General features: G+C 72.6%; 50 protein-coding genes (2 of these 50 only partly in view). 23 read left to right on the top strand and 27 right to left on the bottom strand.

Features of this window, described 5'->3' with window-relative positions; all coding sequences use genetic code 11:
* The 5 genes from manA to C3492_RS02400 form a co-directional block, all read right to left on the bottom strand.
* Window positions 1-504: the 5' portion of a mannose-6-phosphate isomerase, class I gene (manA, locus tag C3492_RS02420; protein ID WP_103810005.1), read on the bottom strand. 648 nt of this gene lie to the left of the window's left edge; only the first 504 of its 1,152 coding nucleotides appear in the window; its start codon is at window positions 502-504; its stop codon lies off the left edge, out of view.
* A gap of 100 nt (window positions 505-604) precedes the next feature.
* On the bottom strand, window positions 605-1,732 hold the full coding sequence (locus C3492_RS02415; protein ID WP_103810004.1) for an SIS domain-containing protein: 1,128 nt from the start codon (window positions 1,730-1,732) through the stop codon (window positions 605-607).
* Window positions 1,733-1,787: 55 nt separating this feature from the next.
* Window positions 1,788-1,958 (bottom strand): Trm112 family protein, encoded by a 171-nt coding sequence (locus C3492_RS02410; protein ID WP_014673093.1) that lies wholly within the window; start codon window positions 1,956-1,958, stop codon window positions 1,788-1,790.
* Window positions 1,959-2,031: 73 nt separating this feature from the next.
* Window positions 2,032-3,396: a phosphomannomutase/phosphoglucomutase gene (locus C3492_RS02405; protein WP_103810003.1), complete on the bottom strand. Its 1,365-nt coding sequence runs from the start codon at window positions 3,394-3,396 to the stop codon at window positions 2,032-2,034.
* 227 nt (window positions 3,397-3,623) lie between these two features.
* On the bottom strand, window positions 3,624-4,049 hold the full coding sequence (locus tag C3492_RS02400) for a DUF3499 domain-containing protein (protein ID WP_014673095.1): 426 nt from the start codon (window positions 4,047-4,049) through the stop codon (window positions 3,624-3,626).
* A gap of 351 nt (window positions 4,050-4,400) precedes the next feature.
* Between C3492_RS02400 and C3492_RS02395 the strand changes: the two genes are divergently transcribed.
* Entirely contained in the window at window positions 4,401-4,787 is a 387-nt protein-coding gene (locus C3492_RS02395) for a metallopeptidase family protein (RefSeq protein ID WP_103810002.1), read from the top strand.
* 79 nt (window positions 4,788-4,866) lie between these two features.
* Here the strand turns inward: C3492_RS02395 and C3492_RS02390 are convergent, their stop codons facing one another.
* The 3 genes from C3492_RS02390 to C3492_RS02380 form a co-directional block, all read right to left on the bottom strand.
* Window positions 4,867-6,384 carry a DUF5719 family protein gene (locus C3492_RS02390; RefSeq protein WP_103810001.1) on the bottom strand — a complete coding sequence of 506 codons (1,518 nt, stop codon included), beginning with the start codon at window positions 6,382-6,384 and terminating at the stop codon, window positions 4,867-4,869.
* The gene (locus tag C3492_RS02385) at window positions 6,381-10,142 is read right to left on the bottom strand and encodes a glycosyltransferase family 2 protein (RefSeq protein WP_103810000.1); all 3,762 of its coding nucleotides are present in this window, start codon (window positions 10,140-10,142) and stop codon (window positions 6,381-6,383) included. The genes C3492_RS02390 and C3492_RS02385 overlap by 4 nt, the downstream gene beginning before the upstream one ends.
* A 201-nt stretch (window positions 10,143-10,343) precedes the next feature.
* On the bottom strand, window positions 10,344-10,607 hold the full coding sequence (locus C3492_RS02380) for a WhiB family transcriptional regulator (RefSeq protein WP_003975777.1): 264 nt from the start codon (window positions 10,605-10,607) through the stop codon (window positions 10,344-10,346).
* 689 nt (window positions 10,608-11,296) lie between these two features.
* On the opposite strand from C3492_RS02380, the gene C3492_RS02370 reads away from it, so the two are divergent.
* The 4 genes from C3492_RS02370 (at window position 11,297) to C3492_RS02355 (ending at window position 15,284) form a co-directional block, all read left to right on the top strand.
* Window positions 11,297-11,815, top strand: a complete 519-nt coding sequence (locus C3492_RS02370) for a cysteine dioxygenase family protein (protein WP_103809999.1) — start codon at window positions 11,297-11,299, stop codon at window positions 11,813-11,815.
* 33 nt (window positions 11,816-11,848) lie between these two features.
* On the top strand, window positions 11,849-12,808 hold the full coding sequence (gene cofD / locus C3492_RS02365; protein WP_103809998.1) for a 2-phospho-L-lactate transferase: 960 nt from the start codon (window positions 11,849-11,851) through the stop codon (window positions 12,806-12,808).
* Window positions 12,805-14,130, top strand: a complete 1,326-nt coding sequence (locus tag C3492_RS02360) for a coenzyme F420-0:L-glutamate ligase (protein ID WP_103809997.1) — start codon at window positions 12,805-12,807, stop codon at window positions 14,128-14,130. The genes cofD and C3492_RS02360 overlap by 4 nt, the downstream gene beginning before the upstream one ends.
* A gap of 122 nt (window positions 14,131-14,252) precedes the next feature.
* Entirely contained in the window at window positions 14,253-15,284 is a 1,032-nt protein-coding gene (locus C3492_RS02355) for a DNA-3-methyladenine glycosylase (RefSeq protein WP_181140148.1), read from the top strand.
* 451 nt (window positions 15,285-15,735) lie between these two features.
* Here the strand turns inward: C3492_RS02355 and C3492_RS02350 are convergent, their stop codons facing one another.
* Both C3492_RS02350 and C3492_RS02345 read right to left on the bottom strand, forming a co-directional pair.
* Window positions 15,736-16,818 carry a sugar phosphate nucleotidyltransferase gene (locus tag C3492_RS02350; RefSeq protein ID WP_103809996.1) on the bottom strand — a complete coding sequence of 361 codons (1,083 nt, stop codon included), beginning with the start codon at window positions 16,816-16,818 and terminating at the stop codon, window positions 15,736-15,738.
* Window positions 16,819-16,973: 155 nt separating this feature from the next.
* Window positions 16,974-18,440: a peptidoglycan recognition protein gene (locus tag C3492_RS02345; RefSeq protein WP_258055438.1), complete on the bottom strand. Its 1,467-nt coding sequence runs from the start codon at window positions 18,438-18,440 to the stop codon at window positions 16,974-16,976.
* 129 nt (window positions 18,441-18,569) lie between these two features.
* On the opposite strand from C3492_RS02345, the gene C3492_RS02340 reads away from it, so the two are divergent.
* The 4 genes from C3492_RS02340 (at window position 18,570) to C3492_RS02325 (ending at window position 24,403) form a co-directional block, all read left to right on the top strand.
* Complete coding sequence (locus C3492_RS02340; protein WP_103809994.1) at window positions 18,570-19,325, top strand: TIGR03089 family protein; 756 nt, start codon at window positions 18,570-18,572, stop codon at window positions 19,323-19,325.
* A 139-nt stretch (window positions 19,326-19,464) separates the two neighbouring features.
* On the top strand, window positions 19,465-20,652 hold the full coding sequence (locus C3492_RS02335; protein ID WP_103809993.1) for an LCP family protein: 1,188 nt from the start codon (window positions 19,465-19,467) through the stop codon (window positions 20,650-20,652).
* A gap of 252 nt (window positions 20,653-20,904) precedes the next feature.
* The gene (locus tag C3492_RS02330) at window positions 20,905-22,662 is read left to right on the top strand and encodes an LCP family protein (RefSeq protein WP_103809992.1); all 1,758 of its coding nucleotides are present in this window, start codon (window positions 20,905-20,907) and stop codon (window positions 22,660-22,662) included.
* Between the two features lie 82 nt (window positions 22,663-22,744).
* Window positions 22,745-24,403: an LCP family protein gene (locus tag C3492_RS02325; protein WP_258055437.1), complete on the top strand. Its 1,659-nt coding sequence runs from the start codon at window positions 22,745-22,747 to the stop codon at window positions 24,401-24,403.
* A gap of 60 nt (window positions 24,404-24,463) precedes the next feature.
* Here C3492_RS02325 and C3492_RS02320 read toward each other — a convergent pair whose 3' ends face one another.
* Window positions 24,464-25,495 (bottom strand): glycosyltransferase family 2 protein, encoded by a 1,032-nt coding sequence (locus C3492_RS02320; protein WP_103809991.1) that lies wholly within the window; start codon window positions 25,493-25,495, stop codon window positions 24,464-24,466.
* Between the two features lie 281 nt (window positions 25,496-25,776).
* On the opposite strand from C3492_RS02320, the gene C3492_RS02315 reads away from it, so the two are divergent.
* On the top strand, window positions 25,777-27,144 hold the full coding sequence (locus C3492_RS02315; protein ID WP_103809990.1) for an LCP family protein: 1,368 nt from the start codon (window positions 25,777-25,779) through the stop codon (window positions 27,142-27,144).
* A 57-nt stretch (window positions 27,145-27,201) separates the two neighbouring features.
* Here the strand turns inward: C3492_RS02315 and C3492_RS02310 are convergent, their stop codons facing one another.
* Window positions 27,202-27,762, bottom strand: coding sequence for an acyl-CoA thioesterase (locus C3492_RS02310; protein WP_258055436.1), 561 nt, complete (start codon window positions 27,760-27,762; stop codon window positions 27,202-27,204).
* A 119-nt stretch (window positions 27,763-27,881) separates the two neighbouring features.
* On the opposite strand from C3492_RS02310, the gene C3492_RS02305 reads away from it, so the two are divergent.
* The gene (locus tag C3492_RS02305; protein WP_181140147.1) at window positions 27,882-29,207 is read left to right on the top strand and encodes an LCP family protein; all 1,326 of its coding nucleotides are present in this window, start codon (window positions 27,882-27,884) and stop codon (window positions 29,205-29,207) included.
* A 61-nt stretch (window positions 29,208-29,268) separates the two neighbouring features.
* Here the strand turns inward: C3492_RS02305 and C3492_RS02300 are convergent, their stop codons facing one another.
* On the bottom strand, window positions 29,269-29,637 hold the full coding sequence (locus tag C3492_RS02300) for a four-helix bundle copper-binding protein (protein WP_103809988.1): 369 nt from the start codon (window positions 29,635-29,637) through the stop codon (window positions 29,269-29,271).
* Between the two features lie 85 nt (window positions 29,638-29,722).
* Window positions 29,723-30,880 (bottom strand): acyl-CoA dehydrogenase, encoded by a 1,158-nt coding sequence (locus tag C3492_RS02295; RefSeq protein ID WP_103809987.1) that lies wholly within the window; start codon window positions 30,878-30,880, stop codon window positions 29,723-29,725.
* A 191-nt stretch (window positions 30,881-31,071) separates the two neighbouring features.
* On the opposite strand from C3492_RS02295, the gene C3492_RS02290 reads away from it, so the two are divergent.
* Window positions 31,072-32,415 (top strand): UDP-glucose/GDP-mannose dehydrogenase family protein, encoded by a 1,344-nt coding sequence (locus C3492_RS02290; RefSeq protein ID WP_103809986.1) that lies wholly within the window; start codon window positions 31,072-31,074, stop codon window positions 32,413-32,415.
* Between the two features lie 93 nt (window positions 32,416-32,508).
* Here C3492_RS02290 and C3492_RS02285 read toward each other — a convergent pair whose 3' ends face one another.
* Window positions 32,509-33,015 (bottom strand): CGNR zinc finger domain-containing protein, encoded by a 507-nt coding sequence (locus C3492_RS02285; RefSeq protein WP_103809985.1) that lies wholly within the window; start codon window positions 33,013-33,015, stop codon window positions 32,509-32,511.
* 94 nt (window positions 33,016-33,109) lie between these two features.
* Between C3492_RS02285 and C3492_RS02280 the strand changes: the two genes are divergently transcribed.
* Together C3492_RS02280 and C3492_RS02275 are read left to right on the top strand one after the other, a co-directional pair.
* Window positions 33,110-33,478, top strand: a complete 369-nt coding sequence (locus tag C3492_RS02280) for a VOC family protein (protein ID WP_103809984.1) — start codon at window positions 33,110-33,112, stop codon at window positions 33,476-33,478.
* Between the two features lie 20 nt (window positions 33,479-33,498).
* Window positions 33,499-33,891: a VOC family protein gene (locus C3492_RS02275; RefSeq protein ID WP_103809983.1), complete on the top strand. Its 393-nt coding sequence runs from the start codon at window positions 33,499-33,501 to the stop codon at window positions 33,889-33,891.
* A 58-nt stretch (window positions 33,892-33,949) separates the two neighbouring features.
* Here the strand turns inward: C3492_RS02275 and C3492_RS02270 are convergent, their stop codons facing one another.
* The 3 genes from C3492_RS02270 to C3492_RS02260 are packed head-to-tail and all read right to left on the bottom strand — an operon-like array spanning window position 33,950 to window position 36,809.
* Window positions 33,950-35,143, bottom strand: a complete 1,194-nt coding sequence (locus C3492_RS02270; protein ID WP_374938316.1) for a dipeptidase — start codon at window positions 35,141-35,143, stop codon at window positions 33,950-33,952.
* A gap of 5 nt (window positions 35,144-35,148) precedes the next feature.
* Window positions 35,149-35,673 carry a 5-(carboxyamino)imidazole ribonucleotide mutase gene (gene purE / locus C3492_RS02265; protein WP_079082684.1) on the bottom strand — a complete coding sequence of 175 codons (525 nt, stop codon included), beginning with the start codon at window positions 35,671-35,673 and terminating at the stop codon, window positions 35,149-35,151.
* Window positions 35,670-36,809: a 5-(carboxyamino)imidazole ribonucleotide synthase gene (locus C3492_RS02260; protein ID WP_103809981.1), complete on the bottom strand. Its 1,140-nt coding sequence runs from the start codon at window positions 36,807-36,809 to the stop codon at window positions 35,670-35,672. The genes purE and C3492_RS02260 overlap by 4 nt, the downstream gene beginning before the upstream one ends.
* Before the next feature lie 182 nt (window positions 36,810-36,991).
* On the opposite strand from C3492_RS02260, the gene C3492_RS02255 reads away from it, so the two are divergent.
* Entirely contained in the window at window positions 36,992-37,495 is a 504-nt protein-coding gene (locus tag C3492_RS02255; protein WP_103809980.1) for a GtrA family protein, read from the top strand.
* 16 nt (window positions 37,496-37,511) lie between these two features.
* Here C3492_RS02255 and C3492_RS02250 read toward each other — a convergent pair whose 3' ends face one another.
* Window positions 37,512-38,783 carry an ATP-binding protein gene (locus C3492_RS02250; RefSeq protein WP_103809979.1) on the bottom strand — a complete coding sequence of 424 codons (1,272 nt, stop codon included), beginning with the start codon at window positions 38,781-38,783 and terminating at the stop codon, window positions 37,512-37,514.
* A 33-nt stretch (window positions 38,784-38,816) separates the two neighbouring features.
* Window positions 38,817-39,494, bottom strand: a complete 678-nt coding sequence (locus tag C3492_RS02245; RefSeq protein ID WP_030653180.1) for a response regulator transcription factor — start codon at window positions 39,492-39,494, stop codon at window positions 38,817-38,819.
* A 491-nt stretch (window positions 39,495-39,985) separates the two neighbouring features.
* On the opposite strand from C3492_RS02245, the gene C3492_RS02240 reads away from it, so the two are divergent.
* Complete coding sequence (locus C3492_RS02240) at window positions 39,986-41,491, top strand: peptide MFS transporter (protein WP_103809978.1); 1,506 nt, start codon at window positions 39,986-39,988, stop codon at window positions 41,489-41,491.
* Window positions 41,492-42,015: 524 nt separating this feature from the next.
* Here the strand turns inward: C3492_RS02240 and C3492_RS02235 are convergent.
* Together C3492_RS02235 and C3492_RS02230 are read right to left on the bottom strand one after the other, a co-directional pair.
* A complete protein-coding gene (locus C3492_RS02235; protein ID WP_103809977.1) occupies window positions 42,016-42,594 on the bottom strand; it encodes an ATP-binding protein in 579 nt (192 codons plus the stop codon).
* Between the two features lie 442 nt (window positions 42,595-43,036).
* Window positions 43,037-43,414, bottom strand: a complete 378-nt coding sequence (locus tag C3492_RS02230) for an STAS domain-containing protein (protein ID WP_059251093.1) — start codon at window positions 43,412-43,414, stop codon at window positions 43,037-43,039.
* 246 nt (window positions 43,415-43,660) lie between these two features.
* Here C3492_RS02230 and C3492_RS02225 point away from each other — a divergent pair, with 246 nt between their 5' ends.
* Together C3492_RS02225 and C3492_RS02220 are read left to right on the top strand one after the other, a co-directional pair.
* On the top strand, window positions 43,661-44,557 hold the full coding sequence (locus C3492_RS02225; RefSeq protein WP_030653201.1) for an RNA polymerase sigma factor SigF: 897 nt from the start codon (window positions 43,661-43,663) through the stop codon (window positions 44,555-44,557).
* A 234-nt stretch (window positions 44,558-44,791) separates the two neighbouring features.
* On the top strand, window positions 44,792-46,333 hold the full coding sequence (locus C3492_RS02220; RefSeq protein ID WP_103809976.1) for an RICIN domain-containing protein: 1,542 nt from the start codon (window positions 44,792-44,794) through the stop codon (window positions 46,331-46,333).
* Between the two features lie 97 nt (window positions 46,334-46,430).
* Here the strand turns inward: C3492_RS02220 and C3492_RS02215 are convergent, their stop codons facing one another.
* A complete protein-coding gene (locus C3492_RS02215) occupies window positions 46,431-46,652 on the bottom strand; it encodes a hypothetical protein (protein WP_103809975.1) in 222 nt (73 codons plus the stop codon).
* 117 nt (window positions 46,653-46,769) lie between these two features.
* Between C3492_RS02215 and C3492_RS02210 the strand changes: the two genes are divergently transcribed.
* Window positions 46,770-48,440, top strand: coding sequence for a hypothetical protein (locus tag C3492_RS02210; protein WP_103809974.1), 1,671 nt, complete (start codon window positions 46,770-46,772; stop codon window positions 48,438-48,440).
* A 6-nt stretch (window positions 48,441-48,446) separates the two neighbouring features.
* On the opposite strand, the gene hutI is transcribed toward C3492_RS02210, so the two are convergent.
* The 4 genes from hutI to hutU form a co-directional block, all read right to left on the bottom strand.
* Window positions 48,447-49,622 carry an imidazolonepropionase gene (hutI, locus tag C3492_RS02205; protein WP_103809973.1) on the bottom strand — a complete coding sequence of 392 codons (1,176 nt, stop codon included), beginning with the start codon at window positions 49,620-49,622 and terminating at the stop codon, window positions 48,447-48,449.
* Between the two features lie 29 nt (window positions 49,623-49,651).
* On the bottom strand, window positions 49,652-50,989 hold the full coding sequence (locus C3492_RS02200) for a formimidoylglutamate deiminase (RefSeq protein ID WP_103809972.1): 1,338 nt from the start codon (window positions 50,987-50,989) through the stop codon (window positions 49,652-49,654).
* Window positions 50,986-52,188, bottom strand: a complete 1,203-nt coding sequence (locus C3492_RS02195; protein ID WP_181140158.1) for an allantoate amidohydrolase — start codon at window positions 52,186-52,188, stop codon at window positions 50,986-50,988. The genes C3492_RS02200 and C3492_RS02195 overlap by 4 nt, the downstream gene beginning before the upstream one ends.
* Before the next feature lie 77 nt (window positions 52,189-52,265).
* Window positions 52,266-53,930 carry a urocanate hydratase gene (hutU, locus tag C3492_RS02190; protein ID WP_103809970.1) on the bottom strand — a complete coding sequence of 555 codons (1,665 nt, stop codon included), beginning with the start codon at window positions 53,928-53,930 and terminating at the stop codon, window positions 52,266-52,268.
* A 139-nt stretch (window positions 53,931-54,069) separates the two neighbouring features.
* On the opposite strand from hutU, the gene C3492_RS02185 reads away from it, so the two are divergent.
* The 4 genes from C3492_RS02185 to C3492_RS02170 form a co-directional block, all read left to right on the top strand.
* Window positions 54,070-55,470, top strand: a complete 1,401-nt coding sequence (locus tag C3492_RS02185; RefSeq protein WP_103809969.1) for a diaminopimelate decarboxylase — start codon at window positions 54,070-54,072, stop codon at window positions 55,468-55,470.
* Between the two features lie 152 nt (window positions 55,471-55,622).
* Window positions 55,623-56,006: a hypothetical protein gene (locus tag C3492_RS02180; protein WP_014673138.1), complete on the top strand. Its 384-nt coding sequence runs from the start codon at window positions 55,623-55,625 to the stop codon at window positions 56,004-56,006.
* Window positions 56,003-56,869, top strand: a complete 867-nt coding sequence (locus C3492_RS02175; RefSeq protein WP_103809968.1) for a hypothetical protein — start codon at window positions 56,003-56,005, stop codon at window positions 56,867-56,869. The genes C3492_RS02180 and C3492_RS02175 overlap by 4 nt, the downstream gene beginning before the upstream one ends.
* Window positions 56,870-56,900: 31 nt before the next feature.
* On the top strand, window positions 56,901-56,915 hold the 5' portion of the coding sequence (locus C3492_RS02170) for a roadblock/LC7 domain-containing protein (RefSeq protein WP_014673140.1). 465 nt of this gene lie beyond the right edge of the window; 15 of the gene's 480 nt are visible here — the first part of the coding sequence; it begins with the start codon at window positions 56,901-56,903; its stop codon lies beyond the right edge, outside the window.

Here is a 56,915-nt window from a genome sequence, read left to right as displayed (position 1 = left end):
CAGCAGGTCGACGTACGGCTTGAGGGAGTCGACGCCGAGCCCGTCGAGCAGGTCGGCGGCCCGGACGGGGTCACGGAAACCGCACAGGCCGTCGAACTCGGTGAGGGCGCAGATCAGTTCGGGCTTGTGGTTGGCGTCCTTGTAGTTGCGGTAGGGGGCGTCGACCGGGATGCCGCGCCGCTCCTCGTCGGCGTATCCCTCCTTGGCCTGCTTCAGGTCGGGGTGCACCTGGAGGGAGAGGGGTGCGCCGGCGGCGAGGATCTTGAGCAGGAACGGCAGGTGGGGGCCGAACTTCGCGACCGCGCGGGCGCCGAGTTCCCGCTCCGGGTCGGCATCGATGACCTCGACGAGGGTGCCGCGCGCGGTGCGTGACGGCGCGCCCGGGTGCGCGCCCATCCACATCTCCGCCTGGGGTTCTCCGGTCGGCTCGACGCCGAGGAGGTGCGGTATGGCGGTGGGAGAACCCCAGGCGTAGGGGCGGATGGTGTTGTCGAGGCGATCCATGTGTCTTCTCTGTCTCCGTACGTACGCTGCTCGGCCGCGCCGGCGACTGTGCCGGTCGCGGTGCCGGGGGCGGGCTCGGTTCGTCCGGCCCGGAGCAGGATCAGGCCCCGGAGGCGAGCGCCAGGTAAACGGCGGCGAAATCCGTGACGGCGATCAGTTCCGCGAGGGTCTCCAGTTCGCCGCCCTCCTCCGGTTCGAGTTCGCTGATCGCCGTGTCGTGGCTGAGGGCCACGTCCCGGGCGGCGGGGGCGGCGGTGAGGCCGCTGATCGGGCGGTCGCGGAGCAGCACCACGCGCGCGTGCAGCGCGGGTGGCTCCTCGACGCGGTCGCGGAAGAAGTCCTCCGGGTCGGCGTTGGCGGCGAGCGGGCCGGCCAGCAGGGCGCCGTGCGCGGCGAGTGCCTCGGGCAGTTCGGCGACCAGGGCGGGGCGGCCGGCGAGTTCGGCGAGCGCGGCGGCGAAGCGGCGGCCCGCGGGACCGGCCGAGATGCCCTCCGTCCACACCAGGGGGAGCGCGTCGGCGAGTTCGGCGGCGAGGGTCTTCGCCGGGTTGCTGTACGTCGCGATGGCGGGGCCGCAGCGCTCCGCGATGCGGTCGAGGCGGTCGGCGACCTTCTCCAGGGCGTCCGGCGGGGCGGTGATCAGGCCGATCCTGTCCAGGAGTGCGAGCAGCGGGGTCAGCAGTGCCCAGAAGACGCCGGGGGAGGACGCGGCGAGCGGTTCCTCCTGGTCGTAGGGCGCCGTCGCCATCGGTACGAACAGGCCGTGCGCGCCGGCGACCGCTTCGGCGAGCGGGGTGCGGGGCGGGGCCACGGCGACGACCGAGCAGCCACGGCGGTAGGCCTGGTCGGCGAGGAGGGACAAGCTCGGTTCCGTGCCGTCCGGGGTGGCGATCAGCAGCAGGTCCACGGAGCCGGCCCAGCCCGGGAGTTCCCAGCGCAGGGCACCCGCGGCCGGGGCGACACCGGTCGGGGCGAGCCGGACGACGGGGCTGCCGGGGCCGGCCAGTGTGCCGAGGAGGTCGGCGGTGTGGGTGGCGGCGGCGCCGGGGCCCGCGATGAGGACCGCGCGGGGGCGGCCGTCGGGCTTGAGCTCGCCGACGCCGGCCTCGGTGGCGTGCCGGGCGGCGGTGCGGACGCGGGCGCCGGCCTCCGCCGCGCCGCGGAGCAGACCCCGGTGGTCGGCCTCGGCGAGGCCCTCCGGGGTGTCGAGCAGCGATTCGTCCAGCATGGGCGGCAGCCTCCGATCGCCGGGATCCTGGGGTGCTACGAGGTGACGGGCCTCGTCACTCGGGGCGGCGGGCCTCGTCGACCAGCAGGACCGGGATGCCGTCGCGGACCGGGTAGGCGAGGCCGCAGTCCTGGCCCGTGCAGATCAGCTCGGTGTCCTGCTCCTTCAGGGGGGCATGGCAGGCCGGGCAGGCGAGGATCTCCAGGAGGCCGGCTTCGAGCGGCATGGGCTGTCCCTTCAGAGGCCGTACGGGTGTCTGTGCATATGCCTGGTCAGCGTACCGCTCATGGGCAGACCGCTCAGCCCCTGATGATCGCCAGTGCCTCGTCGCGGATCTTCGTCATGGTGGCCTCGTCCTTCGCCTCGGCGTTCAGGCGCAGGAGCGGCTCGGTGTTGGACGGGCGGACGTTGAACCACCAGTCGGCCGCGGCGACCGTGAGGCCGTCGAGGTCGTCCAGGGTGACGCCGGCGCGGCCCTCGTACGCGGTGCGGATCGCGGCGAGGCGGGCGGACTGGTCGGCGACGGTGGAGTTGATCTCGCCGGAGCCGGTGTAGCGGTCGTACTGGGCGACCAGGGCGGACAGCGGGCCCTCCTGGCCGCCGAGCGCGGCGAGGACGTGCAGGGCGGCCAGCATGCCCGTGTCGGCGTTCCAGAAGTCCTTGAAGTAGTAGTGGGCGGAGTGCTCGCCGCCGAAGATCGCGCCGCTGCGGGCCATCTCCGCCTTGATGAAGGAGTGGCCGACGCGGGTGCGGACGGGGGTGCCGCCGTTCTCCTTCACCACCTCCGGGACGGTGCGGGACGTGATCAGGTTGTGGATGACCGTGCCCTTGCCGCCGTTGCGGGCCAGTTCGCGGGCGGCGACCAGCGCGGTGATCGCGGACGGGGAGACCGGGTCGCCGTGCTCGTCCACGACGAAGCAGCGGTCGGCGTCGCCGTCGAAGGCGATGCCGAGGTCGGCGCCCTCCACCGGGACCCGCTTCTGGAGGTCCACGAGGTTGGCCGGGTCGAGCGGGTTGGCCTCGTGGTTGGGGAAGGTGCCGTCCAGTTCGAAGTACATCGGGACGAGGGTCAGGGGCAGGCCGGCGAAGACCGGGGGGACCGTGTGGCCGCCCATGCCGTTGCCGGCGTCGACCACGACCTTCAGGGGGCGGATGGAGGTGAGGTCGACCAGGGAGCGGAGGTGCGCCGCGTAATCCTCCAACGTCTCGCGTGCGGAGAGGGTTCCCGGCCGGTCCACGGGGTCCGGGGTGCCCTCCGCCAGCCAGCGCTCGACCAGTTCGCGGATCTGCGTGAGCCCCGTGTCCTGGCCGACGGGGGCGGCGCCCGCGCGGCACAGCTTGATGCCGTTGTACTGGGCCGGGTTGTGCGAGGCCGTGAACATCGCGCCCGGCAGGTTCAGCGCGCCGGAGGCGTAGTACAGCTGGTCCGTGGAGCACAGGCCGATCTCGGTGACGTCGACACCGCGGTCCGCCGCGCCGCGTGCGAAGGCGCGGGAGAGGCCGGGGGACGAGGGCCGCATGTCGTGGCCGACGACGACGGCCGCCGCTCCCGTCACCTCCGCGAAGGCGGCGCCGAAGAGTCCGGCCAGTGCCTCGTCCCACTGGTCCGGGACCACTCCGCGCACGTCGTACGCCTTCACGATCTGCGACAGATCAGCAGTCACGGCCAACCCTCCTGAAGTCCTATGGGTGCCCACAAACTACCCGCCGGGAGCGAGGGCGCCCGCGCGGACACCGGCCGGACGCCCGGTGGACCCCCTTCCGTAACGCCCGCGCGGGCCGGACCGTCACGCGGGGCGGGGGTGGCGTGGGGTGGCGTTCAGCCGTGGCGCGCGGTGGGGCCGCAGACGCGCGGTGGGGCCGTAGACGTCGTGCCGGCCGGTTGTCGCGCTCAGTTGTCCGGGGAGCGCAGGACCCTCAGGTGGCCGCGGCGGGCGACCTCCATGGGGTCGGCGGCGCGCGATCCGCCGCCGCCCGCCTCGGCCGCGCGCTCCTGCGGGCGGGCCGCCTCGCGCACGGCGTTGGCAAGCGCTTCCAGGTCGTCTCCGCTGGGCCGCGCGGGCGCGGAGGCGTCCAGGAGTCGTACGACCTCCCAGCCGCGCGGGGCGGTGAGGCGCTCGGAGTGCTCGGCGCACAGGTCGTAGCAGTGGGGTTCGGCGTAGGTGGCGAGCGGGCCGAGGACCGCGGTCGAGTCGGCGTAGACGTACGTCAGCGTCGCGACGGCGGGTCGGCCGCAGGCGGTGCGCGAACAGCGACGTACAGGGCTCACGACGTTGGACGGTACCGCACTCTTGAGCGGGCCGCGACGACTCTCCACCAGGTCACTCCCCCGTGTCGGGCTGTGAAACGCCCCACACACCCCTTCGAGCGGACTTCGTTGACCTGCATGGACGCATGTCCGGTGGGTGCCGGGCGGCACCGGGTCCGGTCAGGAGCCGGTACAAACACCGTCAATTGTCTTGAGTTCGGCGGTCTCGGAGAGTTACGGAAACGAGCCAGACCTTGGCTGAAATGGTCATCCTGTGACATGCGGGGGCATGGGCCGGTTGCCGCGCGGAGCCGGACGCGCGGAGGGCGCGGGGACTACCCTTCACCAGTGATGGACAACCGTGTACCGCCCCGTACCGCCGGCCCCGGGCCCCGTCGCCGTGATCGCCACGGGCGGGGCATGCGAGGGCCGATCGCACCGCCGCAGGTGCCGCTGGCGGCCAGCCGTGCCGAGGTGTTCGCGGACCTGGTGCAGGACTCCGTGGAACGTCTTGAGCGGCGGTGGCCGCAGCTGGCCGACATCGACTTCCTGGTGCTGGAGGTGCCCCGGCTGGAGGGGTCCGGGGATCAGGTGGCGTGGGCGGACGACGCCGTTCCGCTCGGTGGGGTCATCCCGGCGCGGGACGGGCGGCGGGCTCGGGTGGTCGTGTACCGGCGGCCGGTGGAGATCCGCACCAAGGGGCGGGACGAGCGGGCCGCGCTGGTGCATGAGGTGGTCGTGGAGCAGGTGGCCGAGCTGCTGGGGCTGACGCCGGAGACCGTGGACCCCCGGTACGGGGAGGACTAGGGCGCCTTCGTCGGTGCCCGGTGCCGGTGCCGGCCGGCGGGGGCGGGTTCGCCCTGAGGCGATCAGCCGCCCCGGCCCCTCACTTCTGCAGGATCGACAGGTCCTGTTCCGTTCTCGGGACCGACACCATGCCGTGGTCGTCCGGGAGGGTCTGGACCGTGAAGGCGGGGACGCCCCCCTCGGTGGCCGCGAGGGTGCGGGAGGCGTAGACGGGGGCGCCGGAGACGGGCTCGACCGTGAGGGCGTACGTGCCCTTGAGGCCCGCCGGGACGGGGACGTCGACGTTCTGGGTCGTGCCGGACTTGATCGTGTACGTCTTGGTCACCGGGGACCCGCCCTCGCTGCCCGCCGACGCCGTCACCTTGACCGTGGCCGTGCCGGTGGGGGCCGTCAGGGCGAGCGTCGTGCCCTTGGCGCTGTTGTCGGCCGAGGTCGCGCGCGTGCCGACGGCGGCCGTGGCCGGGATGAACGCCGTCTCCTTCTTGTCGCCCTTGCCGCGCACCACCTGGAGCGCCGCGACGACCGGGACGGTCTGGTCGGTGGGGGTGAGGACCAGCGAGCCGGCCTCGCCACGGGTGACGTCGCCGAGATCGACCGCCGTGGACATGCCGGACTTGACGTGCAGGGTCTCGTTGCCCGCCGGGGTGATCAGGCCGTCGGGCGAAGCCAGGCGGATCTTCAGGTCGGCGTCGTCGTCGCCGGGGGTGAAGGCGATCAGGCGGACGTCGGTGGCGTCCTTCGGGATGCCGGGCAGGACCTGGCTGCCGGCCGGGTCGGTGGCGGCGGCCAGCCAGTCGCCGCCCGCCTTGTCGTCCAGGGCCTGCACGGCCGCGCCGACCCGGCCGCTGCGCACGCTGACGTGCACGGTCAGGTCGGCCTGGCGCTCGTCGGTGAGGGTGGAGAGCAGGATCGGCTCGCTCGCGTGCGGCTTCACGGTGAGGTTCTCGCCCAGCGGGGACTTGATCGCGCCGTCCTTGCCGTACAGCTCGATGTCGACCACGGCGGCGGAGTCGTCGGGGTTGGTCAGGTGGACGTAATCGGTGCGGCCGGTGGCCGTGCTGGCGCCCGGGAACCAGAACTCGGTGTCCGCACCGGTGCAGTTGACGCCCAGCAGGCCCCGCCCGGTGCCTGCGGCGACCTCGGTGGTCTCCTGGACGGTCCAGCCGGGCGCGAACCCGCCGTCCGCGGTGCCGACGAGCGCGGGCGCCTCGGCGCCGGAGGTCTCGCCGGTGGCCGGCGTGCCCGGTGCCTTCGGGGTGAGGACCGGCTCGTCGGCCTTCTTCCCGGTGCCCTTGCCGCCCTTGCCCTTCCCGCTGCCGTCCGTTCCGTCGGCCGACTGCCCTCCGGCCGCCTGGAGTTGGGCCTTGCCTCCGCCGCCGGCGCCCTTGGTGACCGGCGTGAACGACGTGTACGCCGTGTCGGCGATGTCCGACATGCTCGGCGCCGGGCACAGCAGGCTGGTGCGCTCCACGGGCAGCCGGGCAGCCGCCTGGGGGGCGGCGGCGCCGGACGCGGACGGCGGGTCGAACGCGGCGAACGCGGTGACGGCGGCCAGCGCGGCCGTGCCGGCGATCAGGGACAGGGTGGTGCGGTTCACTGCTGGCTCCCGTCGGGGCGCTGGCTGCCGGTGCCGTGGGGGTGCGGGGCCGGGTCGTAGCCCTGCTGGGTGTCGTAACCCTGCTGGGCTGGGTCGTAATCCTGCTGGGCGGCGTCGTACGCCGGGTCGTAGCCCTGCTGGTAGGCCGCGGGGTCGTACGGCATCTGGTCGGGCGTGTCGCTGTAGGCGTAAGGGTCGTACGGGGCCGTCTGGTAGGGGTCGGGCTGCTGGTACGGCTGCTGGTCGTAGCCGGCCGCGGTCCGGTACGGGTCCGCGCCGTAGTCGGTGTACTCGGCGTGCTCGACGTGCTCGGCGTTCCCGTAGGTGGCCGGGGCGCTCCCCCAGTCCCCGGTCCCCTCGGCCGGGGGAACCCCCACGTCGTACGCCTGCTGGTGCGGTACGGCGGCCGGGGGCTGCTCGGGTTGCGGAGGCGTGCCGGGCCCCTCCTCTGCAGCGGCCTCCTCCGCCTGGGCGCGCAGGCGGCGGGCGCGGCGGCCCTCGCCGGCGGTGGCCTGGACGGGCAGGGGCTGCTCCTCGGGAAGGTCGTCGTCGACGTCGCGGCGGCGGCCGGGTAGGGCGAGGACGACCAGGACGACGGCGAGCGCGCCCTGGGCCAGGAGCCAGGCCGTGTGCGTGACCGGAGCGTCGTAGGTGACGTCCAGCCTGCCGCCGTTGGAGGGGAGTTGGAAGCCCTGGGCCCAGCCGTCGACGGTGGTCCGGGTGAGCGGCTTGCCGTCGAGGGTGGCCGTCCAGCCGTCGGCGGCGCTGTCGGCGAGGCGCAGGACGCGGCTGCCGGAGCCGGCGGGGATCGTCGTGTGGATCTCCACCGGTCCCGCGGTGACCGGCTGGGCCTTGCCCGACCCGGAGGCGGGCACGATGGCCGCGCGGCCGACCTCCTGGTCGACGCGCCACAGGGCGCTGCCGTTCTGCTGGCTGAGCCGGGTCAGGCCGGGGGTGGCGTCGAGGACGCGGGTGATGTCGCGGGGGGCGCCCTTGTGGACGAGGACGTACCGCACGGCGAAACCGCCGAGTTCGTCGGCCTGGTCGGCGCCGGAGCCGGCGACGAGGTTGGCGACGGTCTTGTCCAGGCGGGCGTTGCCGCCGTCGGCGGCGGTGAGTTCGGCGTCGCCCATGCGGGCGCCGGAGCCGCGGACCAGGGTGTAGCGCACGCGCGCGGTGGAGTCGCTGTCGAGGATCAGGGTGCGGGCCTGGTCGCCGCCGCTGGAGTCCTCGGCGACGAACGCGGGCACCTGGGCCGGGTCGCGACGCTCCAGCGGGCCGTCGGCGCCGCGGATCATCCAGCCCGCGGCGACGAGCAGCGGACCGGCGGCCGAGGCGAAGGCGATCAGGGCGGCGACCGGCTGGCGCCAGCCGAAGCTCTGCTCGGCCACACGCGCGCGGGCGCCGTCGGCGCCGAGGGCGGCGGCGGCCAGCAGGGCGATGCCGTAGACGAGGGTGGCCGGTCCGGCCCAGGCGGACTTGTTGGACAGGACCGCGAAGACGAGGCCGGTCAGGGCGACGGCCCAGGCGGTGCGGACGCCGAGCTGCCGCTCGGAGCGCAGCAGGGCGGCGAGCGCGGCGAGCACGATGCCGATGAGCATCAGGCCGTGCACGGTGCCGGGGCCGCCGGGCGCGGCGCCGAGCAGGTCTAGCGCGGAGGCGGCCGAGGGGCCGTACTCCAGGCCGGCCTCCTGGAAGAAGCCGGTCGGCAGGAGGGTCAGCGACCAGGGCGCGAGGAGCAGCAGCGGGGTGCCGATCTGGGCGAGGAAGCGCAGGCCGTGGGCGACGGGGTCGCGGCGGCGCAGCACCAGTACGCCGAGGCCGAGCAGCAGGGCGATGGGCCAGACGATCGGGGTGAAGGCGGTGGTGATGGTCAGCAGCAGCGCGTACGCCCAGGTGGCGCGCCAGCTTCCGCGCGCGCCGGTGCGGTTCGCCAGGCCGCTCGCGGCGATGCCCGCGCGGGCGATGAGCGGCAGCAGCACGGCGAGGACGGCGGTGCCGATGCGGCCGCCGGCGAGGGCCCCGGTGGTGGCGGGCAGGAAGGCGTAGGCGATGGCCGCCCAGGCGCGCAGCAGCCGGGAGGTGACCAGGGGCCGGGAGGCGAAGTAGGCGGTGAGTCCGGCGAGCGGCACCGAGCAGACGAGCAGGACGGTGACGGCGAGTCCGGTGGAGCCGAACAGGATCGAGGCGAGGGTGGCGACGATCGCCAGATACGGGGGCGCGGACGGGCTGCCGCCGGCCCCGACCGGGTGCCAGGCGTCCAGGTAGCGGGACCACAGGTCGCCGGCGCCGGCCGGGGCGGGCAGCAGGGCGCCGCCGGCCAGCGCGCCGCCGGCGAGCAGGGCACGGCAGGCGGCGAGGGAGATGAGCAGCAGTGCGAGGAAGAGCACCGGGCCGGGTCTGCGGGCGATCCGCTTGAGCCGGGCGAACTGCTCGACCTCCAGGAACTCGGCGTCGTCGCCGCCGGGCCCGGACTCCACCGCGCCACCGTGCCGGCCGGCCGAGGCGGTGTCACTGTCGCTGCCGCCGGAGAAGTTGCCCGCGATCTGCTCCACGGTGGCCCGGATGGTCGCGCCGGGCGGCGGGAACAGCTGGCGCAGCTCGTCCTTGTCGATCTGGGCGGAGCCGCGGCGGCGCCGCGCGGCGATGATCCGCTCGGGTCGCAGCAGTGTGCTCAGCAGGCCGCGGATCTCGTCGACGGCCTGCCCGGGGACCTTGCCGACGAGGTAGGCGAGGGTGCGCAGGACGGTGCCGAGGACCAGCCGCAGCAGGACCCAGGGCAGCGCGGCGGTACGGGTGTTGGCGAGCAGGGTGTAGACGGCGCCCGCCTTGTCGACCTTGTGCGGGGAAGCGGTGGTGCGGCCCGCGCAGTCGACCGTGCGGCGCTCGCGGGAGGCTGCCTCGGCGTGCCGGACGACGGCGTCGGGGGCTACCAGGACGCGGTGGCCGGCCGTGTGGGCGCGCCAGCACAGGTCGACGTCGTCGCGCATGAGGGGCAGTCGGCGGTCGAAGCCGCCGAGCTGTTCGAAGACGTCGCGGCGGATGAGCATGCCGGCGGTGGAGACGGACAGCACGGTGCGGACGTGGTCGTGCTGGCCCTGGTCCTGCTCGCGGCGGTCCAGTCCGGTCCAGCGGCGGCCGGAGTTGGCGATGGAGACGCCGACCTCCAGCAGTTGGCGGCGGTCGTACCAGCCGCGCAGCTTGGGGCCGACCACCGCGACATCGGTGCGGCCGAGTTCGAGTTCGTTCTCGACGACCCGCAGCAGCTGGGCGAGGGCGTCGGGTTCGGGGGCGCAGTCGTCGTGCAGCAGCCACAGCCACTGGACGGGCTCGCCGTGCGGCAGTTCGGGCAGGTCGTAGGCGTCGTCGCGCCAGGTGCGCGTGACGGGGTCCCAGCCGCTGGGGCGTTTGAGGTACGGCAGGTCCTCCGGGGTGAGGAGGGGCGCGGTGCGGCTCGCCTCCTCGACGGCCTGGCCGAAGCCGGTACGGCGGGCCAGGTGCAGCACGTTGGCGTCGCCGAGGGCGTCGGTGAGCAGCCGGGCGGAGTCGTCCGCGCTGCCGGTGTCGGCGGCCACCGCGTACTGCACGGGGCGCTCCTGGCCGAGCAGCCCGGCGAGCGCGTCGGGCAGCCAGCGGGCGCCGTCGTGGGAGACGAGGACCGCGGTCACCACATGACGCGGGAACTCGGGCGGGCGGGCTGGGTCGAACGCTGCTGTGGCGGTGCCGCTTCGGGCCGCCGTATGGCTGTGCACGGACATCGAGGTACGGGCCCCGGTTCGATGGACTGCGGTGGACGCCTGTGTGCCTCCCCGTGCGTCGAGCGGATCGAGTGCGTCGAGGGGACAGCGGGGCGTCTCGGACGAGCGACCACACTATCGGCTGGCCATGACGACGGCCCGCCGCCTGTGGATAACCCACTGGCGACGGGCCGTTCGCGACGTTGGTGGCCGGCCGTACGGTCACACGGCGGCCTTCTTCAGACGGCGGCGTTCCCGCTCGGACAGGCCGCCCCAGATGCCGAAGCGCTCGTCGTTGGCGAGGGCGTATTCGAGGCACTCGGAGCGGACCTCGCAGGCGAGGCAGACCTTCTTGGCCTCTCTGGTGGAGCCGCCCTTCTCGGGGAAGAAGGACTCGGGGTCGGTCTGGGCGCACAGCGCGCGCTCCTGCCAGCCGAGTTCCTCGTCCGCGTCGTCGACCAGCAGTTGCTGCACCAGCTCGGTCATGTGCGCCCCTCGTCTGTCTTTCGCGTCCCCGTGCGTAGCCGTTACCGATTTCGGCTGAACGACACGAGTGAAATTACAAGTGTGCTGCTCCGGGCGAGTCAAGCCGAGATCTGCTATTGGGTCCGTTATTCACTCTGCGGAACCAAGGCCGTGCGGAAAGTGTTCAAATCGCCATAAACCTTGACACGCAGCAGGACCCCCGGGGCGGTCACGACCCCGTACAGATCTCTGTACGGAGAAAGACGCCTCCGCGTTCGATCCCGTTCCGCGAGGCTCAAGCGCTCGGATGTGCCCCATGTGTCCCGACCCCCCGGTGAGCAAACCTTTCACCTTTCAGATGAACCGGATGAGGTGAACCATGTCCCACATACCGGGCGTCGAGTTGACAGTGCGGGTGTGAACCGATGTCCTAGTGGGCATGCTCGCGAACTTGGCACCCACCTCGACCCGCACCGCCGGGTCCCTCGGTGCCGCCCGCGCGCGCTGTAGCTGTTGTTGCTGTTCCAGCTGTTGAGCCAAGCCGCTCCGGCTGTCCCCGAGCCCATCCCGGCCCGGCCGCGTCCCAGCGCTCCGTGATCCCTCATCCAGGGCACCCCGCCCGCCCGTGACCCGGGCGGACCGTACGCGTCACCCAGCACCACACCCCGGCTCCAGCCCCCCCACTCTTCACCGAGGACCACCGAACCCCGATGAACAGCGACAACGACCTCCAGATCGCCGGCGACATCCTCGAAGTCCCGCACCTGCTCCAGCCGCCGCGCGAGCACCCGGCCACCGTCGCCGAGTTCGCGGGGCTCGCTCGCTCGATCGCCGCCGACCGCGCCCAGTGGGCGCACCTCGTCCGCTACGACGCCACCACCCGCTGGTACCACCGGCTGCGCACCGGCCCCGGCTACGAGGTGTGGCTGCTGTCGTGGGTCCCCGGGCAGGGCAGCGGGCGGCACGACCACGGGCGCTCGTCCGGTGTCCTCACGGTCCTGGAGGGCACCCTCACCGAACGCACCGAGCGAGGCACGCACACGCTGGCGCCGGGCGCGCAGCGGGTGTTCGCGCCTGGCTACGTCCACGAGGTCGTCAACGACGCGCTGGAACCGGCGGTCAGCCTGCACGTGTACCACCCCGGCCTGACCGAGATGCCCATGCACACCTCCCCCCACTGCGAGGCGCACGGCGAGGCGCACGGCGGGGCGCGTCCGGTGACGGCCTGACGCGTTGTCGGACCCGCCTGCAAGACTGGTCGCATGCGCATTGTGGTTCTGGCAGGCGGCATCGGCGGTGCCCGTTTCCTGCGCGGTCTGAAGCGGGCCGTGCCGGACGCGGACGTCACGGTCATCGGCAACACCGGCGACGACATCCATCTCTTCGGGCTCAAGGTCTGTCCGGACCTCGACACGGTGATGTACACGCTGGGCGGCGGCATCAACGAGGAGCAGGGCTGGGGGCGGACGGACGAGACCTTCCACCTCAAGGAGGAGCTGGCGGCCTACGGCGTCGGCCCGGACTGGTTCGGGCTCGGCGACCGGGACTTCGCCACGCACATCGTGCGGACGCAGATGCTGAGCGCCGGCTATCCGCTGAGCGCGGTCACCGAGGCGCTGTGCGACCGCTGGAAGCCGGGCGTGCGGCTGATCCCGATGACCGACGACCGCGTCGAGACGCATGTGGCCGTCGAGCTGGACGGGGAGCGCAAGGCGATCCACTTCCAGGAGTACTGGGTGCGGCTGCGGGCCTCCGTCCCGGCCGAGGCGGTCGTCCCGGTCGGCGCCGAGCAGGCCAAGCCGGCCCCGGGCGTGCTGGAGGCCATCGCCGGGGCGGACGTGATCCTCTTCCCGCCGTCCAACCCGGTCGTGTCCATCGGCACGATCCTCGCCGTGCCCGGCATCCGCGAGGCCATCGCCGAGGCGGGCGTGCCCGTGGTCGGCCTGTCCCCGATCGTCGGGGACGCGCCCGTGCGCGGCATGGCCGACAAGGTGCTGGCCGCCGTCGGCGTGGAGTCCACGGCCGCCGCGGTCGCCGAGCACTACGGCTCCGGGCTGCTGGACGGCTGGCTGGTCGACACCGTCGACGCCGGCGTGGTCGAGCGGATCGAGGCGGACGGCATCCGCTGCCGGGCCGTACCGCTGATGATGACCGACGTGGACGCGGCGGCGCAGATGGCACGGGAGGCGCTGGCGCTGGCCGAGGAGGTGCGGGGGGCGTGAGCGACACGGCGTCCGCCGGGGCCGGGCGGCCCGGGTACCGCGTCTGGGCCCTGCCCGGCATCCCCGAGGTGCAGCCGGGCGACGACCTGGCCAAGCTGATCGCCGCGACCGAGCCGGGACTGGCCGACGGCGATGTGCTGATCGTCACCTCCAAGATCGTCTCCAAGGCCGAGGGCCGGGTCGTCCGGGCGGCCGACCGGGAGGCCGCGATCGACGCCGAGACGGTCCGGGTCGTGGCCCGGCGCGGCCCGCTGCGCATCGTGGAGAACCGGCAGGGCCTGGTCATGGCCGCCGCCGGGGTCGACGCCTCCAACACTCCCGCCGGGACCGTGCTGCTGCTGCCCGAGGACCCGGACGCGTCCGCGCGTGCGATCCGGGCCGGCCTGCGCGCCGCCCTCGGCGTCGACGTCGGCGTCGTCGTCAGTGACACGTTCGGGCGGCCCTGGCGCGCGGGGCTCACCGATGTCGCGATCGGCGCCGCCGGGGTGCGCGTGCTGGACGACCTGCGCGGGGGCACGGACGTGTACGGCAACCCGCTCAGCGCGACCGTCGTCGCCACGGCGGACGAGCTGGCCGCCGCCGGTGACCTGGTCAAGGGCAAGGCGGCGGGCCTGCCGGTGGCCGTGGTGCGCGGGCTGCCGCACACCGTGGCCGACGAGCACGAGGAGGGGGCCCGGGCCCTGGTGCGCAGCGCGCGGGACGACATGTTCCGGCTCGGCACCTCCGAGGCCGTGCGGGAGGCCGTGACCCAGCGCCGCACCGTGCGGGCGTTCACCGACGAGCCGGTGGACCCCGGCGCGGTCCGGCGCGCGGTGGCCGCCGCCGTCACCGCGCCCGCCCCGCACCACACCACGCCGTGGCGGTTCGTGCTGCTGGAGTCGCAGGAGTCGCGGGTACGGCTGCTCGACGCGATGCGGGACGCCTGGATCGAGGACCTGCGCCGGGACGGCAAGAGCGAGGAGTCCATCGCGAAGCGGATCCGGCGCGGTGACGTGCTGCGCAACGCGCCGTACCTGGTCGTGCCGTGCCTCGTCATGGACGGCTCGCACACCTACGGCGACGCCCGGCGGGACGGTGCCGAGCGGGAGATGTTCGTCGTCGCGATGGGCGCGGGCGTACAGAACCTGCTGGTCGCGCTGGCCGGGGAGCGGCTGGGCTCGGCGTGGGTGTCGTCCACGATGTTCTGCCGGGACGTGGTGCGCGAGGTGCTCGGGCTGCCGGCGGACTGGGACCCGATGGGCGCGGTGGCGGTCGGTCACCCGGCTCAGGAGCCGAGACCGCGGCCGGAGCGGGACGCGGGGGCGTTCGTGGAGGTGCGGTGAGTCCGGCGCGGCTCGGTCCCACCTCGTTCTGCCTCGTTCCGCCTCCAGGCGGCCCCGTGGGCGCGTCGACCGCCTAGTCTCGTAGACGGCATCGCACCCCTTCGGACACACAGGACTCCTTCGTGGCAGGACGTTTCCCCCAGCGGCCCACGCCGCCCACGCGTACGACCGTGCGCGGAGGGCATGTCGCCGTGCCGGCGGGGGCCGCTGCCGGGATACCGCGGCAGGCCGCGGCGCCCGCGCGGGCACGGCGGTGGGTGCCCGACGGGCCGCTGGACCTCGGGCTGACCCTCGGTCCGCTCCGGCGCGGGCCCGCCGACCCGACGTTCCGGGCCACGGCCGACGGGTCCGTGTGGCGGGCCTGCCGTACGCCCGCCGGACCGGGGACGCTGCGGGTGCGGGCATACGGCGGTGAGGTGCTCGGTGAGGCGTGGGGGCCGGGTGCCGCGTGGCTTCTGGAGCAGTTGCCGGAGCTGCTCGGTGCCGGTGACGATCCCGAGGCGTTCGTGCCGCGGCACCGGGTGGTCGCGCTGGCCCGGCACCGGCGGCCGGGGCTGCGGCTGACCCGGACCGGGCTGGTGCTGGAGTCGCTGATCCCGTCCGTGCTGGAGCAGAAGGTCACCACCGACGAGGCGTACCGGGCGTGGCGGCTGCTCGTCCGGAGGTTCGGGGAGCCGGCGCCGGGCCCTGCGGGGGTCGGCGAACGGCCGATGTGGGTGATGCCCGCGCCGCGGACCTGGGCGCTGATCCCGTCCTGGGAGTGGCACCGGGCCGGGGTCGACGACAAGCGGGCGTCCACGATTCTGCGGGCCGTACGGGTCGCCGCGCGGCTGGAGCAGGCTGTGGGGATGCCGGCGGCTGAGGCCCGGGCGCGGTTGGAGGTCGTGCCGGGGGTGGGGCCGTGGACGTCGGCGGAAGTGGTGCAGCGCAGTCATGGGGCGGCGGACGCGGTGACCGTCGGGGACCTGCATCTGCCCGGGATCGTGGGGTGGGCCCTGGCGGGGGACCGGGAGGCCGACGACGCGGAGATGCTGCGCCTGCTTGAGCCGTATGCCGGGCAGCGGCATCGGGCGGCTCGGTTGATCCTGCTGAGCGGGCATGTACCGGCGCGGCGGAAGCCGAAGATGCGGCGGGTGGACATCGGGTTGCTGTGACGGACGGTTCGCTGCGCTGGGCCGGCGCCGGGCTGGGCGGCGGTTTCGCTTGCCGGCGCCGGCCCGGTGCGGGGGGCTGCCGCCGGGCCTGGGGTCGGCTCACCGGCGTCGGCCGGGTGCGCGCAGCTGCCGCCGGCCCGGGGGGCGTCGCTCACCGGCGCCGGCCAGGTGCGCGCAACTGCCGCCGGCCCGGGGGGCGTCGCTCACCGGCGCCGGCCAGGTGCCGCTGCGCCCACCCGTGCCGCCCCAGCGGCACGACTGCCCGCAGCTGCGGCGGTATGACTGCCACTGCAGCACTGCGCGCCCCACGGTGCCGTGGTTCTCCAGGGGCGCGGGGAACTGCGCGGGTGACCCACGACGGGCCGCGGACGGCATCTGGCTGTCGGACCCCTGCGCTGCGGGGGTCCCGGGGCGGAGCCCCCGGGCGGTGGGCGACGTTCCGGGTACGCCTCTACTGGTCGGAGGAGAAACGCACCGCTCCTGCGGGGATACGGGCATCGCACCAGACCCGTACCCCCTCGCGGAGTTCGTTGTCGGCGCCCACGATCGCGCCGTCGCCGATGACCGTCCCGGTGAGGACGGAGCGTTCGCCGACGCGGGCGCGGGTGCCGATGAGGGAGTCGGTGATGACGGCGCCGGGTTCGATGACGGCGCCCGGCATGATCGTGGAGCCGAAGATCCGCGCGCCCTGCGCCACGAACGCGCCCTCACCCACCACCGTGCCGCCGGTCAGCTTGGCGTCGGGCGCCACCGTGGCCGTCGGCAGCACGAGCTGGTCGCCGCAGCGGCCGGGGACCGCCGGGGAGGGGGCCCGGCCCAGGACCAGGTCGGCCGAGCCGCGGACGAAGGCGGCCGGGGTGCCGAGGTCCAGCCAGTAGGTGGAGTCGACCATGCCCTGCAGATGGGCGCCGGCCGCCAGGAGGCCGGGGAAGGTCTCGCGCTCCACGGACACCGGGCGGCCCGCCGGGATGGTGTCGATGACCGAGCGGCGGAAGACGTACGCCCCCGCGTTGATCTGGTCGGTGACGATCTCCTCCGGCGTCTGCGGCTTCTCCAGGAAGGCCAGGACGCGGCCGGTCTCGTCCGTGGGCACAAGGCCGTAGGCACGCGGGTCCGTCACCTGCGTCAGGTGGAGCGAGACGTCCGCGCCCGTCGACTCGTGGGTGTCCACGAGGGCCCTGATGTCCAGCCCGGTCAGGATGTCCCCGTTGAAGATCAGCACCGGGTCGTCGGGACCGGAGTGCAGACGGGCGGCGACATTGCGGATGGCTCCGCCCGTGCCGAGCGGCTCCTCCTCCGTGACGTACTCGATGTGCAGGCCCAGCGCCGAGCCGTCGCCGAAGTACGGCTCGAAGACCTCGGCCAGGTAGCTGGTGGCGAGGACGATGTGCTCGACGCCCGCCGCTCGCGCCCGCGCCAGCTGGTGGGTGAGGAACGGCACCCCGGCGGCCGGCACCATCGGCTTGGGTGTGTGCACCGTGAGCGGCCGCAGCCGGGTGCCTTTGCCGCCGACCAGGAGGATCGCTTCTGTCACCTGTCGTCTCTGCTTCCTGCCGGGACCGGCCGAACCACTCGTCACACTCGTTTCGGCCGGTCAGTGTATGCAGACCGTGCGACGACGCCTTCGATGGCCGCGCGGTGTCCCGCGAGATCGACGTGCGGTTTCCCCCGGCCGCCCCCGCCCCGGCCTCAGCGCCCCTGGTAGCTCGCCGCGCTGGAGCGGGCCGTGCCGAGCCTGGCGTAGAGCCGCTTGCCGGGGCACTCGGTGGCGAACCCGTCGCGATGGCCGGAGATCACGTTCAGTCGTACGTTCTTCCCCTTGGGGTAGAGATTGCCACCGCCCGACGTGAGATATGTCTTTCCGTTCGGATTGGCCCCGTAGAGTCCGAGCTTCCACGCGGTGAGCCGGGCGATGGCCGTCACCGCGGCGCTCGACGGCTTGGTCGTGCCGTACGTGCCGATCACGGCGATGCCCATGCTGTCGGTGTTGAACCCGAGGGTGTGCGCGCCGAGCACCGCCTTGGCGACGCCCCCGGCCCGGCCCTCGTAGAGGGTTCCGCACTTGTCGACGAGGAAGTTGTAGCCGATGTCCCGCCAGCCCATGCTCTTCACGTGGTAGCGGTAGATACTGCGGATGACGGAGGGGGCCTGGGCGCAGGTGTACGCGTTGCCCGTGGCGGTGTGGTGGACGAAGGCCGCCTTGATCTTCTTCGTGTAGACGAAGCCGCGCTCGCGCAGTGACTCGTCCGCGCCCCAGCCCCGGCGCGTGACGATCCGCGGCCGCGGCCCGATGTAGGGCTTGCCCCGTACCGGTCCCTGGAGGCGGGTCAGCTCCTGCTCGGTGGCCGACCGGTCCAGTTCCGGGATCGCGGTGGCGCCGAAGGCGGTGATGTCCGCGTTGGCGGCCGAGGCGGCCAACGCGGCCTCCGTGTCGAGGGCGGTGCGGGGCGGGTCGTCGCCGGGCGGGTTCCCGGGCGCCCCCTCACCGCTCACCCCGTCCCCGGGGTCCACCAACTCCAGCCGCAGCCCCGGCGGCAGTGACGCGCCCGGCCTGCCGGCCCGCCGCCCGGAAGGGAGTCGGGCGCCGTTCCCGTCGCCCGGCCCCTCCGCCCGCACCCGCACGTCCACCCCGTCGGAGTCGCCCACCCACAGCGGCGCCGTCGCCCCGCGCACCCGCCGGGACGAGCCCTCCGCCGTGTCCGGGTCGGCGCCGTGGTCGGCGTTGTGCGTCTCGATGTCCTGCCAGCCGGACCACTGCCCCGTCACGGCGGACCGGGTACGCACCCGCACCCGTCCCCGCAGTTCGGTGTCCGGGTCGGTCCAGACCACGCCGACCAGCGAGAACCGGTGGAGGCCAGCGCGGTACAGCCCTTGTTCCGGGGCCCCGCCGAGGACCCGCTCCGGGGAGAGCGGGACGAGCGGCAGCGACCGGGTGCTGCCCGGGACCGCGGCCTGCCCCCGGACGGTCGCTGCGGTCGCGGCGGACGCGGGCACGGCAGTCGCGGGCACGGCGGTCACGGCGGAAACGGACGCGGTCGCGGGCTCGGCGGTCGCGGGCGCGGCCGGGGCGAGCGCGAGGGCCGTGGCCAAGGTGAGGCCGATCGAACAGGCGGCGAGCGGGGAGACGCCAGGACAGAAGGGGAGGAGTCCACGCATGGGCATGATCTTGGACATAGCCGTACATATCTGTCCATCCATGAACTGACTGTCTGTCGGCAAGCGTTCCGCCGAACCGGTGGCCCCACCGTCCGCCGTGCGCGCCCGCCCGCGCGTACCCTGTCCCGGGTGAACGCCACCGATCGCACCCCTGCCGACCTGCTGACTTCCGCGCTCGCCGCGGATCCCGGCCGCCCACTGGTGACCTTCTACGACGACGCCACGGGCGAACGCGTCGAACTGTCCGTGGCCACCTTCGCCAATTGGGTGGCCAAGACCGCCAACCTCCTCCAGGGCGACCTCGCCGCCGGGCCCGGTGACCGGGTCGCACTGCTGCTGCCCGCGCACTGGCAGACGGCGGTGTGGCTGCTGGCCTGTTCGTCGGTGGGTGCGGTCGCGGGCGTCGCCGGGGATCCGGCGGCGGCCGACGTCGTCGTGAGCGGGCCGGACTCGCTCGACGCGGCACGCGCCTGCTCCGGCGAGCGAGTGGCGCTGGCGCTGCGGCCGTTGGGCGGACGCTTCCCGCAGACTCCGCCCGGGTTCATCGACTACGCCGTGGAAGTCCCGGGCCAGGGCGACCGGTTCGTCCCATTCACCCCGGTCGGTCCGGAGGAGCCGGCGCTCGTCGTCGCCGGGCGGGAGTTCAGCGGGGCCGAGGTCGTCGAGCGGGCCGCTTCCGAAGCGGGGGAGCTCGGGCTCACGGGTCCCGGGTCCCGGTTGCTGTCGGGGCTGCCGTACGACACCTGGGAGGGCCTGGGCGCGGGACTGTTCTCACCGCTGGCCGTCGGGGGCTCGGTGGTGCTGTGCCGGAATCTGGACCGGCTGGACGAGGAGGCGCTCGCCAAGCGGGTGGAGAGCGAGAGGGTGACCGCGGTGCGGCGCTAGGACCCCTCCGGCGATCCCCGTCTTCCGGGCGGCCGCCGTCACCCGGACGGAGCAGCAAAGGGCGCCTCCCCTCCCCCTCCCCGGCATCGTCGTAGGTGCAGGACGCGACGCTCGTACGCCATGAGGGGATGGCCCTACCGTGACCGACACCGCAGGCAAGCCCGTCGGTCCGGATCCCGGGGCCGGGGCGTCCGCGACCGGGGACGGGCTGATACGGCGCCGGCGGCGGCGGTGGGGGCGGAACTCCGCGCTGGGGGCGGTCGTCCTCCTCGTCGTGGCCGCCGGTGCCGGATGGGTCGTCTACGCCAGGCTCAGCGCCAACATCACCGCCGACGAGGCCGCAGCCGCCGAGCTGGCGCGGTACGAGCGGGAGCGGCCCACCGCGCTGGTGCGGGACGCGCAGAACATCCTGCTGATCGGGTCCGACACGCGGGCCGGGGACGGCAACGGCAAGTACGGCAAGGACCTCGGCACCGAGCGGTCGGACACGACGATCCTGCTCCACCTCGCCGCCGACCGGCGCAGCGCCACCGCCGTGTCACTGCCCCGGGACCTGATGGTGGACGTCCCGAGCTGCGGGCAGAAGGACGGCAGGCGCAGCGATCCGGTGTTCGCGATGTTCAACCACGCTTACCAGGTGGGCGGCTCGGCGTGCACGATCCGGACCGTCGAGAAGCTGACCGGCATCCGGATCGACCACCACATGGTCCTGGACTTCAGCGGGTTCAAGGCGATGGTGGACGCCGTCGACGGCGTGGAGGTGTGCCTGAAGGAGCCGGTGGACGACAAGGCGGCGAAGCTGAAGCTGCCCGCGGGGAAGGTCAGGCTCGACGGGGAGCAGGCGCTCGGGTTCGTACGCGCCCGCAAGTCGCTGGGGAACGGCAGCGACACCGAACGGATGGAGCGGCAGCAGCGGTTCCTCGGCGCGCTCGTCAACAAGGTGCAGAGCAGTGACGTCCTGCTGAACCCGGTGAAGCTGTATCCGGTGCTGGACGCGGCGACCTCCTCGCTGACCACCGATCCGGAACTGGCGAGCCTGCGCGGTTTGTACCAGTTGGTGCGTGGGCTGCGCGAGATCCCCACCGAACGTGTCCAGTTCCTGACGGTGCCGAGGGAGTCGTACGTCTACGACGCCAACCGTGACCAGCTCGTGGAGCCGGAGGCCGAGAGGCTGTTCGCCCGGCTGCGGGCCGATCAGCCGGTCGTGGTGACCCAGGAGAACGCACAGGGAATTCCCGGGCAGGACACAGGTTCCGGCGCGGCGGACGACCCCTCGCCCGCCCCGACGTTCCGCGGGAGGACCGCCGCCGAACAGACCTGTGAGTGAGCCGCGCACCGGGATGGTGAACCGTCGTTCGGAAAATCCGTTCAGAAAATGAGGGGGATTGCCCGGTTGTAGGCATGTCGAATTTGTCACCAGCGTCGCTCGACGCTGAACTGGGCGGATAGTGTGAGCGATCCGGTGCACCTGGCCGCGAGGTCCGACGGGCTTTGTCGGGGCCGTGCACTGTTTCACCGAGACCCGAGCGCCTTGGAGGGGAGAGGCGCCGCGTGGCCCCGACGGAGGATTCGGACAACCGTGGACGCGCAAGGCCGTGGGCGGGCGGACAACATCGACCCCGCAGACCAGTGGGTACTCAATCCGAACACCGGCGAATACGAACTGCGACTGAGTCCTACCACAGCGCAGTCGCCGGTCCCCGGACCGCGCAGACCGTCCCCCCCGGACGGTGGTGACGCGGCGGGCGGCCGTGCGCGGCAGACGACCGGTGAGACCCGGCAGACGCCCCGGGCGCGCGGTACCGAGGTGCCGGCCCCGCGCTCGGCCCGGCGCCGGGGCGGTGAGCCGGAGGCGCCGCAGGGCAGGCGCGCGTCCCGGCGGCCGGTGAAGAAGAAGTCGACGGCGAAGAAGGTGCTGCTGTGGACCGGCGGGTCCATGGCGTTCGTGCTGGTCGCCGTGTCGGCCGCCGGCTACCTCTACATCAAGCACCTGAACGACAACATCACGTCCGTGTCGGACGACGGCGCCGGCACCGGCGGCTTCCGCAAGGACGAGGCGATCAACATCCTGCTGATCGGCACGGACAAGCGCACCGGCGCGGGCAACGAGGGCTACGGCGACTCGGGCAGCGTCGGGCACGCCGACACCACGATCCTGCTGCACGTCTCCAAGGACCGCTCCAACGCGACCGCGCTGAGCATCCCGCGCGACCTGATCGTGAACGTCCCGGACTGCCCGACCGAGCAGGAGGACGGCACCCAGAAGGTCATCCCGGGCTCGCAGGGCGTCCGCTTCAACGAGAGCCTCGGCCAGGACGACCGCACGCCCAGCTGCACCATGCGCACGGTGACCGAGCTGACCGGGATCAAGCCGGACGACTTCATGGTCGCCGACTTCAACGCGGTCAAGACACTGACCGAGGCGGTCGACGGTGTCGACGTCTGCCTGGCCAAGGACATCGACGACCCCAAATCGCATCTGAAGCTGTCCAAGGGCACGCACAAGATCTCCGGTGAGCAGGCGCTGGCGTTCGTGCGCACCCGGCACTCCGTCGGCTTCGGCGGCGACCTGAGCCGGATCGGGCTCCAGCAGCAGTTCCTGGGCGCGCTGATGCGCAAGCTGAAGGGGAACGACACGCTCACCAGCCCGACGAAGATGGTGAAGCTGGCGGAGGCGGGCACCAAGGCGCTCACCGTCGACGACAAGCTCAAGAGCATCGGCAAGCTGAAGGACCTCGGTCTGGAGCTGGGCAAGCTCGACCCGAAGAACCTGACCTTCACCACGGTGCCGGTCGTGGACAACCCGGCGGAGAAGGTCCACGCCACGGTCGTGCTCAACGAGTCGAAGGCACCGGCGGTCTTCGACGCCGTCAAGAACGACGTCTCCTTCACCGACGTGAAGAAGAAGGAGAAAGCGGCGAAGGACGCGCAGGCCGCCCGGCTCAAGGGCACCAAGGCGCCCGCCTCCGAGGTGCGGGTGCGCATCCTCAACGGCGGCGCCCAGGCCGGCAGCGCCCAGGCGGTGCTCAACTGGCTCCAGAACGACGAGGGCGTGACCAAGTCGGAGAACGCGGGCAACGCGCCTGACCAGTTGGCCAGGACCACGCTGGAGTACGGGCCCGATCAGGCGGCCCAGGCACGCCGGCTGGCCGCGATCATGGGCCTGTCCGGGGCCGCGCTGAAACCGGGCGAGAGCGTGACCAACTCCCAGGGACTGCCGGCGATGACGCTGACCCTGGGCAAGGACTTCAAGGGAGCGGGGGTCTCCCTCACGGCGCCGACGAAGGCGCCGGACGTCGACAAGTCCACGGCAGACAAGGTCAAGTGCGCCTCGTAGGTAACCCTATGGGCCCGTCAAGCGTCTAACCGGACGCGGGACGGGCCCGTTGCTTGGCGCAAGGGTGGGGAGGGCAGGGAGTTTGGCGCAGAGCGAGGTGCGCGGGGAGGCTCCGGCGGTCGAGGACACGAAGTCGCTCGCGCCGGGGAACTCGGACGCGCCGGCGCGTTCCGGCCGGCACGGCGGCCGGCGTGGCGGCGGACGGCGGGCGGGTGGTCCCAAGACCGAACGGCGGCGCAGACGGCGGGTGCTGCGCTGGTCGGCCACCGTGCTGGCGGTGGTGATACTCGGCACGGCCGGCGCCGGATATCTCTACTACCAGCACCTCAACGGCAACATCCAGAAGGGCAAGCGGGCCAACGGCGACGACTCCAAGGCGCACAGGACCCGCCCGAACGCGGCCGGCCAGACCCCGCTGAACATCCTGCTGATCGGCTCCGACAGCCGGAACTCCAAGGAGAACCTGAAGCTCGGCGGGAGCAGGGACCACGTCGGCGACCCGCCGCTCGGTGACGTGCAGATGCTCATCCACCTCTCGGCGGACCGCAAGAGCGCCGCCATGGTGAGCATCCCCCGGGACACCCGGGTGGACATCCCCAAGTGCACGGACCCCAAGACCGACCATGTCTATCCGGCGACGAACGACATCATCAACGTCAGCCTGGCCCGCGGTGGGGCCGGCTGCACCCTGCTCACCTGGGAGAACCTCACCGGGGTCTACATCGACCACTGGATGACGATCGACTTTGCGGGCGTGGTGCGGATGGCGGACGCGATCGGGGGTGTCGAGGTGTGCGTCAACCAGAACGTCTGGGACCACTCGACACCCCGTCAGCGCGGCGGTTCCGGCCTGAAGCTGACGAGGGGCTCGCACAAGGTGAAGGGCGAGAAGGCGCTGCAGTGGCTGCGCACCCGGCACGCCTGGGGCAGCGACCTGATGCGGGCCCGCGCCCAGCACATGTACCTGAACTCGATGGTCCGCACGCTGAAGCAGCAGAACGTCTTCACCGACACCGGCCGGCTGATGGACCTGGCCGACGCGGCCACCAAGTCCCTGAAGGTCTCCGAGGAGATCGGCACGGTCAAGAAGCTGTACGACCTGGGAATGGAGATGAAGTCGGTGCCGACCGACCGCATCACCAGCTTGACGATGCCCAACGTCCCGGACCCGAACGACCCGGACAACCACGTCGTACCGGACAAGGACAAGGCCGCCCAGCTCTGGCAGATGCTCCAGGACGACGTGCCGCTCGACAAGAACGGCGGGGAGTCCGGGCCGAAGAAGGACACGGGCAGGGCCACGCCGGCCAAGAAGCCGTCGCTCGATCCGGGCCGGCTCGGGGTGCTGGTGCAGAACGCCACCCGGACCGACAGCGAGGCTCCGGTGCAGCAGCGGGCGTCGGCGATCGGCCAGGTGCTCGTGCAGAAGGGCTACGCGCGGGCGCAGGCCGACACCTCGGGGAGCCTGGCCGAGGACAAGACGGTCGTGCGGTACCCGAGCGCGGACCTGGAGGGCGACGCGCAGGCGGTGGCCAAGGCGCTGGGCATCCCGATGAGTTCGGTCCAGAAGTCGACCGACGTGACGGGGGTCACCGTCGTCGTCGGCGCGGACTGGCGCTCGGGCAACAGCTATCCCAAGCGGTCCGAGCCGAAGGCGGGCGACCTGCCCGAGGGCACCGACGCCGTCAACGCCTCGGACAAGGGGGACTGCATGAACGTGTACGGGCCCTACCAGTGGTAGTGACGCCCCGGCACGCGTGAAGGGGCCCCTCCGGGCGGGAGGGGCCCCTTCGTACGTCCGTCAGGCGGCGGCGTCCACGACCGCGGGCCGCCGGGAGGCGATGACCCTCTTCGCCAGGGACTTCGGGCTGGTCAGGAAGCCCCAGCCCCACGACATGTGCATGGTGGCGAGGGCCACCGGGATCTGCAGCCGGGCCCTCAGCGGCAGGCCCTTGCCGGCCGGGACGGACCCCGCGACGATCGCGGCCAGGTAGCCACCGGGGATCACGAAGCCCCACGGGGTCAGCGCCGCGCCGACGACCAGGCCCACGGCCATCGCGCACACCGCCGTCGGCGGCGCCAGGTAGCGCAGGTTGATCGAACCGGAGTGGTAGCGGGCGACGACGTGCCGCCAGCGGCCGTAGTCCTTGTACTGCTTGGCCAGCGCCCGCACCGACGGCCGCGGCCGGTACGACACCCTCAGCTCGGGCGAGAACCAGATGAGCCCGCCCGCCTCACGGATGCGGAAGTTCAGCTCCCAGTCCTGGGCGCGGATGAACTCCTCGTTGTAGCCGCCCTGCTGCTCCAGCGCCTCGCGGCGGAAGACACCGAGGTAGACCGTCTCGGCGGGACCGGCCTGGCCGCCGGTGTGGAACGCCGCGTTGCCGACGCCGATCTTCGAGGTCATCGCGGCGGCCACCGCGTGCTCCCAGTCGGTCTCGCCCTCGGCGTGCATGATGCCGCCGACGTTCTGCGCGCCGGTCTCCTCAAGGAGCCGCACCGCGGTCGCGATGTAGTTCGGCGAGAGCATGCCGTGGCCGTCGACGCGGACCACGATCGGGTGGCGGGACGCCTTGATCGCCGCGTTCAGCGCGGCCGGGGTGCGGCCGGTCGGGTTCGGGACGGTGTGCACGCGCGGGTCTTCCGAGACCAGCTCGGCGGCGATCTCGTCCGTGCGGTCCGTGGACGGACCGAGGGCGATCACGACCTCCAGCTCGCCGGCGTACTCCTGCGCGAGGATCGCTTGGACGGCCCCGCGCAGATGCCGCTCCTCGTTGAGGACGGGCATGATCACGGACACTGCGGGGAGCCGCACGTCGGGCTTGGCGTTCATAGGGGCCTCACGTTACCGCGAACGGGGGATACGGGTGCGCGCCGCCGGGCCTGCGGCGCGGGCAGGAGATCGTATCGGCCTACTGTGCTCACGGATCCCACGTACGGCCTCGTCCGGAGGTGTCCCCCTTGCCCAGCCCGCCCCGGTCCCCCTCCTCCACCGCCAGAAGCGGGGGAGGGGCTCCCAGCCCGCAGCGCCGCCCGCGGCCGCCCCGCCGGGTGCCGCGTCCGCCCGAGCGGCAGGTACGGCCGGTCCGGCCGCCGCGGCGGCCCCGCTGGGCCATGCGGGCGGTCACCACGCTGTCGGTCGTGGTGCTCGCCTCCGCCGGGATCGGGCACGCGGTGGTCGCCAGCCTGGACGCGGGCATCGCCCGGATCGACGCCTTCAAGGACATGAAGAACCGGCCCCGGGCCGGGCACGGCATGAACGTACTGCTGGTAGGCACCGACGGCCGGGACAAGCTCAGCGAGCAGGACCGGCGGGCCTACCGGCTGGGCGGGGCGCCCTGTCACTGCACCGACACCATGATGATCGTGCACATCGCGGAGGACCGGGAGCGGGCCACCGTGGTGAGCCTGCCGCGCGACTCCTACGCCGAGACCCCCGCGCACGTCGACCAGAACACCGGGCAGCGGCACGGCCCGCACCCGGTCAGGCTCAACGCGGCCTACGCCGAGGGCGGACCCCAGCTGACCATCCGCACGGTCGAGAGCATGACCCATGTGAAGATCGACCACTATCTGGAGATCGACTTCACCAGCTTCATGAAGACCGTGGACGTCCTCGGCGGGGTCAAGGTGTGCACGCCGACGCCGCTGAAGGACCGGTACACCGGGCTCGACCTCGCGCCCGGCACGTACACCCTCCGGGGCGGGCAGGCGCTCCAGTACGTACGGGCGCGGCACGTCGACGGGGCCAGCGACCTGGGCCGGATGAAGCGGCAGCAGCGGTTCCTGGCCGCGCTGCTGGACAAGGCGACCTCCTCCGGGGTGCTGCTGAACCCGATGCGGTTCCGGGACGTGACCCGGGCGGTGCTCGGCTCGGTCCGCGCCGACGCGGGCTTCGGAACCGACGAGCTGCTCGACCTCGGCCGTGCGATGCGGAACTTCTCGCCGTCCTCGTCGGAGTTCACCACCGTCCCGATCGGGCGGATGGACTACCCGGTCAAGGGCATCGGCTCGACCCTGAAGTGGGACCCGGCCAAGGCGGAGCAGCTGTTCGGGGCACTGCGGGACGACAAGCCGCTCGCCGGGGAGCAGCCGCGCCGCGACCCGGCGCGGACTCCGGTGCCGGTGGAGGTGTCCCCGGACACGATCCGGGTCCAGGTGGCGAACGGCAGCGGCACGGTGGGGCTGGCCAAGCGGGTCGACGCGGCGCTCGCGGCGACCGGCTTCGCCACCACCCGCCGGCCGGTGACCGCGCCCGCCCGCGTGGCGCGCACGGTCATCTTCTACGACCCCCGCTGGGACCGCTCCGCCCGCTCCCTGGCCGCGGCGCTGCCGGGCAGCGAGCTGCGGGCCGTGCCGGGCCAGGGGCCGCTGCTGAAGGTGACGGCCGGCCCGGAGTTCAAGGAGGTGCGGAAGGTACGGTTCGACGACCCGGCCCAGCCGGAGCAGAGCGTCGTACGGGGCAACGAGGTGACGTGCTGAGGCCGTCTCCCCACTCCTCGGGTCAGTCCGCGGCTCGGTCCTCGGCCAGTCCGCGGATCAGTCCTCGAAGCCCTCGGCCGCCCGCTTCTCCCGTAGTTCCCGGATCGCCCGGCGGCGGGCCAGGCGGTGGGTGCGGCGGATCTGCGCCTCCTGGTAGCGGCGGCGGTCGCGGTCGGTCTCCGGTATCACCGGCGGCACCCGGCGCGGTTTGCCGTCGGCGTCGACGGCCGTGAAGACCAGGTAGGCCGAGCCGACCTGGGTGGCCGGGTCCGACTCGTTCCAACGCTCGGCGAGGACCCGGACGCCGATCTCCATCGAGGTCCGGCCGGTCCAGTTCACCTGCGCCTTGACGTGGACCAGGTCACCGACGCGGACCGGCTCAAGGAACACCATCTCGTCCATGGAGGCGGTGACGGCCGGGCCGCCGGAGTGCCGGCCGGCCACGGCGCCCGCCGCGTCGTCGACGAGCTTCATGATCACGCCACCGTGCACGGTCCCCAGCAGGTTGGTGTCGTTGTGGGTCATGATGTGGCTGAGGGTGGTGCGCGAGGCGGACGTGGGCTTGCCCGGGATGTCCGGTTCCACCGCCGGATCCGTGTCCGTGACCTGGTCTGTCATGCCCCCTACCTTATGCCGAAGCCTCATTCGCGGAATTTGTGTCGGGTTCGCAACAGCGAGGCCCTGATTTCCCCACATCCCTTGTCGAGCACATGGCCGGGCCCTGCACACTGGGGCGCATGAATGACTGGCCCGAGGGATGGTCCGACGACAACCGCGGCCCGCGCTACGGACGCGGCAGTGCCGGCGCACAGCCGGAGGGGGCCCGCGTGATGCGTCAGGTGCAGCGCGGCCCGGCGGTACCGCCCGGACCGCGCTCGGCGTACGGCGACCCCGGCCCGGCGGCGCCGCCGTACGGGGCCGGTGTGCCACGGCAGCCGTCGTACGTCGACGGCCAGGGGCACGAGGAGGGCGCCGGCTACGGCGACTACGACAGCGGCTACAACACCGGCCAGGTCTACGGCGGCTCCGGCGGCCGGGGCCCGGGCGGCACGGCGGGGGCGCCCACCCGGTCGCCGCGCCCCGCGCCGAACTGGCGGCGCCGGATCAAGTGGACGGCGATCACCCTGGCGACCGTGCTGGTCGTCACCTCGATCGCGACCTACTTCTGGGCCGACTCCAAGCTGCGCCGCGAGGTCGACCTGTCGAAGGTCATCGACCGGCCGGAGGGCGGCGACGGCACCAACTACCTGATCGTCGGCTCGGACAGCCGTGAGGGCATGTCCAAGGAGGACGAGAAGAAGCTGCACACCGGCGGCGCCGAGGGCAAGCGCACGGACTCGATGATGATCCTGCACGTCGGCGACAACGGCGACACGCTGATCTCGCTGCCGCGCGACTCGGACGTGGTGGTCCCGTCGTACCAGGGCTCGACGTCCGGGAAGACCTACCCCGCGCAGGGGCGGCACGCCAAGCTGAACGCCACCTACGCCGAGGACGGGCCGACGCTGCTGGTCCGCACGATCGAGGCCAACACCGGTCTGCGCATCGACCACTACGTGGAGATCGGCTTCCAGGGCTTCGCGAGCATCGTGGACGCGGTGGGCGGTGTCGAGATCAACATCGACAAGGGCTTCAAGGACAAGTGGTCGGGCGCCGACTTCAAGGCCGGCAAGCAGACCCTGAACGGCCAGCAGGCGCTCGCCTTCGTCCGTACCCGGCACGCGTTCGCCGCGTCCGACCTCCAGCGCACCAAGAACCAGCAGAAGTTCCTGGCCGCCCTGGCCCACCAGGTGGCCACCCCCTCGACGATCCTCAACCCGTTCAAGTTCTACCCGACCATGGGCGCGGGCCTGGACTCCCTGATCGTCGACAAGGACATGTCGCTGTGGGACCTGGGCTCGATGTTCTGGGCCATGAAGGGCGTCAGCGGCGGTGACGGCACCTCGATGAACATGCCGATCTCCGGCTCCGTGGGCGGCAACCTCGTCTGGGACAAGGCCAAGGTGAAGACCCTGGTGAACGAGCTGAACAACGACGAGAAGGTCACCGTCTCCGGCAACTGACGCCGTCACGCACCGGTCCGAGGGCACCCCGCGGGGTGCCCTCGGCCGTGCCGGGGTGGGCTCACATGCTGGCGCCCGCCATCGCCCGACAGGTCTCCGCGCAGCGACGACACGCCTCGGCGCAGCGCATCATCATCTGGTCGTCGGGCATGGACATGCACGCCTCGGCGCACATGTCACAGGCCCGCGCGCAGACGGCGCACATCTCGCCCGCCATGGGCGAGCGCCGCATCATCATGTCGGCGCACATGCGGGTCGTCTCGGAGCAGTCCATGAGCGCGCGCATGATCTGCATCTGCGCCTGGCCGCCCTGCTGCATGCAGGAGCTCATGGCCTCCTCGCAGATGTTGTGGCAGTTCATGCAGGCGTCGATGCAGTCCTGCATCTGCTGCGTGAGGGCGGGCATCATTCCGGACTGGGACTGGGTCATGGCTCCTCCTCGGAGGCAGGCGGGACCCGGGGCGGGCCCCGTGTGCTTCCGTCCTACGCCGGGGAGCGACGTCCCGCATGTCGGATTACGGCAGGTTGCGGGCCATGACGATGCGCTGGACCTGGTTCGTGCCCTCATAAATCTGCGTGATCTTGGCGTCACGCATCATGCGCTCCACCGGGTAGTCACGGGTGTAGCCGTAGCCGCCGAGGAGCTGGACGGCGTCGGTGGTGACCTCCATGGCGACGTCCGAGGCGAAGCACTTGGCGGCGGCGCCCAGGTAGGTGAGGTCGGCGTCGCCGCGCTCCGAGGCGGCGGCGGCCTGGTAGGTGAGGGCGCGGGCCGCCGAGATCTTCATCGACATGTCGGCGAGCATGAACTGGATGCCCTGGAAGTCGGCGATCGGCTTGCCGAACTGCTTGCGCTCCTGGACGTAGCCCTTGGCGTAGTCGAAGGCGCCCTGCGCGACACCGAGGGCCTGGGCCGCGATGGTGATGCGGGTGTGGTCCAGGGTCTTCATGGCCGTCATGAAGCCGGTGCCCTCCTCGCCGATCATGCGGTCGGCGGGGATGCGGACGTTGTCGAAGTAGACCTCGCGGGTCGGGGAGCCCTTGATGCCGAGCTTCTTCTCCGGGGCGCCGAAGGAGACGCCCTCGTCCGACTTCTCCACGACGAACGCGGAGATGCCCTTCGAGCGCTTCGAGGGGTCCGTCACGGCCATCACCGTGTAGTACTCGGAGACGCCCGCGTTGGTGATCCAGCGCTTCACGCCGTTGAGCACCCAGTGGTCGCCGTCGCGGACCGCCTTGGTCTTCATGCCGGCCGCGTCGGAGCCGGCCTCCGGCTCGGAGAGGCAGTACGAGAACATGGCGTCGCCCTTGGCGAGTGGCGTCAGGTACTTCTTCTTCAGCTCCTCGCCGCCGGAGAGGATCACCGGGAGCGAGCCCAGCTTGTTCACGGCGGGGATGAGGGAGGAGGAGACGCAGGCGCGGGCCACCTCCTCGATCACGATGACCGTGGCGAGCGCGTCGGCGCCGGCGCCGCCGTACTCCTCGGGGACGTGCACGGCGTGCAGGTCGTTGGCGACCAGGGCGTCGAGGGCCTCCTGCGGGAAGCGGGCCTCCTCGTCCACCGCCGCGGCGTACGGCGCGATCTTCGCCTCGACCAGGGCGCGGACGGCGTCCCGGAGCATGTCGTGCTCCTCGGACGGGCGGTACAGGTCGAAGTCAGCCGATCCGGCCACGGTCTCTCACGCTCCAAAGACGCAGTGATACTGACGCTAATTACCGTTAAGTAACTGAATTTTAGAGCCCCCGTGTGAACCCGCCTACGTGAGCTTGGTGACAGCGGGAAAATTGCCCGCCGGACGGCCCGACTATGCTCAGGCACCGCACGACCGAGCAGGACCGACGGACCGGAGCTGGAGCGCACCCCATGAGCCTGAAGATCACCGTGATCGGCACCGGCTACCTCGGCGCCACGCACGCCGCCGCCATGGCCGAACTGGGCTTCGAGGTGCTGGGGCTGGACGTCGTACCCGAGAAGATCGCCATGCTGGAGCGCGGCGAGACCCCGATGTACGAGCCGGGGCTCCAGGAGCTGCTGCGCCGGCACGTGGCCGGGATCGAGGGGTCCACCGGGCGGCTGCGCTTCACCACGGACTGGGCCGAGGTCGGCGCCTTCGGCGATGTGCACTTCGTGTGCGTGAACACCCCGCAGAAGCACGGCGAGTACGCCTGCGACATGAGTTACGTCGACTCCGCCGTCGCCTCGCTCGCCCCGCACCTGCACGGCCCCGCCCTGGTCGTCGGCAAGTCGACCGTGCCGGTGGGCTCCGCCGACCGGCTGGCCGGCTACCTGGCCGAGCACGCCCCGGCGGGCGGCGACGCCGAGCTGGCCTGGAACCCGGAGTTCCTGCGCGAGGGGTTCGCCGTCCAGGACACCCTGCACCCGGACCGGATCGTCGTCGGTGTGCGCAGCGAGCGTGCGGAGAAGCTGCTGCGCGAGGTGTACGCCGGCCCGGTCGGCGAGGGCACGCCGTTCGTGGTCACCGACTTCCCGACCGCCGAGCTGGTGAAGACGGCCGCGAACTCCTTCCTGGCGACCAAGATCTCCTTCATCAACGCGATGGCGGAGGTGTGCGAGGCCGCCGGCGGTGACGTGGCGAAGCTCGCGGAGGCCATCGGCCACGACGACCGGATCGGCCGCAAGTTCCTGCGCGCCGGCATCGGCTTCGGCGGTGGCTGCCTGCCCAAGGACATCCGGGCGTTCATGGCCCGCGCGGGCGAGCTGGGCGCCGACCAGGCGCTGACCTTCCTGCGCGAGATCGACTCCATCAACATGCGCCGGCGCGGCCAGATGGTGGAGATGACCCGGGAGGCGCTCGGCGGCGGGTCCTTCCTCGGCAAGCGGGTCGCGGTGCTCGGCGCCACCTTCAAGCCGGACTCGGACGATGTCCGCGACTCGCCCGCGCTGAACGTGGCCGGCCAGATCCACCTCCAGGGCGGTCAGGTGACCGTGTACGACCCGAAGGGCATGGAGAACGCCCGCAAGGTCTTCCCGACCCTGGGCTACGCCGGTTCCGCACTGGAGGCGGCCCGGGGCGCGGACGTCGTGCTGCACCTGACCGAGTGGCGGGAGTTCCGCGAGCTGGACCCGGTGGCGCTCGGCGAGGCCGCGGCGGCCCGGGTGATCCTCGACGGCCGCAACACCCTCGACCCGGAGCTGTGGCGCCGGGCCGGCTGGACGTACCGCGCGATGGGCCGTCCCAAGGCGTAGGGCACCACGGCGTGCTCATGGCGACGCCGGTTCGGCCGAGGCTCAGTCGGCCGAACCGGCGTCTGTCCGCATTCTGCACCAAACCGTCGCCGCTCACGCGCCCTTCGCCCGGTAGCGGCGCATCTTCGCGCGGGCCCCGCACACCTGCATCGAGCACCAGCGCCCGCGCCCGGCGGGGCTGCGGTCGTAGTACGCCCAGTGGCAGGTGTCGGCCTCGCACGCCTTGAGCCGGGTCCAGGTGCCCGCGACGAGCGCCTCGGCGACGGCGGCGGCGACCCGGGACAGCAGCGGGTCCGCGTCGGCCGGGGCGAGGCGGGCCGAGCCGTCGTGGTCGTCGACGGCGACGTACAGCGGGGCCCGTGCCAGCAGGGTGCCCAGCGGGGTCACCGGGCGGTGCGGCGGATGTCCGGCGTGCGCGAGCAGCGCGGCCCGCAGCGACTCGCGCAGCTCCCGGGCGTCGGCCAGCCCGCCCTCCGTGACGCCGAGGCGTGCGCGGCCCTCCGGCGTGTCCAGCCCGTCCCTGCCCGACTCGATGTCCAGGGTGTTGACCAGGCACTCGATCAGGGCCAGGCCGCCGGGAGCAGCCGATCTCTCGCTCATGCTTGCGACGTTACCCCCTATGCGGGAGCATGCAGTAACGGTTACCGGTTACTCGTCTCCACAGGTAACGCTGCAACGCTACGAGGAGGTAGTCATGGCTCTCGCCAAGCTCGGCGTCGTCGTCCTGGACTGTCCCGACCCCCGCGCGCTGGCCGGTTTCTACGCCGGTGTGCTGGGCGGCACGGTGGAGGAGAACCCCGAGGACAGCGCGTGGGTGGACCTGAAGGTGCCCGGCGGGACGGCGCTGGCCTTCCAGCGGGCGGAGGGGTTCGTGCCACCGGAGTGGCCCGCGGCGGACCGGTCGCAGCAGTTCCACCTGGACCTGGTGGTGGAGGACCTCGACGCGGCGGAGAAGGGCGTGCTGGAGCTGGGTGCCAAGCCGCTGGACACACAGGACCGCGAGCGGACCTTCCGTGTCTACGCGGACCCCGCGGGGCACCCGTTCTGTCTCTGCGCCTGCTGACCCGTCCCGAAGGAGGACCCATGGCGTCCGTGGCCCGTTTCCGCAACGTCGTGCTCGACTGCCCCGATCCGCACGCGCTGGCCGCGTTCTACGCTGCGGTGGCCGGGGGGACGCCGCAGCCGGAGGACGACGACTGGGTCGTGCTCCAGGTGCCGGACGGGCCACGGATCGCCTTCCAGCGGGCCGAGGGACACACCCCGCCGGAGTGGCCGCGCGCGGACCGCAACGGCCAGCAGCTCCACCTCGACTTCGACGCGGGTCCGACCTGGGCGGACCTCGACGCGGCGCACGAGCGGGTGCTGGCGCTCGGCGCCCGCCCGCTGGACCTGGAGGACCGCGAGACGAAGGACTTCCAGGTGTACGCCGACCCGGCCGGGCACCCGTTCTGCCTGTGCCGGATCGAGCGGTCGTGACGCTCCGGGGACGCCCGGCCCGGTGATCCCGGCCGTCGCCGGGCGGGGCGTACTCCGGTCAGTTCTCGCCGCGCGTGCCGTCCAGCGACCCGATCGTGGCGAGGGACGGCGCGCGGGTGGCCTGGAGGTCCCGGGCGACGTCCTCCGCCGCGCCGAGCACACGCACCGCGTTCTGCCAGGTCAGCTTGGCCAGGTCGGCCTTGGACCAGCCACGGTCCAGCAGTTCGGCGAGCAGGTTCGGGTAGCCGGAGACGTCGTTCAGGCCGTCCGGGGTGAACGCGGTGCCGTCGTAGTCGCCGCCGATGCCCAGGTGGTCGATGCCGGCGACCTCGCGCATGTGGTCCAGGTGGTCGGCGACCGTGGACACCGTGGCGACGGGGCGCGGGTTGCGCTCCTCGAAGGCCCGGTGGATCTTCATCGCCTCGGGATTGGTGTCCAGGTGGTGCAGGCCGTGGGCGCGCAGGTTCTCGTCGGCCGCGGCCGTCCAGTCGACGGCGGCCTGGAGCACGAACTTGGGCACGAACGTCACCATCGCCACGCCGCCGTTGGCGGGCAGGCGTTCCAGGACGTCGTCGGGGATGTTGCGGGGGTGGTCGCACACCGCGCGGGAGGACGAGTGGGAGAAGATCACCGGCGCTGAGGTGGCGTCCAGCGCGTCCCGCATCGTCGTCGCCGCCACATGGGAGAGGTCGACGAGCATGCCGAGGCGGTTCATCTCCGCCACGACCTCGCGGCCGAAGGCGGACAGCCCGCCCACGCGCGGCTCGTCGGTCGCGGAGTCGGCCCAGTCCACGTTGTCGTTGTGGGTGAGCGTCATGTAGCGCACGCCGAGCGCGTACAGGCCGCGCAGGGTGCCGAGCGAGTTGGCGATGGAGTGTCCGCCCTCGGCGCCCATGAGCGAGGCGATACGGCCCTGGCCGCGCGCCGCCTCCATGTCGGCGGCGGTCAGCGCGGGCGCCAGATCCGCCGGGTAGCGGTCCAGCAGCCGCCGGACGCAGTCGATCTGCTCCAGCGTCGCCGCGACCGGGTCCGGCTGCTCGCAGGGCACGTACACCGACCAGTACTGGGCGCCGACCCCGCCCGCGCGCAGCCGCGGCAGGTCGGTGTGCAGCCGCTCGCGCCGGTCACCGGCGATGTCCAGGGCGTCCAGGTCGTAGCCGGCCTGCTCGCGCAGCGCCCAGGGCAGGTCGTTGTGCCCGTCGACCACGGGGAACTCGCGCAGCAGCGCGTGGGCTTCGTCCAGGGCGGCCACGGCGGTCACTTCCCGAAGCCGAAGCCGCTGCCCGCGCCCTCGACCTTGGAGCGCAGCCGCTTGCCCTTCTCGGTGGCCTGGTCGTTGAGGTCCTGCTGGAAGTCGCGCATCCGGTGCAGCAGGTCCTCGTCGTGCGCGGCCAGGATGCGGGCGGCGAGGAGACCGGCGTTGCGGGCACCGGCGACGGAGACCGTGGCGACGGGGACACCGGCCGGCATCTGCACGATGGAGAGCAGGGAGTCCATGCCGTCCAGGTACTTCAGCGGCACGGGCACACCGATGACCGGCAGCGGGGTCACGGAGGCGAGCATGCCGGGCAGGTGGGCGGCGCCGCCGGCACCCGCGATGATCACCTTCAGGCCGCGGTCGGCGGCCTGCTCGCCGTACGTGATCATCTCGCGGGGCATGCGGTGCGCGGAGACGACGTCGACCTCGTAGGCGATCTCGAACTCGTCCAGGGCCTTGGCGGCGGCTTCCATGACGGGCCAGTCGGAGTCCGACCCCATGACGATGCCAACAACGGGGCTCATTCGGTGATGGTGCCTCTCAGGTAGCCGGCTGCGTGACGGGCGCGCTCCAGCACGTCGTCCAGGTCGTCGCCGTAGGTGTTGACGTGTCCGACCTTGCGGCCCGGCTTCACGTCCTTGCCGTACATGTGGATCTTGAGCTTGGGGTCACGGGCCATGCAGTGCAAGTACGCGGAGTACATGTCCGGGAAGTCGCCACCCAGGACGTTGACCATCACGGTCCACTTGGCGCGCGGGCGCGGGTCGCCCAGCGGCAGGTCCAGGACCGCGCGGACGTGGTTGGCGAACTGCGAGGTGATCGCGCCGTCCATGCTCCAGTGGCCGGAGTTGTGCGGGCGCATCGCCAGTTCGTTGACGAGGATGCGGCCGTCGCGGGTCTGGAACAGCTCGACGGCGAGGTGCCCGACGACGCCGAGCTCCTTGGCGATGGTCAGCGCCAGCTGCTCGGCGTGCAGCGCCAGGTCCTCCTCCAGGTCCGGCGCGGGGGCTATGACCGTGTCGCAGACGCCGTTGACCTGCTGCGACTCCACCACCGGGTAGGCGACGGCCTGGCCGTGCGGGGAGCGCACGACGTTGGCGGCCAGCTCGCGGACGTAGTCGACCTTCTCCTCGGCGAGGACGGGCACGCCGGCGCGGAACGGCTCGGCCGCCTCCTCGGCGCTGTCCACGACCCACACGCCCTTGCCGTCGTAGCCGCCGCGGACCGTCTTGAGGACGACCGGGAAGCCGTCGCCCTCCTCGGCGAACCGGACGACGTCCTGAGGATCGCTCACGATCCGGTGCCGCGGGCAGGGGATGCCGATCGCGTCGAGCTTCGCACGCATCACCCCCTTGTCCTGGGCGTGCACCAGCGCGTCCGGCCCCGGGCGCACGGGGATGCCGTCCGCCTCCAGGGCACGCAGGTGCTCGGTGGGCACGTGCTCGTGGTCGAAGGTGATCACGTCGCAACCGCGCGCGAACTCGCGGAGCGTGTCGAGGTCGCGATAGTCGCCGATCACGACGTCGCTCACGACCTGCGCCGCGGAATCCTGAGGAGTGTCACTGAGAAGCTTGAACCTGATGCCCAACGGGATGCCCGCCTCGTGCGTCATACGCGCGAGCTGCCCCCCGCCGACCATGCCGACTACCGGGAACGTCACACCCCTAGCGTATCGGCCACGCGGACGCTGTCGGATCGCGTCCCTCTCACAGACTCTTACCCGGTGCTTCCCCGCCTCTTTCCGACCTGTTTCCACGGCGTGGCCCGGTCCACGGGCACGGGCGGGCCCGCCCGGCTAGCATGGCGGGGTTGAGGAAACCTACCGACGGGAGCTGCACAGCCATGGAACCTCGTTCCTCGGGGCTGCAACGGCTCGTCCGCGAGGTGGCCAAGTTCGGTGCCGTGGGCGGCGCCGGCGTCCTCGTCAATCTCGGTGTGTTCAACCTGGTCCGGCACGTCTCCGACCTGCCGGTGGTGCGGGCCAGCATCATCGCGACCGTCGTGGCCATCGTCTTCAACTACGTCGGCTTCCGTTACTGGACGTACCGGGACCGCGACAAGAGCGGGCGCACCAAGGAACTCACGCTGTTCCTGCTGTTCAGCGCGATCGGCCTGGTGATCGAGAACGGCGTGCTGTACCTGGCGACCTACGGCTTCGGCTGGGACAGCCCGCTGCAGAGCAACGTCTTTAAGTTCGTCGGCATCGGCGTCGCGACCCTGTTCCGGTTCTGGTCGTACCGCACCTGGGTGTTCCGGGCGCTGCCCGCCCGGGAGACCGTGGTGAGCGCGGAACCGGTCCTGGAGCGGGAGTCGACGAAGCGGACCCCCAAGCAGCGCGTGCCGTAGGCGCCAGGGTCCGGTCCTAGCGGACCGTCGGGTGGTCGTCGTCCGGGGTGCGTGCCGGGGGCGTGCGCGAGAGGAACAGGCCGAAGACCGGGGGCTGCGCCTGGAGCAGCTCAAGGCGTCCGCCGTCGGCCTCCGCGAGGTCCCGGGCGACGGCCAGGCCGATTCCCGTGGAGTTCCGCCCGCTGATCGTGCGCTCGAAGATCCGCGCGCCGAGGTCGGCCGGCACACCCGGCCCCTCGTCGGTGACCTCGATCACGGCCTGGTTGCCGGTGACCCGGGTGCGCAGGGCGACGGTGCCGCCGCCGTGCATGAGCGAGTTCTCGATCAGCGCGGCCAGCACCTGGGCGACCGCGCCCGGTGTGCCCACCGCCTGGAGGTGCCGCTTGCCGGAGCTGACGATGGCCCGGCCGGCGCTGCGGTAGGCGGGCCGCCACTCGGCGAGCTGCTGCTGGATGACCTCGTCCAGGTCGAAGGTGACGGCGGAGCCGGTCCGCGGGTCCCGTGAGTTGGTCAGCAGCCGCTGCACGACGTCCGTCAGCCGCTCGACCTGCGTCAGCGCGATGGTCGCCTCCTCCTTCACCGTGTCCGGGTCGTCGGTGAGGGTGATCTCCTCCAGGCGCATGGACAGCGCGGTCAGGGGCGTACGGAGCTGGTGGGAGGCGTCGGCCGCGAGGCGCCGCTCGGCCGTCAGCATGCGCCCGATCCGCTCGGCGGAGGCGTCCAGCACATCGGCGACCCGGTCCAGCTCGGGGACGCCGTACCGCTTGTGCCGGGGGCGCGGGTCGCCGGAGCCGAGGCGTTCGGCGGTCTCGGCGAGGTCGGTCAGCGGGGAGGCGAGCCGGTTGGCCTGCCGTACGGCCAGCAGCACCGCCGCCACCACCGCGAGCAGCGCGACCAGCCCGATGATCAGCAGGGTCCGGCCGACCTCGCGGGTCACCGCGGAGCGGGGCTCCTGCACGGTGACCGTCTCACCCTCCTCGCCGCGCTGCGTGTAGTGGATGGTGTTGCCCTCGGGCTTGGTGCCGATCTCGATGGGCGGCTTGCCGGGCATGCGGATGACCGCGTACTGGTCCTTGCTGACCGGGTTGCGCAGCACGTCCGCGTTGACGTTCTCCGCGGCGAGGATCCGGCTGTCCACGATGCTGGCCAGCCGCACCGCCTCCGACTCCACACGCTCCTGAGCGCTGTTGCTGATCGTCCGCGTCTCGACGATCACCAGGGACACGCCGAAGACCGCGATCACCACGAGGACGACGGCGAGGGTGGACTGGATGAGACGTCGGCGCATGCTCCGTCACCTGGTGATCGCTGGGGCCCGGACTCAGCTCTTCTCGAACCGGAAGCCCACGCCACGCACCGTCGCGATGTACCGGGGGTTCGCCGCGTCGTCGCCCAGCTTCTTGCGCAGCCAGGAGATGTGCATGTCCAGGGTCTTGGTGGACGACCACCACGTGGTGTCCCAGACCTCGCGCATCAGCTGGTCCCGGGTCACCACCCGGCCCGCGTCCCGCACCAGCACCCGCAGCAGGTCGAACTCCTTGGCGGTGAGCTGGAGTTCCTCGTCGCCCATCCAGGCGCGGTGCGACTCGACGTCGATCCGCACCCCGTGCGTGGCCGGCGGCTGCTGCGGTTCGGCCGCGCCGCGCCGGAGCAGGGCCCGCACCCGGGCGAGCAGTTCGGCGAGCCGGAACGGCTTGGTGACGTAGTCGTCGGCGCCCGCGTCCAGGCCGACGACGGTGTCCACCTCGTCGGCCCGCGCGGTCAGGATGAGGATCGGCACGGTGTGACCGTCGGCGCGCAGCCGGCGGGCGACCTCCAGGCCGTCCATGCCGGGCAGGCCCAGGTCCAGCACGACCAGGTCCACGCCGCCCTGCATTCCGGCGTCGAGCGCGGCGGGTCCGTCCTCGCGCACCTCGACCTCGTAACCTTCCCGGCGCAGGGCGCGGGCCAGCGGCTCCGAGATGGACGCGTCGTCCTCGGCGAGCAGTACACGGGTCATGAGGTGATGGTAGACCGCCCGCGTGCGGTGCCGGGGTGTGATCGGCACCCGGGGTTCTTACCTTCGTATGCTGCTGGTACGAACCATTGACCTGGGGATGCGATCGTAGGAGAGACCTTCGAATCGGGTCGTGCGGTTCCCGCGACACCTGTGATCCGTGTCTCAAGTCCTTCCATATCCGGCAGTGTCCTGCCGTATGGTGACCTGAACGCCTGTAGTACACCGGGGACCTTTGGCGGGCATGTGACGCTGAGGGTCTTCTTTGTGTGCGGGCTGGCCCAGACCAGCCTTGAAAGGAATGACCTCTGGCCGGGCCCCGGACGCGGTGACGCGTCGGGGCGTGGATCCCGGTGGTCGCCGTCCGCCGCCCCGCGATCCGGGGCGGACTCCCCCTGGGCGTGGGGGTGGACGACCGACCCCGCCGGTGCCGGCCGACACCCCCACCGGGCGCGCAACGCTCCACCGCGCGTCCCGACCAGCAAGGAACGACCATGGCGTCCAGCCTGACGAAGGACTCGGTCCGACCGGGCACCCCCGGTTCCGAGAAGACCTTCTTCGGCCACCCCCGCGGACTGGCCACTCTCTTCATGACCGAGATGTGGGAGCGTTTCTCCTACTACGGCATGAGGGCCCTTCTCCCGCTGTACCTGGTGGCCCCGGGTGGCCTGCACCTGAGCGCGGGCACGGCGACGGCGATCTACTCCGTGTACCTGTCGCTCGTGTACCTGCTCGCCCTGCCCGGCGGCTGGTTCGCCGACCGTGTCCTCGGCCCCCGCAAGACGGTCGCCGCCGCGGGCCTGGTCATCATGCTCGGTCACCTGTGCCTGGCGCTGCCCGCCGCCGCGAGCTTCTTCGTCGGCCTGGTCCTCGTCGCCCTCGGCTCCGGTCTGCTGAAGGCCAACATCTCCACGATGGTCGGCCACCTCTACGACGGCCCGGAGGACCCGCGCCGGGACGGTGGCTTCACGCTCTTCTACATCGGCATCAACCTCGGTGCCTTCGTCGCCCCGCTGGTCATCGGCACCGTCGGTGAGAACGTCAACTGGCACCTGGGCTTCGCGCTGGCCGCGCTCGGTATGGCGCTGGGTCTCGCCCAGTACCTGCTCGGCGGCCGCCACCTGAACGCCAGGAGCAGCGAGGTCCCGACCCCGCTGACGCCCGCCGAGAAGGCGTCCACCCTGCGCAAGGGCCTGATCTGGCTGGCCGTCGCCGTGGTCTTCTACGGCATCGTCGGCGGCACCGGCCACTTCACCCTGAACTGGGCGCTGATCCCGCTCACGCTCATCGGCCTGATCGTGCCGATCCTGGTCATCTCCCGGATCCTGCGCGACAAGGACCTGGAGCCGGCCGAGCGCTCCAAGGTGTCCGCGTACATCTGGTTCTTCGTGGCCGCCGCCGTCTTCTGGATGATCTACGACCAGGGCGGCTCCACCCTCTCGCTGTTCGCCGAGAAGAGCGCCGACAACACCATCTTCGGCTGGGAGTTCCCGGTCTCCTGGTACCAGTCGGTCAACCCGGTCATGATCATGGCCCTCGCGCCGGTCTTCGCCTGGCTGTGGCTGTGGCTGAACAAGCGCGGCAAGGAGCCGAGCACGATCGTGAAGTTCGCCTCCGGTCTGGTGCTGGTCGGTGCGTCCTTCTTCGTCTTCCTCGCCCCGCTGTCGATCGCCGAGGGCGGTCACAAGGCCGCGGCGCTGTGGCTGGTCGCGATCTACTTCGCGCAGACCATCGGTGAGCTGACGCTGTCGCCGGTGGGTCTGTCGGTGACGACGAAGATGGCGCCGAAGAAGTACGCCTCGCAGATGATGGGCGTCTGGTTCCTCGCGGTGACCGCGGGCGACTCCGTCACCGCCCTGCTGTCGAACCCGGCCGTCGGTGGTGTCAACCTCGACAAGATGGGCTTCGTCGCCCTGGAGGCCGTGCTCGCCGTGGTCGCGGGTGTCGCGGTGTGGATGTACCGCGGCAAGGTGAAGAAGCTGATGGGCAACGTCAACTAGTCGTTGGACCTGGCCGGCGGAGGGTCACCGCGTCCCTGGGACGCGGTGGCCCTCCGTTCGTGCCGGGGTGCGGGGCGCCCTAGGGATGGTCGAGCGTCGGCGGCCGGCGCACCGCTGCGGCCGAGCGCGCGGTTCCCCACGCCCCTGAGGCCGACTGTCGCGCGGGCCGCCCGTTCGTGCCGGGGTGCGGGGCGCCCTAGGGATGGTCGAGCGTCGGCGGCCGGCGCACCGCTGCGGCCGAGCGCGCGGTTCCCCGCGCCCCTCAGGTCGACGCGGGCCGTCGGTGCGGCCGGCAGCGCAGCCGAGCCGGTGGGGCCGTGGCGGAGGCGAGTGCGGCGGTTCGTTCCGGGTACGGCACGATCGGTCCGCCTCACTCATCCCTGACGGCACATCAGATCTCGCCGTCACGGTTCGCCCGGGGTCGTGAGGAAGGAAGACACGTCACACGCCGGAGTTGTGGTGATCCGGCGTGCGCGAGGCGGTGGCGGAGTGGAGGCGGGGACTCGGGTGGTCTCCGCCGGCGCTCAGGCGGGGGCGCCCAGCTCCGCCCAGACCGTCTTGCCCGGCGTGCCGGGGGCGCGGACCACGCCCCAGTCCAGGCAGAGCCGCTGCACGATGAACATGCCGTGCCCGCCCGGCCGGCCGGCGCGGTGCGGGGTGCGCGGGGCCGGCTGGCCGGTGCCCCGGTCGGAGACCTCCAGCCGGATCACCTTGTTGTCGCAGGAGAGGAGCAGTTCGTCGGGGCCCTCGGCGTGCAGGCAGGCGTTGGTGACCAGTTCGGAGACCACGAGCAGCACGTCCTCGGCGGCGGCCCGCTGGTCGGCGGTGGCGGCGGGCAGCCAGCCCCACGCGTACAGCGCCTGGCGGGTGAAGTCACGGGCGAGCGGGACGACCCCGCTCTCGCCTTCCAGGCGCAGCCTGCGGACCTGCCGGCCCCGGGGCTGCGGGGTGCCGTCGGCCGGGCCCGGCGGCCCGGACGGCACGGACGGCGCGGCTGCCCCCGTGGCCGCGCCGACGGCCGGCGCGGCCCCCTCGGACGCCCCGGAAGCGCCGCTGGGCTCCGGGCCGCGGTCGCCCGGCGAGTAAGGCCGGGTGGTGCTCATCAGCGCTTCACCTCACCGATTCACCAGTTCACGATTCAAAAGTCCGGTCAATAGTCCGGCCGGCGGTCTCCGGCCGGTCGGTCCTGTCGAAGGCCCGGCACCGCCGGCGCCCCGGGCGCCGTCCGGCCGGGATGTCGTCCGCACACCGCCCGGACGTCGTTCGTACATCGTCCGCGCGCCGTCCGCACACCGCCCGACGGCCGTCCGCACGCCGTCCGGCCAGGAATCCCTACCCGCCCGTCCGCCGGACGCACGCCCCGTCCCGCGCGCCCACCGGCCACCGGTAAGCGGTGGCCGACGGCCGGCAGTCGGCGGAACGGCTCCCGCCTCCTTCTGCCCTCTCCTGCCCGACCGATCCGACGGAACACCCCCCGTTTCGGACGTGACGCATGTAACGCCCACGGGAAGCCGCGACGGACCGGACCGGACACGGGGCGGAGGGTCAGTCGGCACCGTCGGCCAGGGCCGCCTCCACGGAGTCGTGGACGGTGAAGACCGCCTCCGCCCCGGTGATCTCGAACACGCGGGCGACCACTGGCAGCATTCCGGCCAGATGGACCCCGCCACCCGCGGCCTCCGCCTTCAAGCGGGCGCCGAGCAGGACGTTCAGCCCTGTGGAGTCGCAGAACTCCAGGCGTGAGCAGTCCACCACGAGCCGCGAGAAGCCCTTGGCCAAGAGGTCGTCGAGGGGCTCACGCAAAAGATCGGCGGTGTGGTGATCGAGCTCACCCGCCGGTGTCACAACGGCGCTGGAGCCCTCTTCCCGCACCTCCACCAGAAGCCGGCCCGACTGTGCGCTGCCGACCGTCCCGTGGTCCATGCCGTCTCTCTCCCGAGGTCGTGGCTGCTGATGCCCTCGAACATTACGCCTTCCATGCGCACTCCGACACCCGAACATCCGCACAGAAACGGACATATAGCTACAGAACGCACTTGCGACTCGCTCGGTGCAGCGGGTAGGGCTAGTAAGGACACACACCCCTACACGCCGGCTTCGGAGGCGCCGCACACCGCAGTGCACGTACTGGCTTCGGCAGCCATATGCCGAGAACGATGGAGGACACCCATGTCACCCCGGCTCGACGCATCGCCTACCCCGATCGCGACGTCGACACCCCCACCGGAACAACTGGATCATCCCATCGACCCCCTCGATCCCTTCGAGGGACTCCCGGAGATCCCCCCGTACGACGAGATCGGCCCGGTCGACGCACGGGCCCTGTCCAAGACCCTCTTCGAGCGCCTGGAGTCGCTGGAGGAAGGGACGCACGAGCACGCGTACGTCCGCAACACCCTCGTCGAGCTCAACCTCGCGCTCGTCAAGTTCGCCGCCTCCCGCTTCCGCTCCCGCAGCGAGCCGATGGAGGACATCATCCAGGTCGGCACCATCGGCCTGATCAAGGCGATCGACCGCTTCGAACTCTCCCGCGGCGTCGAGTTCCCCACCTTCGCGATGCCGACCATCATCGGCGAGATCAAGCGGTTCTTCCGTGACACCTCGTGGTCCGTGCGCGTCCCGCGCCGGCTCCAGGAGCTGCGGCTCGACCTGGCCAAGGCCGGCGACGAACTGGCGCAACAGCTGGACCGCGCCCCCACGGTCGCGGAACTGGCCGAGCGGCTCGGCATCTCCAACGACGAGGTCGTCGAGGGCATGGCCGCCTCGAACGCCTACACCGCCTCGTCGCTGGACGCCCAGCCGGAGGAGGACGAGTCCGAGGGCGCCCTCGCGGACCGCATCGGATACGAGGACCACGGGCTCGAAGGCATCGAGTACATCGAGTCGCTCAAGCCCCTGATCGCCGAACTCCCGCCCCGGGACCGGAAGATCCTCTCCCTGCGGTTCGTGGCGAACATGACCCAGTCGGAGATCGGCGAGGAACTGGGCATCTCCCAGATGCACGTGTCCCGGCTGCTGTCGCGCACGCTGGTACGGCTGCGCAAGGGACTGACGCTGGAGGAGTGACCTCCGCGCGGAACGCGCGCACGCGTGCGGCCCGTACTGCGGTGAGCGGCCCGGTGGAGACGCCGGGCCGCTTCGGCGTCCCCTGCACCCACCACTCCGGCAGCCGGGTGCCCAGCACCCCAACCGTTATGCGGTTCCTCACAGAAACCTCTTTCCGGGACCGCCCCCGTCCACCACTATGGGTCCCCAAACTGGCTGGTATGTCAGCGGCCTTCTCGGGACGGAGGGTGTTGCATGGCTGAGGGGGACCACGCCACGGCGGGGGACCACGAGGACGCGCCGGACGCACGGCTGACCGAACTGCTGCGCTTCCCCACGCCCACGGCCTACCCGGCGTTGCAGGAGCTGCGCCGCCGCCACCATCCGGCGGTCCTCGCCCACGCCCGGCTGTGCGCGACGAGCGAGTCCGCGGCCCGCCGGCTGGCGGCGGAGACGTTCACCACGGCGGCCCGCGAGACGGCCCGGGGCGTCGAACCGCCCGTCCCCCTGCGCCACCGGCTCCTGCTGCTCACCGTGCGGCTGGCGGCCAACTGGGCGCGCGACGAACGCTCCGCGGGCGTCGACCCCGGCCTGCTGCTGGTGCTGACCACGGCCGGCCGCCCCGAGGGCCCGACCCCGCCCCTGCTCCCGGCCTTCCGGTCACTGCCCTCCCGCGCCCAGGGACTGCTCTGGTACGGCGTCGTCGACGCGGAACCCGAGGAGCGCACCGCCGCCTTCCTGGGCCTCGGCAGCGCGGACGTCGTCCACGACACCCCGCGGGCCCTCACCGCCCTGGCCCAGGCCTGTCTGCGGCACCGGCTGGCCGCCTCCGACGACCCGCGCTGCGCGGACTTCCGGCGGCTGATCGAGGAGGCGGTACGGCCGGACGCCCCGCGTCGCAGCGCCGACCTGGACACCCACATGGCGCGCTGCCCGCACTGCACGGCCGCGTTCGAGGAGGTGCGGGCGCTGCGGGACGCGCCCCGGCAGACCCTCGCCGAGGGTCTGCTGCCCTGGCGCGGAACGGCGTACCTGCGCCGGGACGAGCTCCCCGTGTCCGCCGCCGTACCCACGACGGCGGGCACGCCCGGCCGGCCGCCCCGCGGGCGCGTCCTGCTGGGCTCGGCGGCGCTGGGCGTGGCATTGACCCCGCTGCTGGTCTTCCTGTTCAGCCCCGCGCACTCCACCGACCGCCGCCCGGCGGCGGCCACCCCCGCGCCCTCGTCGGTGACGGTGACGGCGACGGTCTCGCTGCCCCCGTCCCCGGCCCACTCCCCCTCCCCGTCCCGCACGTCCCAGTCCCCGTCCCCCTCCCCCACCCCGGCTTCGCACCGCCCGACTCCCACCCCGCCCCGCCGCGAGACCCCGAGCCCGACGCCACCGCCCGCCCCGCCGGGAGCCGCCTACGCCCAGGTGGTCAACCTGGCCACGGGCCGCTGCCTGGACATCCGCGACGGCGACCTGGCCAAGGGCAACGAAGTCGTCACGGCTCCCTGCGACTCCTCCGCGACCCAGCGCTGGAGCGTCGACGCCTCCCTGGGCGTGCTCCGCTCGGCGGCCGACGACGACTTCTGCCTGGACAGCCGGGGCTCGGTCGACCGGGGCGTGGGCATCTGGGAGTGCGACTCGGTCCACGGCCGCAACGGCGAGAACCTCCGCTTCACCGTCGACCCCGACGGCACCATCCGCCCGGCCATCGCCATCGAGACGGCGGTCACCCCGGACGACGGCGACGGCGTCTCCCTGCACGCCCTGTCCGACAGCCCCGGCCGGCGGTGGCGGGCGGGGGCGCGGTGAGCCGTCCGCGACGGGTGCGTGGACGGCGTGCCCGAAGACCCGGTCGAGCCCGGCGAGCACCGGCATGCGCCGGCTGCTGCCGCCCGCCCTGAGCCGCTCACCGGCTCCGGCTGGCGATCAGCGCGGTACGGGTCCATGCGATGAGCTGCCGCACGATCGCCGTGGCACGGGCGCTGTGCGCCGGCAGGAACGGGAGTACGACCAGCGCCGGCGTGCAGGCGAGGGTGACGACGAGCAGCGGAACGATTGCGCAGAGGACGACGAGGACACGCTGCAGCAAGCGGCTGCCCGTGACCACGGCGGTCCAGGACGGTGTCATGGTTCGACGGCTCCAATCCGTGGGAGGGACCTTCCGGGACACCACCGTGCAGAACCGCGCACCCGTTGCGGCAGACGCACCGGTTGCCGATGTGAGGTCAACGAGGGAGGGATCTCAGTGACGGAGGCGCTGCCTGCGATCAGGGGTTCGGGGGACCTGGAGCGGGGCGAGATCCCGGAGGTCGCCGCGCTCGGCAACGCGTTGACGACGCTGTTCAACACCCTCGGGATGTCCCAGAGCGCGTACGCGGTCCGCGTCTCGCTCGACAAGTCGGTGGTGTCACGAGCGCTCCGCGGCCGACGAGTGGCCACGCAGGACTTCATCGACCGGCTGGTCCGCGAGGTCGAATCCGTGCGGGACACCCCTGTACAGCCCGAGGTCCACTCGAATCTGCGCGCCCTGCGCCTGGCAGCCCTGCGCGTGTGCGACCCGGCGGTGTACGAACTGGAGTCCCTGCGGGCGGAGATGGAGAAGACGCGGCGCGAGGCCGAGCTCCTGGCCAGACACCAGGAGGCGCTGCACGACCTGCTGGAGAAGAAGGAGCAGCAGATCGCACGGCTGCGCGCCGAATTGAACCAGGTACGCCAGGACTGGTTCGCCGGCCGGCCCAGCGCCGGTGGCGCGGAGGTGGAGGTGCCGGCCGAGCACGTCGCCCACAACGACGGCCTGGCCCACGAGGTCGCCCGGCTCCGGGCCGAACTGGCGGAGGTGGTCGCCGCCCGCGCCGATACCGAACGCCGGTGCGCCGCGTTGGAAGCCCGGGTCAGGGAGATGGAGGAGGAACTGGCCTCGCGCTCCGGGGAGGCCTGCGGTATCGCGCTCCCCCTGGACAGCCTGCGGGACCAGCTGACGGCGCACTGGGAAAGGGGCCACACCAGGGAAGCGGCCCGTGACCTGACCGAGGCCGCGCTGACCCGGCCCGTGGCCGAGCTCTCCGACCTGGTCGCCTGGCTGGACCACCGCGGCGACCGGCTGCACGGCGACCACGTCGTGCGTGAGGTGGCCCGCGTCCGCAGCGTCGAGGACGTGGCCGCTTTCGGCAAACGCACACTGGACCGGCAGTGGACACCGTCCTTCGCCCACCACGCCGCCAAGAGGGCCGGGCTCCTCGCCGCCGAGGCATGTCTGGTCATGACGCCACAGGACATCGCGGTACTCCACACCCTGTGGCCGGACCAGTGGGATCCGGGAACGGACCAGGTCCTGCTGCTGCGCCCGGCAGGGCCGCACAGCGTCCTCGCCGCTCTGCTGGAGTCCCCGCGCGGCCTGGACGACATGGCTCAGGTCATCGCACGTATACCGGTTGACGAGAAGGCCGCGGTCAGGAACCTTCACCCAGCGTCGTTCGGCCGTTCCGGCGAGCACGCACTGACTCTCCTGCTTCTGGCGTCGGAGGCCGAGTGGCGCGAGTTCCATTCGCTGCTCATCACCGATTTCGCGAGAAGGCTCGACACGGATCACGTGTGGCCGGCCGTGCACGACGCCGGGCTGGGACGGATGTCCGGCGAGCACTGGCGGTCCTTGACCCGCACCCTCCTGGACAGCATGACGCTGGAGCAGTTCTCGCGTGTCTTCACCGGTGTCTGCAAGGCGCACCAGAATCTGCTCACGCCCCAGGGTCTGGGCCGCACCCCCCTGTTCGTGATGCTCCGGGAAATCAGCGACCGCGGGCTGCTCCCCGACTTCGCCAGGACCGCCGGGAGCAGGCCCGCCCTGCTGCCTGGGCGCAGGAGGGAACGCGCGCTGGCGCGCAGCGCGTTGATCGCCTGGCGCACGGCCCAGGACTGACGCGGCTCAGACCACCCGCACCCCGCGCCGCCACACCCCGCTGACCAGGGGTACGCCCGGGCGGTAGGCCAGGTGCACGTGGCTGGGGGCTTCCAGGATGATCAGGTCGGCCCGGGCGCCCGGGCTCAGGCGGCCGATGTCCGTGCGGCGCAGGGCCGTCGCGCCGCCCGCCGTGGCCGACCAGACCGCCTCGTCCGGGGTCATCCGCATGTCGCGGACGGCCAGGGCGATGCAGAAGGGGAGGGAGGAGGTGAAGGACGAGCCGGGGTTGCAGTCGGTGGAGAGGGCGACCGTCACGCCCGCGTCCAGCAGACGGCGGGCGTCCGGCCACTGGGCGCGGGTGGAGAACTCGGCGCCGGGGAGCAGGGTGGCGACCGTCGCGCTGTTGGCCAGGGCGTCCACGTCCGCGTCCGTGAGGTGGGTGCAGTGGTCGGCGCTGGCCGCGTCCAGTTCGACGGCGAGCTGGACGCCGGGGCCGTGGGAGAGCTGGTTGGCGTGGATGCGCGGGTGCAGGCCCTTCGCCTTGCCGGCCGTGAGGATCGCGCGGGCCTGGTCGCCGTCGAAGGCGCCCTTCTCGCAGAAGACGTCGATCCAGCGGGCGTGCGGCGCGCAGGCGTCCAGCATCTCGCCGGTGACCAGGGCGACGTAGGCCGCCGGGTCGTCGGCGTAGTCCGGGGAGACGATGTGCGCGCCGAGGTACGTCACCTCGTCGGTGTGCCGCGCGGCGAGGCGCAGGGCGCGGGACTCGTCCTCGACGGTGAGGCCGTAGCCCGACTTGGTCTCGAAGGTGGTGGTGCCCTGGCGGAGGGCCTCGCCGAGGTAACGGGTGAGGTTCGCCTCCAGTTCCGCGTCGCTCGCGGCGCGGGTGGCGGTGACCGTGGTGCGGATGCCGCCGGCCGTGTAGGAGCGGCCGGACATGCGGGCGTTGAACTCCTGCGTCCGGTCGCCCGCGAAGACCAGGTGGGAGTGGGAGTCCACGAAGCCCGGCAGCACCGCCCGGCCACCCGCGTCGACCCGGTTGTCAGTGGCGGGTGCTTTGCTTGACTCACCGGTCCACACGACACGGTCGCCGTCGATGACGACGGCCGCGTCCTGGACCAGACCGAGGGGGGAGTTGTCGCCGAGGGAGGGGTCGTTGGTGACCAGCGTGGCGATGTTGGTGATGACGGTGCTGCTGCTCATGGTGTCGTCCTCGTGGGGGTCGGCGTCGCTCAGCCGCGCAGGGCTTCGACGGCGGCGGCCAGCGCCTGCGGCACGTGGGGTACGAGCGTGTGCACGCCGTCGCGTACGACGTGCCGGCCGCCCACGACCGTATGCCGTACGTCCGCCGCGCCCGCCGCGAATACGGCCGTCTCGGCGCCCAGCCTGGGCAGTGTCCCGGCCGTCCTGACCGAGTCCAGGGCGATCGTCGTCAGGTCGGCGAGCGCGCCGGGCTCGATGGTGCCGGCGTCGTCCCAGCCGAGGGCGGCGTGGCCGTCGGCGGTGGCGGCCCGCAGCAGGGCGGCGGCCGTCCAGTGGCCCCGGGTGCGGCTGCGCAGCCGCTCGTTCAGCTCCATGGCGCGCGCCTCTTCGAGCAGGTCGATGACGGCGTGGCTGTCGGAGCCGAGGGAGAGCGGGGAGCCGGCCCGCTGGAGGGCGACGGCCGGGCCGATGCCGTCGGCCAGGTCCCGTTCGGTCGTCGGGCACATGCAGGTGCCGGTGCCCGAGTCACCGAGCAGGGCGATGTCCTCGTCGGTGAGGTGGGTGTTGTGCACCCCGGTGGTGCGCGGCCCGAGGACGCCGTGGTCGGCGAGCAGCCGGGTGGGCGTGCGGCCGTGCGCGGCGAGGCAGGCGTCGTTCTCGGCGGTCTGCTCCGACAGGTGCACGTGCAGCGGGGCCCGCCGCTCCTCGGCCCAGCGTGCCACGGTCGCCAACTGCCCGGCGGGCACGGCCCGTACGGAGTGGATCGCCGCCCCGATCCGTGCGTGATCACGCTCCTTGAGAACTGCACAGCGTTCGGCCCAGGCCTCCGCGTCGCCGTCGGAGAACCGCAGCTGGTGGGCGGTGGGCGGCTCCCCGAAGCCGGAGGAGAGGTAGCAGGTGTCGAGGAGGGTGATCCGGATGCCCGCCTCGGCGGCGGCGGCGATCAGCGCCTCCCCCATGGCGTTGGGGTCGGCGTAGGGGGTGCCGCCGTGGGCGTGGTGCACGTAGTGGAACTCGCCGACACACGTGATGCCGGCGAGGGCCATCTCGGCGTACACCGCGCGGGCCAGGGCGTGGTAGGTCTCCGGGGTCAGCCGGTCGGCGACGGAGTACATCACCTCGCGCCAGGTCCAGAAGGTCCCGGAGCCGACCTGGACGGTGCCGCGCAGCGCCCGGTGGAAGGCGTGGCTGTGGGCGTTGGCGAGCCCCGGCAGGGTGAGCCCGCGCAGCACCTCGGCGCCGGGCGGCGGAGTGGGCGTCCCGGTGCGGACGGCGCCGATCCGCCCGTCCGCCACCTCCACCGTGACTCCCGGCTCGACACAGGTGCCGAGCCAGGCGTGCTCCAGCCAGTAGGTTCCCTTGGTCACCTGCGGACCAGCCCTTCCAGTACGTCGGCGAGTGCGCGCACCCCGGCCACGCAGTCGTCCTCGGCGGCGGACTCGGCCGGGGAGTGCGAGACACCGGTGGGGTTGCGCACGAACAGCATGGCGGTCGGGATGCTCCCGGAGAGGATTCCGGCGTCGTGTCCCGCACCGGTCCCGAGGACGGGCACCTTGAGGCCGGTGTCCTTGCCCAGGATGCGGCCGAGTTCGTCCCGCAGGGCGTGGTCGAACTCCACGACCGGGGTGAAGGACTCCCGGACGACGCCGAGGTCGATGCCGTGGGCGTCGGCGTACTCCCGGGCCGCCTTCTCGATGCCGCCCACCACCGTGTCGAGGGTGTCCTGGTCGGCGGCGCGGGAGTCGAGCCATCCGCGCACGAGGGAGGGGATGGCGTTGACCCCGTTGGGCTCGACGGCGATCTTCCCGAAGGTGGCGACGGCACCGGCGAGTTCGGCCTCGCGGCGGGCGGCGAGCACGGTCTCGGCGTACGACAGCATCGGGTCGCGGCGGTCCACCAGCCGGGTGGTGCCGGCGTGGTTGGCCTCGCCCCGGAAGTCGAACCGCCACCGCCCGTGCGGCCAGATGGCACTGGCGATGCCGACCCGGTCGCCGGACAGGTCCAGCGCGCGGCCCTGTTCGACGTGCAGTTCCACGAAGGCGCCGATCCGGGCCAGCCGCTCGGGGTCGGGACCGATGGCGTCGGGGTCGTACCCGGCCGCCTCCATGGCCCGGGGCAGGGTGATCCCCTCCCCGTCGGTGAGCCGGTGAGCCTGCTCGGCGGTCAGCTGCCCGGCGGTGAGCCGGGAGCCGACACAGGCGAGCCCGAACCGGGCGCCCTCCTCGTCCCCGAAGTTGACGATGGCGAGCGGCTTGGCGAACTCGACGCCCCTGCCGCGCAGTTCGTCCAGCGCGGCGAAGGACGACACGACCCCGAGGGGCCCGTCGAAGGCCCCGCCGTCCGGCACGGAGTCCAGGTGCGAGCCGGTGACGACGGCGTCCCCGGCGGCCGGATCCCCCTGCCAGGCCCACTGGTTCCCGTTCCGGTCGACCTCGTACGCCAGCCCCCGCGCCTCGGCCTGCTCCTTGAACCAGGCCCGGCACTCGGCGTCCGCCCCGGTCCAGGCGTAGCGCCGGTAACCGCCGGAGTCGGGGTGCCGGCCGACGGGGAGCAGCTCACGCCACATCTCCTGGAAGGAGGCCCCGGGCCGGGGGCAGTCGTTCCGCTGGGCGGGAGAGTCGCCCTGCCCGGCCTCGCCGACCGTCACGCCTCGTCACCCTCACGCATGGGCACCCGGACCCCCCGCTCGGCCGCGACCGACTCCGCGCTGTCGTAGCCCGCGTCCACGTGCCGGATGACACCCATCCCGGGGTCGTTGGTGAGGACGCGCCGGATCTTCTCGCCGCCCAGCTTCGTGCCGTCGGCCACGGTGACCTGTCCGGCGTGGATGGACCGCCCCATGCCCACGCCGCCACCGTGGTGGATGGACACCCAGGAGGCGCCCGAGGCCACGTTGACCATCGCGTTCAGCAGCGGCCAGTCGGCGATCGCGTCGGACCCGTCGAGCATGGCCTCGGTCTCCCGGTACGGCGAGGCGACGGACCCGCAGTCGAGGTGGTCGCGGCCGATGGCCAGCGGCGCGGCCAGCTCACCGCTCGCCACCATGTCGTTGAACCGCTCGCCGGCCTTGTCCCGCTCGCCGTAGCCGAGCCAGCAGATGCGCGCGGGCAGGCCCTGGAAGTGGACGCGCTCGCCGGCCATCTTGATCCAGCGGGCGAGGGACTCGTTCTCGGGGAACAGCTCCAGGATCGCCTTGTCGGTCTTGGCGATGTCGGCCGGGTCGCCGGACAGGGCCGCCCAGCGGAAGGGGCCCTTGCCCTCGCAGAACAGCGGTCGGATGTAGGCGGGGACGAAGCCGGGGAAGGCGAACGCCCGGTCGTAGCCGGCGAGCTGGGCCTCGCCCCGGATGGAGTTGCCGTAGTCGAAGACCTCGGCGCCGGCGTCCATGAAGCTGACCATGGCCTCCACGTGCTTCGCCATGGACTCACGCGCGCGAGTGGTGAAGCCGGCCGGGTCCTTCGCCGCCTCGGAGGCCATGTCCTCGAAGGCCACGCCCACCGGGAGGTACGACAGCGGGTCGTGGGCGGAGGTCTGGTCGGTGACGATGTCGATGGGGGCGTTCATGGCGAGGAGCTGCGGGACCAGTTCGGCCGCGTTGCCGAGGACGCCGATGGACAGCGGGCGGCGGGCGTCCCGGGCCTCCACGGCCAGCTGGAGCGCGTGGTCCAGGGAGTCGGCCCGGACGTCGAGGTACCGGTGCTCGATGCGGCGCTCGATGGCGCGCGGGTCGCAGTCGACGCAGATCGCGACGCCGTCGTTCATGGTCACGGCGAGCGGCTGGGCGCCGCCCATGCCGCCGAGGCCGGCGGTCAGGGTGATGGTGCCGGCCAGGGTGCCGCCGAACTTCTTGGCGGCGACGGCGGCGAAGGTCTCGTAGGTGCCCTGGAGGATGCCCTGGGTGCCGATGTAGATCCAGGAGCCGGCGGTCATCTGGCCGTACATGGTCAGGCCGAGGGCCTCCAGGCGGCGGAACTCCTCCCAGTTGGCCCAGTCGCCGACCAGGTTGGAGTTGGCGATCAGGACGCGCGGGGCCCATTCGTGGGTCTGCATCACGCCGACCGGGCGACCGGACTGGACCAGCATGGTCTCGTCCTGCTTGAGGGTCTTCAGGGTGCGGACCATGGCGTCGAAGGAGCGCCAGTCGCGGGCGGCCTTGCCGGTGCCGCCGTAGACGACGAGCTTGTCGGGGTGCTCGGCGACCTCGGGGTCGAGGTTGTTCTGCAGCATGCGCAGGGCGGCTTCCTGCTGCCATCCCAGGGCGCTCAGTTCCGTGCCGCGCGGTGCTCGTACGGGGCGGGGTCCCGACATCGTCTGCCTCCTCCTGTGCCTACGTCTATTCACATCCTGTCTGTCTGAATAGGACTAGTCAATACACCGGGACGGCCCCGTCCGCGCGCGGCGGGTGTTTGGCTGGAAGCACCGGTAGCCGGGACAGGACGGAGAAGCCGTGACGGAGATCGAGGCGGTCGGGGACATCGGGAGCGAGGCGCGGGGGCGGGCGGCCCGCCGGGACCGGGCCGTGCGGGCGGCCGTCGAGCGGGGGCTGCTGGGCCCGGACGCGGCCGTGGTGGGCCTGCTGGACGTCCTCGGCATCCGCGAGTCGGCGGCGGCGCTGCGGGCGGCCTTCGATGCGGTCGTGCCGCCCGGCACACCGGTGCTGCACGCCTTCGCCGTGAAGGCGACCCCGCTGGTGCCGGTGGTGCGGCTGCTGCACGAGGCGGGCATCGGCGCGGAGGTGGCGAGCCCCGGCGAGCTGGCACTGGCCCGGGCGGCCGGGGTGCCGCCCGCCCGGACGGTGCTGGACTCGCCGGCCAAGACCCCGGCCGAGTTGCGCGAGGCACTGACCCTGGGCATCGCGGTGAACGCGGACAACCCGCAGGAGCTGGACCGGCTCGACGCCCTCGTGCGTGCCACGCCCACCCGGTCCCCGCTCGGCCTCCGGATCAATCCCCAGATCGGCGGCGGCACCATCGGGGCGACCTCCACGGCGACGCGGACCTCGAAGTTCGGGGTGGCACTCAGGGACGAGGGGGCACGCGACTGGGTCGTCCGGGCGTACGCGGAGCGGCCGTGGCTGACCCGGCTGCACGCGCACACCGGCTCGCAGGGCATCCCGCTGCCGCTGCTGGCGCGGGGCGCGGCGGCGGCGTACGCGCTCGCGGAGGAGATCAACGCGGTCGTCGGGCGGCGGCAGGTCGACACGATCGACATCGGCGGCGGGCTGCCGGTGAACCTCGCGTCGGAGGAGACGACGCCGTCGTACGCGCAGTACGCGCGCCTGCTGGCCGAGCAGGTGCCGGGGCTGTTCGACGGGCGGTACGGGCTGGTGACCGAGTTCGGGCGGTCGCTGCTGGCCAAGTACGGGACGGTGGTGGCCCGGGTGGAGTACGCCAAGAGCGCGGGCGGGCGGCGGATCGCGGTGACGCACGCGGGCGTGCAGGTGGCGACGCGGACGGTGTACGTGCCGGGGGTCTGGCCGCTGCGGATCGCCGCGTACGACGCCGGGGGCCGGCCGAAGGCAGGGCCGGAGGTGGTGCAGGACGTGGCCGGGCCGGCCTGCTTCTCGGGTGACCTGCTCGCCGAGGCGCGCGCGCTGCCGCTGCTGGAGCAGGGCGACTACGCGGCGGCACTGGACACGGGCGCGTACTACTTCGCCCACCACTACGCCTACAACTCCCTCGCCCGGCCGGGCGTCTACGGCTACGCGCCGGACGGCGAGGGGGGCGTAGCCTTCGCCACCGTACGGGAGCCGCAGACCGTCGCGGAGGTGGTGGCGGAGTCGGGAGGGGCGCACGCGTCCGCACTCACCGGCCTCCGGGGCGCCACCGGCGGGCCCCCTTCGCCGTGATGATCAACTCGCCTGTCCCGCAGGCCAGTTGACCCACACTAGTACGCCCGGCGCATGTTCCAACGGAAAATGCCAAAGGCCTCACCTCCCGCACACACGTTGCGTAGTGTCGGCGTCACTCAACCGGAGTCACAGGCGGGAGGGGAGCCACGGTGCCCGGAATCGACGAGTGCTTGCTGGAAGCGATGCGGTTGCCCGGTGCCCGGGGAGCCGCGCTGGTGGACTGGACGAGCGGACTGGCCCTCGGCGCGGTCGGGGAGGCGCCCGGCGGCGACCACGAGACGACCGCCGCCGAGGCCGCCGAACTCGCCCGGATGGCCGCCGAGCACGGCACCTTCGCGGCGGGCGGCGACGACCTGCCCCCCGTGGAGGACGTGATCATCAGCAACGGGGACAGCTACCACCTGCTGCGCTTCGTGGACACGTCCTTCGACAGCAGCGTGTTCCTGCACCTGTGGCTCGGCCGCGAGGAGGGCAACCTCGCGCTCGCCCGGATCCGGCTCGGTGAGATGGCCGCCCGGCTGGTGCTGGGATGACCGTGGTCAGCACCCCGCAGCCGGCCCTCCCGGTCCGGGACAAGGGGGCCGGGCGCGCCCTGTCCCCGATGCTCACCCGGCTCGCCGAGGAGCGGGCCACCGGCGTCCTGGTCCGCGAACACGGCATCCTGCACCTCGCCGAGGGCCGGGTGGTGCACGCCGAGAGCCCCCTCGCCCCCGGCCTCGACGTGCTCCTCACGGCCCACGGCACCCTCGCGACCGCCGCCTGGCAGCAGGCGGCGGCCCGGACCACGGGTCCCCTGCACGCGGCGGAACTCCTGCTGCACTCCGGGGTGTTGCCCACCGGTGCGCTGGAGCTGTGCCATCTGGACGCGCTGTACGACGCCGGGTACTTCGCGCTGGCGCCGAGCAGCACGCCGGGACGGTTCCGGTACGACTCCGCGCCCCGGCTCGGCCCGCTGCCCTCGGTGCCGGTGGTCGCGCTGGAACGCGAGACGCTGCGCCGCCGGCTGCTGCTGCACCGGCTGTGGCCCGACCCTGCCGCCGACACCGCCCCGCTGATCCGGGCGGATCCGCCCACCGGCCGCGCCCCGGAGAACCCGGCCGACCCGGCCGGGCCCACCGCACCGGCCACCCGGACCGCCCCCGCCGCCCCGGTGACACCCCGGCAGCGGGCCGTCCTGGACCGCGTGGACGGCGTCCGCACGGCCGCCGACATCGCCCGGAACCTGGGCCGGCAGGCGTTCCACACGCTGGTCGACGTGCGCCGGCTGACGGCGGCCGGACAGATCGCACCCGCGTCCACGGCACCCGCCCCGCCACCACCGCCGCCCTACCAGGTCACCACCGACCCCGACATCGCGCTGCTGAAGAGGCTCAGGGATGCGCTGGAGGCGCTTTGAACGGCACCGCCCCGCCGAGAGGAGAGACCTGATGGTGGCCGAAGAG

The organism is Streptomyces sp. Ru62 (assembly GCF_002920615.1).
Classification (GTDB): domain Bacteria; phylum Actinomycetota; class Actinomycetes; order Streptomycetales; family Streptomycetaceae; genus Streptomyces.
Note: the sequence above shows the minus strand (reverse complement) of the source record. Positions and strands in the feature narration are given on the sequence as shown.

Excerpts from the sequence above, each read along its gene's own strand:
- C3492_RS02415 (WP_103810004.1), bottom strand. The coding sequence starts at position 1,732 with ATGCTGGACGAATCGCTGCTCGACACCCCGGAGGGCCTCGCCGAGGCC.
- C3492_RS02410 (WP_014673093.1), bottom strand. The coding sequence starts at position 1,958 with ATGCCGCTCGAAGCCGGCCTCCTGGAGATCCTCGCCTGCCCGGCCTGC.
- C3492_RS02395 (WP_103810002.1), top strand. The coding sequence starts at position 4,401 with ATGCGAGGGCCGATCGCACCGCCGCAGGTGCCGCTGGCGGCCAGCCGT.
- C3492_RS02385 (WP_103810000.1), bottom strand. The coding sequence starts at position 10,142 with ATGTCCGTGCACAGCCATACGGCGGCCCGAAGCGGCACCGCCACAGCA.
- C3492_RS02380 (WP_003975777.1), bottom strand. The coding sequence starts at position 10,607 with ATGACCGAGCTGGTGCAGCAACTGCTGGTCGACGACGCGGACGAGGAA.
- C3492_RS02370 (WP_103809999.1), top strand. The coding sequence starts at position 11,297 with ATGAACAGCGACAACGACCTCCAGATCGCCGGCGACATCCTCGAAGTC.
- cofD (WP_103809998.1), top strand. The coding sequence starts at position 11,849 with ATGCGCATTGTGGTTCTGGCAGGCGGCATCGGCGGTGCCCGTTTCCTG.
- C3492_RS02345 (WP_258055438.1), bottom strand. The coding sequence starts at position 18,440 with ATGCGTGGACTCCTCCCCTTCTGTCCTGGCGTCTCCCCGCTCGCCGCC.
- C3492_RS02320 (WP_103809991.1), bottom strand. The coding sequence starts at position 25,495 with ATGAACGCCAAGCCCGACGTGCGGCTCCCCGCAGTGTCCGTGATCATG.
- C3492_RS02315 (WP_103809990.1), top strand. The coding sequence starts at position 25,777 with ATGCGGGCGGTCACCACGCTGTCGGTCGTGGTGCTCGCCTCCGCCGGG.
- C3492_RS02310 (WP_258055436.1), bottom strand. The coding sequence starts at position 27,762 with ATGACAGACCAGGTCACGGACACGGATCCGGCGGTGGAACCGGACATC.
- C3492_RS02305 (WP_181140147.1), top strand. The coding sequence starts at position 27,882 with ATGAATGACTGGCCCGAGGGATGGTCCGACGACAACCGCGGCCCGCGC.
- C3492_RS02300 (WP_103809988.1), bottom strand. The coding sequence starts at position 29,637 with ATGACCCAGTCCCAGTCCGGAATGATGCCCGCCCTCACGCAGCAGATG.
- C3492_RS02290 (WP_103809986.1), top strand. The coding sequence starts at position 31,072 with ATGAGCCTGAAGATCACCGTGATCGGCACCGGCTACCTCGGCGCCACG.
- C3492_RS02285 (WP_103809985.1), bottom strand. The coding sequence starts at position 33,015 with ATGAGCGAGAGATCGGCTGCTCCCGGCGGCCTGGCCCTGATCGAGTGC.
- C3492_RS02280 (WP_103809984.1), top strand. The coding sequence starts at position 33,110 with ATGGCTCTCGCCAAGCTCGGCGTCGTCGTCCTGGACTGTCCCGACCCC.
- C3492_RS02275 (WP_103809983.1), top strand. The coding sequence starts at position 33,499 with ATGGCGTCCGTGGCCCGTTTCCGCAACGTCGTGCTCGACTGCCCCGAT.
- purE (WP_079082684.1), bottom strand. The coding sequence starts at position 35,673 with ATGAGCCCCGTTGTTGGCATCGTCATGGGGTCGGACTCCGACTGGCCC.
- C3492_RS02255 (WP_103809980.1), top strand. The coding sequence starts at position 36,992 with ATGGAACCTCGTTCCTCGGGGCTGCAACGGCTCGTCCGCGAGGTGGCC.
- C3492_RS02250 (WP_103809979.1), bottom strand. The coding sequence starts at position 38,783 with ATGCGCCGACGTCTCATCCAGTCCACCCTCGCCGTCGTCCTCGTGGTG.
- C3492_RS02245 (WP_030653180.1), bottom strand. The coding sequence starts at position 39,494 with ATGACCCGTGTACTGCTCGCCGAGGACGACGCGTCCATCTCGGAGCCG.
- C3492_RS02240 (WP_103809978.1), top strand. The coding sequence starts at position 39,986 with ATGGCGTCCAGCCTGACGAAGGACTCGGTCCGACCGGGCACCCCCGGT.
- C3492_RS02235 (WP_103809977.1), bottom strand. The coding sequence starts at position 42,594 with ATGAGCACCACCCGGCCTTACTCGCCGGGCGACCGCGGCCCGGAGCCC.
- C3492_RS02230 (WP_059251093.1), bottom strand. The coding sequence starts at position 43,414 with ATGGACCACGGGACGGTCGGCAGCGCACAGTCGGGCCGGCTTCTGGTG.
- C3492_RS02225 (WP_030653201.1), top strand. The coding sequence starts at position 43,661 with ATGTCACCCCGGCTCGACGCATCGCCTACCCCGATCGCGACGTCGACA.
- C3492_RS02220 (WP_103809976.1), top strand. The coding sequence starts at position 44,792 with ATGGCTGAGGGGGACCACGCCACGGCGGGGGACCACGAGGACGCGCCG.
- C3492_RS02215 (WP_103809975.1), bottom strand. The coding sequence starts at position 46,652 with ATGACACCGTCCTGGACCGCCGTGGTCACGGGCAGCCGCTTGCTGCAG.
- hutI (WP_103809973.1), bottom strand. The coding sequence starts at position 49,622 with ATGAGCAGCAGCACCGTCATCACCAACATCGCCACGCTGGTCACCAAC.
- C3492_RS02195 (WP_181140158.1), bottom strand. The coding sequence starts at position 52,188 with ATGTGGCGTGAGCTGCTCCCCGTCGGCCGGCACCCCGACTCCGGCGGT.
- hutU (WP_103809970.1), bottom strand. The coding sequence starts at position 53,930 with ATGTCGGGACCCCGCCCCGTACGAGCACCGCGCGGCACGGAACTGAGC.
- C3492_RS02175 (WP_103809968.1), top strand. The coding sequence starts at position 56,003 with ATGACCGTGGTCAGCACCCCGCAGCCGGCCCTCCCGGTCCGGGACAAG.